This is a genomic window from Bradyrhizobium sp. A11 (assembly GCF_042077125.1).
Taxonomy (GTDB): domain Bacteria; phylum Pseudomonadota; class Alphaproteobacteria; order Rhizobiales; family Xanthobacteraceae; genus Bradyrhizobium; species Bradyrhizobium japonicum_B.
The window spans coordinates 2,740,394-2,794,579 of record NZ_CP149509.1 but is presented as its reverse complement, the minus strand read 5'-3'; the positions used below and the strand labels follow the sequence as shown (position 1 = coordinate 2,794,579).

The following is a 54,186-nucleotide window of genomic DNA, read 5'->3' as shown; positions in this document are numbered from 1 at the left end:
TCTCCAAGGACCTGTCGAACGGCACCATCACCACGTCGCAGCTTGGCACGAAGGCGCAGGCCTATTTCAACGCTCTGTTTACGGCTACGTCCGCCCTGCCCTCGGTCAGCGTCGCGGCCACCTATACGGCCAGCACCAGCATGGGCTCGACGATCCAGCTCACCGGAGCTGGCACCTATACGACCACCTTCATGAAGATCGCCGGCTTTCCGACGCTCGACGTCGGCACCACGTCCACCAGCGCCTGGGGCAACGTCCGCATGCGCGTGGCCCTGGTGCTCGACAATACCGGCTCGATGGCTAGCGACGGCAAGATGGGGGCGATGCAGACGGCGGCGAAGAATCTGGTCGATCAACTCAGCGCGCTCGCCAAGAATCCGGGCGACGTCTACATCTCGATCGTTCCGTTCGCCAAGGACGTCAACGTCGGCGCCAGCAACTACAACAAGAGCTGGATCGATTTCACCGATTGGGATGCCGCCAACGGCAGCTGGAGCTGCACGTCGGGCAATTCCAACAATTGCAACAAATGGAAATGGACGCCGGCGAACCGCAATACCTGGACCGGTTGCGTGGTCGATCGCGATCAGGACTACGACACCAAGAACACCACGCCGACGAGCGGCAATGTGGGCACGCTGTTCCCGGCCGAACAGTACTCCTACTGCAACACGGCCAGCTGGTCCTACCTGCAACCGATCATGCCGTTGAGCTACGACTGGACCGCGCTCAAGGGCCGGATCGACGCCATGAAGCCCACGGGCAACACCAACCAGGGCATCGGCCTCGCCTGGGGATGGATGACGCTGTCGACCGGCGATCCCATGAACGCCCCGGCCAAGGACACCAACTACACCTACAAGGACGCGATCGTGCTGCTGTCCGACGGCCTCAATACGCAGAACCGCTGGTATAACAACGCGGCGCAGATCGACGCGCGGCAGAAGAAGCTGTGCGACAACGCCAAGGCCCAGCCTTCCAACATCACGATCTACACGGTGCAGGTGAACACCGGCAGCGATCCGACCTCGAGCGTGCTGCAATATTGCGCCAGCGGGACCGACAAGTTCTACCTGGTCACGTCGGCCAGCCAGACCGCATCGGTGTTCAAGGACATCGGCACCTCGCTGTCGAAGCTGCGCGTGGCGCGCTGACCGATTGACCGCAGCAAACAAAAAGCCCGGCTGGATCAGCCGGGCTTTCGATTCCAAGATGTCCTGAAAGCGTTACTGGGCGGCCGGGGTAAACTTCGACACGATGGTCTCGACCGGCTTGAACGCCTGCTTGGCGAGGTCGCTGTAGAGGCCGGCGATCTTCTGCGATTCCGCAACGAAGGTCTCGTAGGCGGAACGGGCGAAATCGGTCTGCGCTTCCATGGCCTTGTCCAGCGACTTCACGCCGGAAAGCTTCTCGACGAAGGACTTGGTGTCCTCGAACGACTTCTTGGTGTAGTCGCCATAGGCACTGGCGATCGCCTGGAGGCCGTGCTGCACCGAGGTCGCGGAAGCAACGCACTGCTCGAACTGCTCTTTCCCGTAGCTCTGAAAGTCTTCAACCTTGAACATTCCGGAATCCTTTTCCCTGGCTTTCGTCGGAAGCCCCGGCTCCCTGACTCTGCTCATAATTAGTGCAACGCACAAATAAGTCAAGAATATTTGTGCGACGCACAAAATTTGGCATCATTCGCGCCAATTCCCGGGGTTTCCCGCAAGGTTTCCTTAAGCTTTTGGAAACCGCGGACCCCTACCCTGATTCCCGGACGTGGTCAGCTTCCGAAGACGGTCGAAAGCCGTTTGAGAACATCACCTTAGCCAGAATAGCGGCTCAGGTCCAACGCCCCCCGCGGCGAACACCAGCGGAGGGACAGCCTGAGCAGGTAGTGATCCCGGGTCCGTTGGGCACAATTTCGCCTCACGAGCCGGTGATCTAGTCAGAAACGGGGACGGGGTTCCATGCTTCGTAAAAACTTGTCTGCCTCGCGCTTGGCGCGGGTTGGCGTTTTTGGGCTTCTCACCATCACCAGCGCGGTCATCTTCACCATCGATGCCGCCGAGGCACGGCGCCATCGCCGGCACTACGTGCACCATCGGGTGCAGCGCGATGTATCCGAGAGCTCCAGCTCGAAATTCGCGTCCATCATCGTCGACGGCAATTCCGGTGCGGTGCTGCAGGCAACCAGCCCTGACGCAATCCGCCACCCCGCCTCGTTGACCAAGATCATGACGCTCTATCTGCTGTTCGAGCGCCTTGAGTCCGGCAAGATGAAGCTCGACACCGAGATGCCGGTGTCCAAGCACGCGGCCGACCAGGATCCGACCAAGCTGAACCTGCGTGCCGGCCAGACCATTCGTGTCGAGGACGCGATCAAGGGTCTCGTCACCCGCTCCGCCAACGACGCCGCGGTGGTGATCGCGGAAGCGATCGCCGGCGACGAGGACGACTTCGCCCAGATGATGACGCGCAAGGCGCGCGCGCTCGGCATGTCCAAGACGGTGTACCGCAACGCCAACGGCCTTCCCAACGACGAGCAGGTCACGACCGCGCGCGATCAAGCCACGCTCGGCCGCGCCATCCAGGAGCGCTTCCCGCGCTACTATCGCTATTTCGCGACCTCCACGTTCAACTGGCGTGGACAGTCGATCCGCAATCACAATCACCTGCTCGGCAGCGTCGAGGGCGTGGACGGCATCAAGACCGGCTACACCCGCGCCTCCGGCTTCAACCTCGTCAGCTCGATGCGGCGCGGCAACCGCCATCTGATCGGCGTCGTGCTGGGCGGCCGCAGCGGCGGCTCGCGCGATGCCATCATGCGCAACCTGCTCGCGGAGAATCTCGAGAAGGGTGCGACGGTCCACACCGTTGCCGCGGTCACCGAGCGCAACGGCGCCGACACCGCGACCGCTGTTGCCGCCGCCTCGGATATACAGCCGGCCCGTCCCGCGCTGCCGGTCCAGGCAGCGGCCCCTGCTCCCGAGCCTGCCCCGTCTCGTCTCGCTGCCCGCCTCGCGACGCTGGCCGCCGCGACGGCCGCGGTGCCGCCGGCCCCGACCAGGCCGGAAACCAGCAAGCCTGAGGTTCGGCCGACGGAATCCAGGGTCGAGCCCGCGCCGCTCACCAATGGCGTGATCTCGAGCCAGCCGCTCTCCATCATTCCCGGCTCGTCCGAGCCGATGAAGCCGGTCCGGGTCAAGACGGTTCAGGTCAAGGCCGGCCCGGTGAAGGTCGCCTCCGCCGCCCCAGCCCCGGTCCAGGTCGGCCCGCCCGTCACCAATGCCATTCCGTCCCGCTCCGACGTCGCGGAAACTTCCGGCGCCGTCGTCGCCCGGGCCGACCTCATCAACAAGCCCGAGATCGCCAGCCAACCGGAAGCACCGAAGGCCGAGATCGCCCGCGCCGAGCTGCCGCGGCAGCCGGCCGGCTTCGGCACCGGCAACGGGATCCTCGGCGTGCTGCCGGCCGCAACGGCCGCCGCGCCCGCCCATACCCATACCCCTGCCCCTGCCGCTCCGAAGCTCGCCTCGGCCGATCCGATGCCGGTCCAGATGAGCGCCACCACCAAGCCTGCCGTCACCCACAGCGGCTGGATCGTCCAGGTCGGCGCACTCGAGAGCGAGAACGAAGCCCAGCAGCGCATCGACGCCGCGCGCAGCTCGGCCCGCGGCTTGCTCAGCAAGGCCGATCCGTTCACCGAGCCCGTCGTCGCCAAGGACAATCGCAAGCTCTATCGCGCCCGTTTCGCCGGGCTCGAGCGCGACCAGGCCGAGGCGGTCTGCCGCACCCTGAAGCGCGCCGAGATTTCCTGCATCACCGTCCGCAACTGATCTCGCTTCCCGTTCCAGACGAAATGCCCGCGCCTTGCGCGGGCATTTTCGTTTTGGGGACGCGTTCGTGATGCGGAGACGGTGGCGCGATCGCGACGAGGCCGCTCCGCGACAACCTCTCGTCAAGAATTTACGGTTAAAACTTTGCTCAAGGGATCGACCACGCCGGAATGGCGGGCATCGGGGCGACGGCAAACGGAGCAAGCGGAGCTCACACGGTACGGGCGTTTGTGGCGTGGTGCCGGAGTTAGCCGTTATGCGTACGAAGCAGAGTATCCTTGGCCTCGTTTACCCGGGCAGCGAGATAGTTCGAGCCCCCCTGGTCGGGATGGAGTTTCTTCATCAGGGACTTGTGCGCCCGGGTGATGTCGTCACGCCCCGCGCCCGGCGGCAGGCCAAGGATCTGATAGGCCTCCTCCGCCGTCATTTTGCCGCTCGCCGTCGTGCGGCGCTGCCCCCCTGCCGCATCGCCCTGCGCGTTCTGACGCCAAGCGGGAAACCGGCGGTCCAGATAGCTTTCAAGTAGGGCCACGCTCTCGGCGTCGAAGGTCGGGACCATCGCCAGCAGGCTCGCAAGATCGAACTCGCCGAGATCGCGCCCGGCATGAGGCCCGGCGACGATCTGTCCGCCGAGCTGGCCGGAATCGTGGTCGAGCCGCATATCCAGAAATTGCGAGCGCACGCGCGAGGTCTGCCCTGATGAGGGCGCGGCACCGCCGCCGCCGAACAGCCCGCCGATATTGCCGAAGCCGGTGTTTGCCAGCGGGGTCCAGCCCAATAGCCCGGCGCCGAAAATCCCCAGCGGAATCGCCACCGCCAGCTCGCCGCGCAGGCCCGTGAACGCCGCGACCGCCAGCGCCAGCACGCCGCCGCCAAATCTGACGGCGCGCGCCAGCACCGCCGGGTTGGCGGCGCGGAACATCTGGAGCAGCAGGTAGAGCGTGATAACGGCGACAGCGCCGGCGAGCAGAGTCATGGCGGGAATATAGTCGCCCTCGCGGCAAAATGCATGGCGCACGCCGCCACGAGCCGGGACAGCTGAACGCCTATTTCATCTGACTGATCAGCCTGGCCGCGCCGCTTGCGGACGCCGCCAATCGCAACAAGGCCTCGCGGCCGCCGGCGGCATAGGCCGCGGCTGCCCGCAGCAGCTCGCGCAGCTGCGCCGCCGCGCCCGGATCGAACCGGCACCAGGCACCGCCGGTCAGGCGCGCGATCTCGCGAAAGGCCTGTTCGGCGACCGCGTCATGACCTTCCTGAAACACGAACACGGGCACCTTGAGCATGCCGAGCTCGCCGGCCTTGGCGCAGAGCTCGTCGACGTTCTCCTCCATGGCATCGCCGACGAAGACGACAGCCCGCACGCCCGACGCGATCGCTTCGCGTCGCACCTCCGTCAGCACCTTGCCGATCTGGGTATCGCCGCCGCGGCAATCGATCCTGCTCATCAACGCCGCAAGCCGGGCGCTGTCGGAGATCCAGCCCGTGGCGCGGCACTCGTTCAGGCCGCGATAATAGACCAGCCGGATATCCAGGCTGCCGAGGGCGGCGGTCTCGCGAAACATGTCGGCCTGAAGCGCGCAGGCCATGTCCCAGGTGGGCTGCCGGCTCATCGTCGCATCCAATGCGAAGATCAGCCGCCCCTTCGCGCCCGGCGCGTGGGGTGACAGCGCCCGCGCCTTGGCGACGAAAGCGGCGATATCATCCGCGGTCGACGTTCCCGCCTGCGGCAGCGCGCCGCCCGCGTCTGCCGAGACGGCATCGCCGCCGCGCGGCTTGATGGGTTCGCCCGACATCCCTTGACCCTTACGTGGACAATTAATGTGGTCAGCGCGGGCGGCCCGGTCAATGTGCAAAGCCCCCGCGGACGGAGCCGGCGGGGGCTTTGCGAATGCGGCGGACGATGAGCGCTAACGCATCAGCTCTTGGCAGGCGCCATCAGCGCGACCGGACCAGGCTCGAGCACATTGGGCGGCGAGGATTGCGTATCGACCGGCGCGATCTCGCTATCGGTCGCACTCAGGAATTTGTCGAGCATGCTCTGGATCGAGCTCTTCGCAACATCCGGACCAGTGTCGCGCATGTCGTTATGCTGGAATTCGGTCTTCACGACCTGAATGCCCGCCTTCTCGCACTCCTCGTCGGTCGGGATCACGCCCGCATCAGCCTTGAACTGCGGATCCTGCGAGCGGAACGAGAGGATCTTGAACTTGCCGGCGGTGACGAAGGGCACGCGCAGATTGTCGAGCGTGACGACCTTCTTGACCTCGTCCGGATAGTGCTTGGCGAAGTACATCGTGATGTCGCCGCCCATGGAGTGACCGACCATCGTCACCTTGGCGTAGTCGGCATTGGGCTGAATCTTCTTCAACTCCTGCATGGCGTAATGGATGTTGGCAACGCCGCGCAGGATCTGCGGCAGCCGGCCGACATAGAGCTCACCGGGCTTGGTGACCATCGGAGGATCGGTCGGCAAATCGTGCTGCGGGCTGACGACCATGTAGCCGCGCGCAGCGAAGATGTTGGCGAGGAAGCCGTACTCGGTGTTCTTGACCGTATTGCCGTGATTGATCACCGCGACCGGCAGCGTGATCATGCCGGCATTGGCCTGCATTTCCTTGTCGCGGCGCACCGCAACGTAGACCGGCACGGGACGATTGTCGCGCGAGGCGTCGTAGAAGGTGATGGTCTCGTGCTTGATCGCCCACTTGCTCGCCGTGAAATAGGCGATGCCGCAGAGGGCACTGACCGAAACCAGAACGGCAATTCCACGCTTCATTTTCTTCCTCAGCCTCAGGCGCTTATGGCCTGAATCCCTGTTGAAAATCGTGTTCTCCGGGGCTCTCCGTCCCCTCGTCGCCTATCGCTAATATATGTCACAGGCGCGTGACAGGAAGGCCAAATATTGTGAACCGGCAGCCCTTTCGTTGTGCGGCGCACACGTTTTCTGAGCACCTGTATCCAGCGACCACGTGGGACGCAGCTCACCATCCGACGCAGCCGGTATTGGTCGGGTTCAATTTCACGGTAAACGTCAAATAAAAACGGCCGAACGCCGTGACAGTTCCAGGAGGAACCCGGCGGTCAGATCAATCGAAAGTAGCGATATACCGCCTCAGGCGCCGAGGATGTCGTGGACCTCGAGCGGCTTGTCGATCTGGTTGAACCATTCGGCCCGGTTGGCGGCGCGGCGGCGGCCGCGCTCGTCGAGCGGCAGCTTGAGCTGACGCAGCAGGCTCGTCACCTCTTCCCGAGCGGTGAGATGGCCGAGATTGGGCCGCATGCCGAGCGTGGCCTCGTCGATCTCGTCGAGGGCGGTCAGGCCGCGCGGGAAGAATTCGCGATAGACGACGCGCTCGGCGAAGCCATCGACGTAGCGGAAGCCGAGCCGCAGCGACAGATCCTTCAGCCCCTCGGCGACCAGCTGCTTGTTGCGGGAGCCGAGCATCGACAGGCGGTTGCGCACGACGATCCAGTCGGTGGTCGAGCCGTCGAGCTGGCGGCGCTTGCGCCGGACGTCGCGCACCATCTCGGCGTAGTGGCTCTCACCGGTCACCGCGTAGCTGGCGGGATCGACGGTGCCGAGCACGTCGAAATCGAGGAAGCTGTCGTTGATCGGCGTGACCAGCGTGTCGGCCATCGAATGCGCAAGCCGCATCAGGTAGCTGTCGGTGCCCGGCGTATCGATGACGATGAAGTCGAAACTGCTCTCGACCGCCGAGACCGCCTCCATGAACTGCTGGAACTCGGAATTCTCGTTGTCGGCGATCTGCATGGTCTCGCCGAGCTTGATGCAGCGATGCACCGGCAGTTCGAGGTCGAGCTTGGTGCGGCGGGCCCAGGCGGCGCGGTTGTTGATGTAGTGGGTGAAGCTCTGCTGACGGCAGTCAAGGTCAATGGTGGCGACGCGCTGGCCGGCCTTCAGGAGCGCAACGGCGATGTGCAGGGCGGTGGTCGACTTGCCGGAGCCGCCCTTCTCGTTGCCGAGCACGACAACATGTGCCGAGCCGGATTGGCCTTGGCTAGCCTGCACAAGCATGGCGATCCTCAACACCCCTGAAGAATATCTTCGAGTTGGCCGCGTCTGCGGTCAAGTGAAATGCGTGACAGGTCATGCAAATCGTATTGCGCCGTTCTTCATCATGAATGGCGGCGCCAATCTTCGTCTCCAGCCCACAATGTCGCGATGTCATGCGCGGCCTTGCGCGGGATGCTGTGCCGCATCCGGGTGCATGGCGTCCATGATCGCCGCTTGTTAAGGTTAGCCGCACCGGGCGCAGATCGCGCCGCGCCGATTCCCAACCCTGCCGAGTCCTGATGTCATCAAGCCCCTTGATCGCCCGCACGGTCCCGACCTTGCGCCGCGCCGCCGACAATCTTCGCAAGCGAAAGGCCACGATCGCGCTGGTCCCGACCATGGGGGCGCTCCATGACGGGCATGTGTCCCTCGTCCGCCTCGCCAAGCGGCGCGCCAGCCGCGTCGTGGTCTCGATCTTCGTCAACCCGACCCAGTTCGCGCCGACCGAGGATTTCGGCGCCTATCCGCGCACCTGGAAGGCCGACATCGCCAAGCTCGCGGCCGAGGACGTCGACGTCGTCTGGCATCCGGACGTCAAGGCGATGTATCCGGAGGGCTTCGCCACCCGCATCGTGCCGGAGGGGCCGGCCCTCGCCGGCCTCGAGGATCGCTTCCGTCCGCATTTCTTCGGCGGTGTCGCCACCGTGGTCGGCAAGCTGTTCACGCAAGTCCGGCCGGACTTCGCGATCTTCGGCGAAAAGGACTTTCAGCAGTTGCGGGTGGTGACGCAGATGGCACGCGACCTCGACCTTGGCGTCAAGGTGATCGGCTCGCGCACCGTGCGCGAGCGCGACGGGCTCGCGATGTCCTCGCGCAACGTCTACCTGTCGCCCGAGGAGCGGCAGACCGCCCCCATCCTCTACCGGGCCATGAAGGAGAGCGCGCGGCGGATCAAGGCCGGCGATGCCATCGCGCCTGCGATGGCGGGCGGCGCCGAGATGATCAAGGCGGCGGGCTTTGCGCTGGACTATTACGAGGTCCGCCATGCCGAGACGCTGGCGGAGGTCGCCTCGCGCAAAGACGGCCCGTTGCGGATCCTGGTCGCGGCCAAGCTCGGCAGCACCCGCCTGATCGACAATATCGCTGCCTAGAGCAGCCCCAGATCACGCAATTCGCGCCGCATCGGCTCCGGCATCGCCGCGATCGAGCCGGCGGCGGACCTGCCGAGATCGGGCGGCACGGAATCCTCCGTGAAATAGCGCCAGCCCTGGAACGGGCGCATCGGCCGCGGCGACACCGGGATCACCTTCGGCTGCATCACGATGCGGCAGCGCCCGATACCGTCCTTGTCGCGGAACGGCTCGATGCCGATGATCTTTTCCCGCGCGGCGATCTCGCCCTTGATCACCCAATAGAGCGATCCGCCGGCGAGGATCTCGGCGTCGCGCTTGGGGACCATGCGGGTGATGTGGACGTGACGTTGCGGCAGACCTTTCTTCTTGGCGGTCTGCATCCGTTCGGCGATCCACTCCTTCAATTCCTTGACGGAGTCGCAGCCGACGGCGAGCTTGATCAGATGTAGCGGCATGGCCCAGCATTAGCCGGGCAGCACCGCATTGGGAATGCCGAACTATTCGTTATCCGCAGCCGCGGGAGCCGCCGCCGTCGCCGGCGGGGGTGCGAGCGGAACCGGTGCTGCGGGGGCACGCGCAGCCTTTGGCGGCGGCGGCCTTTTCGCAGCCGGCGCCGCGGGCGCGGAAGCCTGTGCCGCGGCAGCTGCCGGCGCGCGCGAAGCTGTCGGCGCTGCCGCCGCGGCCGGGGCCGCCTGCCGCGTCGTCGCCGCGGGCTCCGGATTCATGATGCTGACCGGCGGGGTCGACGAGGCGCTCGGGAACTCGGCATTGGTCGGCTTGCCCGTCGGCATCGAGGGCGGCAGACCCGCGAGCGCCGCAGTCGGTGGCAGCGCCGCTGGCGCCGTTGCCATCGCCGGCGCGTTCCAGGCCGGCGCATGGCGCGCGACCAGCGTGTCGTAGAGATGGGAATCCATGTTGGCAGCGACCTGCTGCTGGTCGGTCAGCGAGCGGAACGCGGCACAGTCGAACTGGGTGCAGCCGTCGCGTACGACCAGCACCTGCGCCACGAGACCGTAGCGATCGCGCTCCACCGCCTTGCGCAGCGCCTTCATGTCCGCCGTCAGGCTCTTCTCGGCGGTCGCGGCATCGCCGAGCGCCGTCAGCCGGTCGATGCGGGCCGCGGTGTAGGACACCGAGGCCGCCACCGCATCCGGCGAGCCGAACAGCGCCTTCTCGCAGCCGATGGCCACCGTATCGCCGGCGAGGTCGTCAATGCAGGACAGCGCCGGCAGGCTGGCGACGACCGCACCTTGACCTTGCGCGCGCGTCTCAGTCGGCGCGTCCGGGCCATAGACGCGCACGGTGGCAGCTCCGGCGATCGCCATGGAGAGCAGCGTGATCACGGTCAGGGCGCCGTTCGCGACCGATCTATCGGCGCGCAGCAGCGTGATCAGCAGGATCAATCCGAAGAATCCCGCAGCGGCCAGCGTCATCCACATCGGAAAGGCCGGCGAGCGCCAGATTTGGTCGAGCGAAGCGGCCCATGCCCAGTTCATGCGCGACGTCCCCTCACGCGAGCAGAGAGCGAATGGTCAAGCGAGCACCGCGAGTCGGCAGCTGCCCCGGCCCACCTTTTGAAGGTGAAGCGGGCCTTTTGACGGCGGCAGGACACTATTCCCTGATGGCAGCAATGCGGGGTGCGTGAGCCTTCGGGAGCGCGGACAGGCTCAGGACAGCGCGAGCTGGCTTTCCTTGGCAACGCGTTCGAAGGCTTCGGTCGAGCTCTTGATCCGATACTGGCAGTCGTCGCCATCGGTCGGCAGCAGACGGATGATCTCATACGCGCCGCTGGCGGCGGGGCGCGCGACGTTGCTGGCCGTGAACAATACGCGCGTTCCAATCGGGAATTTGTGCTTCAACACCCTCTCCATCACTCAAACAGCGCCTGCCTCGTCCATGGTCCCACTACGACGGCCGGCCGGAAACCCAGGCGCTGTATAGCACGCGACCTGTGGTTTTGGCCAGCGCCAAGCCAGCATGGCAAGCGCGTATATTTTGCAGTCTTTTCAGAGTGATAGGACCGGAACCGGCGGGCCGATGATACCGGTGCGGCCCTTCGGTCAGACAGCTTGTCGCACCCAAAGCGCCGGCCGACTCGGGGCCGGCGGACCCGAGCAGCCCCGGGGGGTCAGGCGTCCTCGAACTTGGCGATGACGAGCGTCTCAGCGAGGCCGTCCCGGGTCCATTCCTGGAACGCCGGCAGCGCCATCATCGTCTCCATGTAGGCCTTGGTATCCGGCGCGACCTCGATCGCGTAGGTGCGCAGGCGGTGCACGACCGGTGCGTACATCGCGTCCGCCGCGCCGAAACGGCCGAACAGGAATGGCCCCTTCGCGCCGTACCGCGTGCGGCAATCGCGCCAGATCTCCTCGATGCGCGCGATGTTGGCCTTGGCGTCCGCGGACAGCGCCACGGGGCGGATCGGCCGATGCAGGTTCATGCCGCATTCGTTGCGCAGCGCCACGAAGCCGGAATGCATCTCGGCGCACACCGACCTCGCATGCGCGCGCGCGGCGACCTCGTCGGGCCACAGCTTCACTTCCGGATAGCGCTCGGCGATATATTCGATGATGGCGAGCGAATCCCACACCGTGACGTCGCCGTCGACCAGCACCGGCACCTTGCCGGCGCGGCTGAAGGACAGGATCTGCTCCTTGTCCGCGGGATTGTCGGTGTAGAGCGGAATCAGCGTCTCCACGAACGGAATGTCGTTGGCGCGAAGCGCGAGCCAGGGCCGCATCGACCATGACGAGTAGTTCTTGTTGCCGATGGCGAGTTTCAGCGCAGCCATGTCCTCACTCCTTCCAGAGACGTGCTCGAGCGAGCCGCTTTTAACGCCATCGCCTGCTGCCGATCAATCGTTGCCGCACCGGCTCACGCGTGGCAATCGTTGCAGTCCGCGCCCCAGGGCGACACGGCACAATGCGGCGACATGGGCCCCGGCTCTGCAGCGCACCGCTAAAGAAGCGCTGCGCTGCGTCCGGGGCACGAGAGCGGAGTGGCGCACATGCTCTCTCCCCGTCATTGCGGAGTATGAGGCGAGAGCTGGTTCTCCAATGACGCTGTCATTCCCCGCGAAGGCGGGGAATCCAGTACGTCGCGGCTTCTCGGATTGATCTCTGGCGTCTCTGGGATACTGGATCGCCCGCTTTCGCGAGCGATGACATCGCGTGTGTGGTGACAGACATGACTCGTCGGCCTCGCGGCGCAATTCGCCCGAGCTTTGCTTGCGTCGCCACCCTCAAAGCCAAGAGGGTGCAGGGAAGGCCGGGTGCTGACAACGCACCCGCGGTCCGCCGCGCAAAATGCACACGCAGAAGAACCGCACAGCAGCATACAGGTGGTGCCGATCACTCGGCCTTCCCTGCGCGATGGTCGGACGGCTTATGCCGTGCTCTCCCGGGAGCCGAACTTTCCTTCTGGCCTCCCTCGCCGTTCGAATTGACGATGCCGTCCGCCCGGTTGGGCTCGCGCGCATCTTCGATCCGGCTTGACCGTAGCAACGACGGCCAGGACCACACGGTTTTGCCGTACGCACGGCCCGCCCTTTCGCCGCAGTATTTCCAGCCCTGTCGACGGAGCCGGAAACTTACGAGCGAGACGAAGCCTAGCAGCGCCGTTCGTCCGCACGCGGTTACGGACTCACAGGGACTACCCGCCCTGCCCGCACCTCTCGTGCCGACGCTGCCGCGTCCACCGCAAGCCCGGCTCGCGATCAAGACGACCTCGAGATCGCCCCTCCTGGATGAGCCGGGATGGGCGACACATACGCCATTTCCGAATTTCGGTAAAGTGGAATATTTTCGCGGAAGTGGATTGACAGGGGGCGACACAGCAAGGTGCCGCAGCCCGGGCTAGCTGCCCAGATCCCGCGGGCTGAACGGCAGGTCGAGCACCTTCCATTCCTCGTACAGATTGGCGGGCAGCATCTTGTAAGGTTGACAGTTCTGAAGCGCGCTCGTTGCGGACTTCACGAGAGCGACTCCTTTTGCGGAGGGCGGGGCTTCGAGCAGGATCGGCTCGCGCGCCAGCGTGCCGTCGGTCGCGAACACCGTGCGCAGCTTGATGTGAACGTTGTCGGAAGGCGCAAGCCCGGCCGGCAATTTGGCACAGCTGCGCAAATGGCTGCGAAGCGCGGCAATGACCTCGGCCGGAAGCTTCGCGGCGATCGAGTCCGTGGCGCCGCCGCCATCGTCCTTGGGGCCGTCTTTCGACAGCGGCAGCGGCAATTCAGGCGGCAGCCCCAGCATGACGCCGTACCTGACGGTGACGTCAGGCTGCGGCGCCTGATAGGCCGGCGGCGGCGCGGCCTGTGGCTGTGGCTGTGGCTGTGGCTGTGGCGGCATTGGCTGGGCCTGCGGCTGCGCGTTGGCCTCGCGCGGCTTCGGCGAAGGCTGTTGCTGCGGTTGCTGCTGCGCCGGCCGTTGCGGTTCGGGCGTCGGCGATGCGGCCGGCTGCGGGGGCGCAGGCTTCGACGCCTCGGGGGCCTTGTCCTTTTCGGTGAAATCCAGCTTCGGCAGCTTCAGATCGGAAAGCGGCTCCGGGGTCTTCCGCTTGACCTCTTCCTTGACGTTCTCGTCCGCTCTGGCCTCCTCCTGCTTCACCTCCTCGGGCGTGACGATGTCCACCGTGACGGTTTCGGGCGGCGTCGCGCGGAACGGATGGACTTCGCTGATCAGAATGATCAGCGCCACCAGCGTCAGATGGGCGATCGCCGACGCAGCAATGTCCGTCCGTATGATTGTCCGCAGTTCCATCGCCAGATCTTGGATTGCCGCCCTGCTGTTAGCATACCGCGGTCTCCCCTCAATCCCATTTCGGGGCGAAGCCGAAGTCGGTCAGGCGGCCCTTCGGGCTGGCGAGCGCGGCGATCTGGCTCATCTCGTCGTCCGACAGCTCGAAATCGAAGATCTCGATGTTTTCGGACAGCCGCTCAATGCGCGAGGTGCGCGGGATCGCAGCGACATTCTGTTGCACCAGCCAGCGCAGGCAGACCTGCGCCGGCGTCTTGTGGTGGGCGCGCCCGATCTCGGCCAGCGTCTGGTCGGTCTTGATGCGCCCCTTGGCGATCGGGCTGTAGGCGACGAGGGCAAGGCCATGCTGGTCGCAGGCCGCCCTCACCTTCGCCTGGTCGAGATAGGGGTGGAATTCGACCTGGTTGCAGACGAGCGGCTCGGGCGAAGCCGCCACCGCCTGTTCGATCAGCGCCACCGTGAAATTGGAGACGCCGATGTGGCGGGTCAGGCCCATCGTCTTCGCATGCGACAGCGCGCCGAGCGTCTCTGCCAGCGGCACGTGCGAATTGGGCCAGTGCAGCAGCAACAGGTCGACGGAGGGAAGCCGCAACCGCGCCAGGCTCTCCTTGACCGAACGCTCGAGATCGTGAGGTGCGAAATGGTTGGTCCAGACCTTGGTGGTGAGGAAGACGTCGTCGCGCCGCACGCCCGAGGCGCGCAGGCCATCGCCGACCTCCCGCTCATTGTCATAGACCTGCGCGGTGTCGATGTGGCGATAGCCGAGCCGCAGCGCCTGCTCGACCACGCGCGCGGCAAGCCTTCCGCTCAGCTCCCAGGTCCCGAGCCCGATTGCCGGGATTCGTGCGCCATTGGCCTCGACGAACAGCATGAGGACTCCTCTTTCCTTGCGGCAGCCCCAAACGCCATCAGCCGGCATTATGGACCCGGCCCAGGACGCTGCCAACGGAAGCCGTGGGGCAGTTCGGCGGGATATTTGGCGCAGTACTAACGGGAGGTTCGCGTCAACGCTGGTCGGTCCGTCAGACCGTCACGTCAGGCTTTGGCAAGCGCCTGAAATACCGTTTCCGGGGCGTGTGCGATCACCGCGAGCAGGGCGCGGGCCGGCCCCCGCGGAGCCCGCTTGCCCTGCTCCCAGTTGCGGATGGTCTCGACGGGAACGCCGAGCTTGGCGGCGAACTCCATCTGGGTCAGGCAGGCGCGACGGCGCAAATCGCGCACCGCGAGCGAAGAGGTCTCGGCCGGCGCGGCCGTGGTCGTGGGCTCGACCGCAGACGGCTGGACCGGAAATTCCTGTCCGTCCCGCAACTCGACGACCCGTCCGTCCGCCTTCAGCCGCAACCGCATGTCCAGTCCCCCAAGCGCCGGCGATGATGCGGCAGCTCGCTTAAGTTCGGATTAAAGATGCTGGCGCGCCCCGGACGCTGCGCGGCACGACGTGATGCGCTGCTGAGCCGGGGCCCATGTTGCCGCGGAGTACGCCGCCTTCTGGATCCCGGTTCTGCGCAGCAACGCGAAGAGCGTTGCAGCGCGCCCGGGACACCAGAGCGCCCCCTATCTCAACCCGAACCAGAGCGTTGCGATGCCGAGGAAGGAGAAGAAGCCGACGACGTCGGTCACGGTGGTGACGAAGGTGCCGGAGGCCACCGCCGGATCGGCCCTGACACGTTCGAGCGCCATCGGGATCAGGATGCCGCCGAGCGCGCCGGCGATGAGGTTGCAGACCATCGCAAGGCCGATGACGATGCCAAGGCCCGGAAGCTTGAACCAGGCCACCGCGGCGATGCCCGTGATCACCGCGAAGGCGAGGCCGTTGACGAGGCCGACGAGGGCCTCGCGCATCACCACGCGCCAGGCATTGGAGGCGCCGAGCTCGCGCGTCGCCAGCGCGCGCACCGCCACCGTCATGGTCTGGGTGGCGGCATTGCCGCCCTGGCTCGCCACGATCGGCGCCAGCACGGCGAGCGCGACCATCTTCTCGAGCTGTCCCTCGAACAGGCCGAGCACGGAGGACGCCAGGAACGCAGTGGCAAGATTGACCAGCAGCCAGTTGAAACGGGCGCGGGCGATGGTGAGGAAGGTGTCCGACAGCTCTTCGTCGCTGGTGACGCCGCCGAGCGCCTTGAGGTCCTCGTCGGCCTCCTCCTCGATGACGTCGACGACGTCGTCGACGGTGATGACGCCGACCAGGCGGTCCTGGGTATCGAGCACGGGCGCGGCAACGAGATTGTACTTGCCGAACATGCGCGCAACCTCCTCCTGGTCCTCCAGGACGGAGACGCGGCGGCGGTCCTCGTCGGTCAGCTCGGTCAGCGCGATCGGCCGGCGCGCCCGCAACAGCACGTCCAGGGGAACTGCGCCCTGCCAGTGCTGGTCCTTGTCGACGACATAGATCTCGTAGAAGCGGTCGGGCAGATCAGGCGTCTCGCGCATGTAGTCGATGGCCTGGCCCACGGTAAAATCCTGGGGCACCGCGATGAACTCGGTCTGCATGCGGCGGCCGGCGGAATTCTCCGGATACAGCAGGCTGCGCTCGAGCGCGACGCGCTCCTTCAGCGGCAGCTTCTCGAGGATCTCCTCCTGTTCCGCGGCATCGAGGGTTTCCAGCAGCTCGACCGCGTCGTCGGATTCGAGCTCGCGCACGCCCTCGGCGACCGTCTCCAGCGGCAGCTCGTCCAGGATCTCCTCGCGGACAGCCTCGTCGACCTCGTTCAGCGCGGAAAAGTCGAAGTCGGCCCCGGTGAGCTCGACCAGGCGGACACGGTCGTCGGGCTCCAGGGCGCCGATCAGATCGCCGAGATCGGCCTCGTGCAGCTCGGCGACGCAGGCGCGCAGCGATGCGCTGTCGCCGGCCTCGATCGCCCGGGCAATTTCTTCGACGAATTCGTGCCTGATATCGCCGTCCTCATTGCGCATCGGCACGTGGTCGAGTACCGAATCCGCAGCGGGCGGGGCAACGTCCATATGTTCATCCATGGCGCGCCTCGCCGGTTGACAGGTTGGAACCAGTGGTCTGAGCTGATGGTTCAGGCAATACCCACAAGGCAACTGCGAGCGCAATGACAAAGATGCTTCGACTGAGATGGACTTCGATGTCGCTCGGCGCGGCCGTTGCGGCGCTCGCCGGCATCGCCGCGGCGGATGCCGCCGAATGCCCGCGCAAGGACGCGCTCGGCACCTCCCGCGTGCTGAGCGTCGATGCCAGGACGACGCCGCGCGTGGGCCTGAAGAGCTTTCCGCAGACGCTGCAGCTGGCCGATCGCGAGGTCGTGCTAACCTTCGACGACGGACCGTTCCCGCCGACGACGTCGAAAGTGCTGGCGGCCCTGGCGCAGGAGTGCGTGCGCGCGACCTTCTTCCTGATCGGCCAGCACGCCGCCGAATATCCCGACATGGTCAAGCGCATCGCCCGCGAGGGCCACACCGTCGGCCATCACTCCTTCTCTCATCCATTCATGGGGCATATTCCGTTCGAGAAGGCCGTGGCTGACATCGACCGGGGCATCGCCGCAGACGAAATGGCGCTGCGCGGAGTTTCGACGACCACACCTTCGACGCCGTTCTTCCGCTTTCCCTATTTCGAGTCGACCCAGGCACAGCTCGACCTGCTCCAGTCGCGCGGCATCGTCGTGTTCGGGGCCGATCTATGGGCCAGCGACTGGGAGGAGATGACGCCTGAGCAGCAATTGAAGCTCGTCACCGACCGCCTGGCGGCGAGCGGCAAGGGCATCATTCTCTTCCACGACAACAAGGCGCGCACCGCCGCGATGATGCCGGCCTTCCTGCGCTATCTGCGCGAGAACGGCTACCGGATCGTGCATATCGTACCATCGGGCACGTCACAGAAGAACGCCGATGCGCGCTGATGCCGGAATGTCACGCCGGCGCAAAATGGGGTGATTTGAGTCCTATTAACACTCTGTTCATGCTACCCCCTGAAAATGGATGGGGACGTCGCCATGGGAAGGGTTCTTCGCGCCTGAACCGTTTCCTGCCGTCTCCGACCTATTATGGCGGCCATCGCGGATGAGGGCAGACGGGGTTCATGATCGGAAGTAGCGTTGTTGTGCGGACGCGATCGTGGATCGTCCTTTGCCTCGGTGGTTTCCTCAGTGGTTTCCTTGGCTGTTCGGCCGTCGGATCGCCGGCGCTCGCAGCCGAGTGTCCGGGCCATCCGGACGCGCTCGGGACCTCCCGCACCCTCGTGGTCGATCCGCGCGAACATCCGCGCATCGGCACCATGCAGTATCGCGAGACGCTGCCGCTCAGGGATCATGAAGTCGTCCTCACCTTCGACGACGGTCCGCTGCCGAAATATTCCAACCAGGTGCTCAAGATCCTGGCCGACGAGTGCATCAAGGCGACCTTCTTCATCGTGGGTCAGCAGGCCAAGGCGAACCCCGAAGGCGTGCGCAAGCTGGTAGCGGCGGGCCATACCGTCGGCACCCACAGCATGGACCATCCGCTGACGTTCGACCGGATGGGAATCGAGAAGTTCGAGCCGGAGATCAACGGCGGCATCGAGTGGACCTCGGCCGCGATGACCGATCCGTCCCAGCTCGCCCCGTTCTTCCGCATCCCCGGCCTGATGCGCGCCGACGGCGTCGAGGATTACCTGATCTCCCGCGGCATCCAGATCTGGAGCGCCGACTTCCCGGCCGACGACTGGCGCCATGTCTCGTCCGACCGCGTCTATCAGCTCGCGATCCAGCGGCTGGAGGCCAAGGGCAAGGGCATTTTGCTGCTGCACGACATCCAGGCCCGCACGGTGGCGGCGCTGCCGAAGATCATCCGCGACCTCAAGGCGCGCGGCTATCGCATCGTGCACGTGGTGCCGGCGACGGCCGAGCGGCCCGCAACGCCGACCCAGGCGGTGGAGTGGCTGCTGCATCCGCCGACCGAGACCGTGCCGATCGCGCGCTGGCCGGCTGTCCCGCACTTCGTGTTCGCCGAGACCAGGACGCTTCCGGCGCCCGCGCTCGCCGACCTCAACGCTCAGACCGAGCATCAGCCGCTGCTGCCGCGCCGGACCAAGGGGCAGATGGATATCGCATCCACCCTGCCCGTGCCCGGCCGTGCTCTCTTTTCGATTCCGGAAGGCTCGGTCGAGGTGCTGCTGTCGACGACATTGTCGCGGCGTGCCGCGACGCGGCTGGCAATGGCAGCCGCCACGCCGCATGCGGCCAGAGGCAAGGTCGCAAAAGACAAGGTCGCAAAAGACAAGGTCGCAAAGGGCAAGGCCGCCAAGCCCCAGGCTCGGCACACCGCGCATGCGGCACCGGCCGACCCGAACCATGCCGCCCAGGTCAAGAGCGCCACGCCGCGCCCGACCCGCGTCGCCAGTCTGAAGAAGCGCGCCTGAGCTCTACGGCCGCAGGATGGCGGCGACGCAGAGCAGCACGATCAGCGCCAGGAAGAACAGGTCCATGTAGGACTTGAGCTCGCCGTCGCGCCGCAGCCGGGCCACGTCGGTGACGACCTGCCTGCGCGTGTTCGTCCCTCCGGAGCCGTCGTTGATCGGGCCTTGAAGGCGCCGTGTCTCGGCTTCCAGTCTCTCGATCTTCTGGAAGAAGTAGAACGCGCGCAGCGTCGAGGCCCCGCGCATGGCGGCGTAAACCAGCACCAGGATCGCCAGTGTCGCCCGGTTCGGATATTTCTCCATGAAGTTCAGGCTGAAATAGACCACCGCCATGAAGGCAAAATTTGTCAGGAAGCGGTAGACGAAGCTGAGAATGCCCATGCTGGCTCGAACCTTGAGGAGTGCAAGCAAATCGTGCTGCAAATTCGGGATCGGGGATCCAGACCGGAACGGCCAGCCTGGATGCGGTAGCGGCCCGTCTACGCCGAGTTCGTTTCAACAAGAATACTGTCGCCCCGCACCTCGCCGCCTTTTAGCCTGCCCCGGACATAAGGCAAGCCGGAGCATGGCCCGGTGGCGCAGCCCCGCAAGGACAGCCGCAGCGGCTCGATGGCGATTTGGCGGAAGTCGCGATAGACTGGGCCGGCGCTGCCACATCCGGGGTCTGCCGATGTCGAAGAAGGGAATCACCGGCCACGACGACTGGGTTCTGACCGAGGCCCTCGCGACCGCCCTGGTCGCGCTGGAGCAGCTCGAGCCGAAGCACCAGCCGAACGCCCATATGGACGACATCCGCAAGATGCTCTCGAGCGGCAAGGAGCCGGCGGCGGTGAGCCTGCACCTAGCCCAGGCCAAATGCCGCCTATTTCCCGAGCTCGATCCGCTGGAGATCTACCGGGAATACGGCATCGGCGACGAATACGGCTGACGCGGCGGCTTAAGGGCCGCCCGCAACCGATCCCGCGATCGCCATGACCAGCGCGCCGAGATCGATGCTGCCGTTGACGGTCAGCTCTTCGGAGCCTTTCGCATCTTTGGCGCCCGCGATCGTCAGCGCCTGCGGCCGGTTGGCGGCCTGCCGTTGCAGCTCGCCGATGATGGCGTCCTTGAGCTTCTCTTCCAGCATGAGCTTTCGTCCTTCGCGCGCGATCCTCTCACTCAAGGCAAAGCCGCGCCCTTCGTTCCCTCACGCAAGCCGCCGCGGCAGGCTGTGATGGATGTTGCAGGCGGCGACCGCGGCGTGGCCGAACGCGACCGAGATCTGGTGCAGATCAGTGACGACATCACCGATGCCGTAGAGCCCGCGGACGGAGGTGCGCTGGTGGTCGTCGACCTTCAGACAGCCCTCCTCGACATGCGCGGCGCCGAGCGCCACCGCGAGCTGCGAACGCACCTCGGCCCCCATCGCAGGATAGATCGTGTCGAATTGCAGCGTCCGGCCGTCGGCGAAGACGGCCGCGATGCCCTCGCCGCTCCGCCGCAGATGCAGATCGGGCGCGGCCACGACTTCGACGCCGGCCTCAGTCAGCTCCGAGGTTGCACTCTGGTCGTCATCCGGTCCGGTTGCGAGCAGCGTCACGTCGCGCGAATAGCCGCGCAGGAACAGCGCCTTGCTGCCGGCACGCTGAAGCGGACCGACGATACCGATGCGGCGGCCGGTCGCCTCGAAGGCGTCGCAGACCGGACAATAGCGCAGCACCCCGTCCGCGACCGCAGCGCGCCACTCCTCGAAGGGCGGATGCGTGTCGACGATGCCGCTGGCGAGAATGACGGTGGCGGCTGCGTGCGCTTCGCCGTTCCAGCTCGCTTGAAAGCCGTCCTCGTGCCGCCGCAACCCCGTGACCTCGGCCGCCACGCGCGTGACCGCGAGCTCGTCCAGCTGCGCCGACATCCTCTCGATCAGCTCCGCGCCTGACAGGCCGTGGACAAAGCCCGGAACGTTGTGGCTGCGCGGAATCAGCGCGGCCCGGCTCGCGCCGGCATCGACGACGCAGACGTTGCGGCGGAAGCGCGCCAGATAGATCGCGGCCATCACTCCGGCAGGGCCGCCGCCGACGATTAGGCAATCGAACTGCGCCGGCTTCATTTGGGGTTCGGATCCGCAAGACCCTCGCCCGGATCCTGAAGGCGCCCGCTCCTTGCCAGCCGGACGGCGTTGCCGAGCGCCTGCGCCGCGTTGCGCACCTCCTGCTGGAATTCCAGGTCCTCATCGAGCTCATGGTGCGAGGTGGCGTATGGCTCCATGTAGCCGACATAGCCGTCGAGCTCGGCGAAGCGGCCCGCCGAGATCAGCTGCATGTCGGTCAGCCAGTCCGACAGGACGCGGCGCACATTCTCCGCACCGACGGCATCGCCGTGCACGACGATTCCGAAATGACGGCCGGCGAGATGGCGCGGATACGCCCAGCCCTTCAGCTCCATCGCCTTGGCCTCGTCGGCCTTCTTGCCATGCGTCGAGGTCGGATCGGGATTGCCGCCGTCGGCGCAGACCATGCGGTCCATCATCGCCTTGAGGCCGGATGGCACGTGATACCAGTTCACCGGCGTCACGATCAGGATGCCGTGAGCGGCCACCCACAGCGGATAGATCTCGTTCATCCAGTCGTGGGTCTGCCCCAGCGAATAATTCGGATAGCAGCTGCACGGCCAGTGGCAGAGCGGCATCGCGGTGCTGACGCAGGATTTGCAGGGATGAATCGTCTTGCCGAACTCCGAGGTTAGGCGCGACAGATCGAGGATGTCGACGGCAAACCCCATCCCGGTGAAGACAGGCTCGGCCAGCTTGACCAGCCGCCAGGTCTTGGACATCTCGCCGGGACAGGTGTGCTCGCTGCGCGCCGAGCCGTTGATGACGAGGATGCGCGGCGTCTCGTCCGCGTCATCGTGCCGTCGCTGCGCTTCCAGGATTTTTGCGCGCGCATCGAGCCAGTCGACGGCGATGTCGTAGTCGGGATCGGAGAAGCCCGGACCCGCCTTCCGCGTCAGCGGCGCCTTGCGGGAATGGCTGTAGGCGTCCCAGGCCGCCGCGGTGATGGCATCGAGCTCGCGCCCGAGGGGTGCAAAGACGGGATCGACGAACTGCCCCTTGTAACGCCGCTCGAACTCATCGCGCGACAGCTTGACGGGCGGCATCCCCTTGCGAATTTCGGCGTCGCTCATGCGTGCTCCGGCAAAGTCGGCTGTCCGACCAACCCGGCGCACTGCGCGCGGTTCCTTCCGCTACTGGCGAACGATGTCCCGTGGCGCATCGAACTTGGCGATGCGCCGGTCCAGCCGCCACAGCTCGATGCGATGCACCAGCACGAGCGCGGCGGCCTGGCGCTTGGCCTGCTCGTCGTCGTCGCAGACGAGATTGATGCAGCCGAACACGTGCCCGTCCGGATCGATCTGGAAGGCGCGGTAGTGCTTGAGGCTGCCCATCATGATGGCCCTCGTCTTTGCGACACGGGCGCACTCAGCCAGTCAGTCAGGTTCGACGTCATTTCGTTCTGCTTGGCGCGTTGCAGCAGAATCTCCCGTTCCCTGCCGGGCGGCAGGCTGCTTGCGCGCTCACGGGCCTTTTCGGCGAAGGCGGCGAGCCGCTCCTGGAGCGACTGGGTCTGTTTCCTGCGGTTACGTTTGGCGGTCATCGGACTTTCACAGCGGATTTCGGATGAGGGAAATGGCCCCGGCGGGGGTCGGGCACCGGGGCCCAAGTTCTCTTGTCACTCAAGTCGCTTGCCGGTTGGGGCGGCCCACACCGGCAACCATCGCAGCTTCCGCCGCAACCGTCGGTTCCAGCATTTCAATAAGTTAACGCTGCGTGATTTTGCGGATGCCTCGCTGTGCAATGCGCCGGAACCGAAATGCTGATTCGTCTGTTCAAGGTTGACCCGAAGGAGGATCATCATGGCGAAAGCAACATGGAAGCGGCCGGGCTCACCGATCGGCCGCAAGGGACCGCGCAAGGCCAATCCCGCCTACAAGCGCCGCGCACGGCAGCCCTGGACGCCAGCCGACGTAAGCAAGTTGAAGCAGCTTGCCAAAGGCAACACGCCGACCGGCGTGATGAGCATCAAGCTTCAGCGCCCGGTCGCCGCCATCCGCAGCAAGGCGCAGCGCGAAGGCATCTCGCTGCGGCCCGCCAACCGCTCGCCCTACAACCGTCGAACCAAAGCGGCGAAGCGGCGTTGACGACACGCACCGCCGGGTGACAACCGGACACAACGGGGAACGATGGACGTGGTGCTCATTTTTCCGGTTTCTGCCCACGACATCAGCGCATCGGTACGCGCCGACATCTAACCCGTTCCCGGCGCGTGCAGCCGCAACGCCGCGCGCGCCACGGCTTTGCCGCGCCGCAACGCTCGCCGTCAGTCCGGCGGCTGCAGGCCGGGTGAGCGCAGCCATTCGCTCATCTGAGAGCCGGTTTCGGCCTGACGTGCCTTGCGCAGCATCTCGTCGCGGGCAGCACCCGGCGGAAGCGAATCTGCTTCTTCGCGCAGCCGCTCTGCCTCAGCAGCCAAGCGCGCCTCGAGCGGATCCGTTTGCTTGGATTTGCGCCGCGTCAACATGAACGTTCTCCCTGGTCCTCGGAGAGCGCGCCGTTGCGTTCCCGGTCGGTCGCGCCAAGCCGGTTCGGCGCGCGAACCGACAACGCTCCAGAGGTGCAGCGGTTGCCTGCGTTCCGCGAAAAAGCCGTCGTCCCCACCGCTTCATCCGAGCGCAGATGGCCGAGACCTAGTTGTCCTGATTGTCCCGGTGAGCCCTGATCTCCGTGCGGACCATGGCGCTTTCCATGATCGCCAGCCGCAAATCGGCGAGAATTTGATCGTGACGCTCCATCAGCAGCCGACGCTGCTCCCGCAGCAGGCGGCTGTCATCGATCGCGCGAGTTGCGCGAGATATCAGGACGTCGCGCATGGCATCATACTGACATACCGGCAGACGCGCGCATTTAAGCAAGTTACTTAAACTGAGCCATCGGCTCAAATTGACCAGACAATTTACGGAACGTGCGCGCGCAGGAGGTCAAAGGAACAGAATCGATGAGGCTCTACATCTTGAGCGTCGCCTAAGCGAGTTGCCGTTCCAGCTCATGACGGGCTTGCCGCAGTTCTTTCCTGACCTCGGCATTGAGAGCGCGCAAGCGGATACTTTCCTCGATCGCACGATCGGCACGGTCGAGCAGATTCCTGGTCTCGGGATGAAAAGGATCATCGTACATGCCGGCTCCCGATCAATGCAGGCGGGAGCGCGCGATCTCTCAGCCACCGGCGCCTACGGACAGGGCCTTGGCCGGTGATGCGGATAAAGTGGCTCAGGTCAGCACCTGTTCCTAGTGCACAGACTGCAGAATCCGACTGCGTCGGCGCCCGGTCCGGTCCCCACCGATCAGCGGTTCATCCGTGCTCTCAGCCGCCCCGATAGACATGCAGATAGCCTGGCGAGAACAGGGCCGCCCTCTTGAGCGCGTCGATATCCCTGATCACCAGCGTACGATCGCGCAGCACAATGAGCCCAGAGGCGCGCAACTCCTGCAGCGTGCGATTGAGATGAACCACCGACAGGCCGGTGGCGTCCGCCAGATCCATCTGCGTCACCGGCATCGCGCAGCTGTTGCCCTCCACCATGCCGACGGGGCGAAGCCGCTCGAAGATCTCGCAGAACAGATGCGCGACGCGCTCGAGCGCGGCGCGACGGCCGAGATTGATGACCCATTCGCGCTGGATCGCGTTGTTGACGAGGGTCTCGCACAAGAACGCCTCGGCAAGCGAACGGTCGGCGGCCAACAGGCTGTCGAAACGCGCGCGCTTGATCTCGGCGTAGACGATCGGGGTCAACGTGGCGATGGAATGGTCCATGGTGGCGAGCAGGAACGCATGAGCGTCGCAGCTCTCGCCGGGAAAGATGAAGTTGACGATCTGGCGCCGGCCGTCCTCGAGCGTCTTGTAGCGGCAGAGCCAGCCCGACAGCACGATGCGCACGCTGTCGACGGGATCGCCTTCGGAGATCAGGTCCTCGCCGGCTCCGGCGCGCTGCAAGCCCTCGAGCATCGCATATTCAAGCGAGGCGCGCGCCTCCGGCGACAGCGGTCTCAGCGCGTTCAACCGGCGAATGGCCGGTTCCAACAGGCTGCGATCGGCAGTCGATAATGGCATCAGTTAGCCAAAGAAGGCGTGTGGAAGGAGCCCTTGCTCAATGGAATTGCGATCATGCATTGCAGCCCCCCCGAATTAAAGGCCATCCTGGTCTGGCCCTTCAACTCGAAGGCCAGCGTACGCTCGAGAAGCTCGGTGCCGAAGCCTTTTCGCGGCGGCGGCGGCACCTGCGGCCCTCCATGCTCCCGCCACTCGAACATCAATTGCGCGGGCGCCGTGCTTTCGTCGATGCGCCAGGAAACCTCGATGCGGCCCGACGGCTGGCTCAGCGCACCGTATTTCAGCGCGTTGGTCGCAAGTTCGTGAATGGCAAGAGCGAACGTTTCGGCAGCCTTGGGCTGGAAGCGCACCTTCGGTCCGGAGACCCGCATTTGCTCGCCTTCGCGCGCATCATAGGCCAGCAATTCCTCGACCACGAGATATTCGAGATCGACTCCGCCATGTGGATCCCGGGTGACCAGCGCCTGGGTCCGGGCGAAAGCATTCAGCCGGCCGTCGAGATGCGAAGCATATTCCTCCACCGTGGAGCTCGTCTCCGCCGAGCGGCGGGCGATCGAGCGCACCACACCGAGCGTATTGCGAACCCGATGCTGAAGCTCGGCCAGAAGCAGGCGCTGCTGTTCCTCGGCGCGGGTGATCGCCGTGACGTCGATGAAGGTGATGACGACGCCCGCGATGAAATTGTCGACCCTGCGGTAGGGTAAGACCCGCGCGATGTATCTCTTGCCGTCGTCAGGCGCGTTCAGCTCGCGCTCGGCGCTCGCCAGGGTGCGCAGCACGCGGCGGACGTCGTCATAGAGCTCCTCGATCGGAACGCGCGCCTTGATGTGAGAAATGGGGCGGCCGGCATCGGTTTCCACCAGATGCAAGACCTGCGTGATCGCAGGCGTGAAGGTCATCACCCTCAGATCGTTGTCGAGGAACACGGTCGCGATCTGCGTGCTCTCGAGGAAATTCTTGAGGTCGCTGCTGGCGCGGGTCAATTCCTGGACACGGTGCGCCAGCTCGCCGTTGACGGTCGTCAGCTCCTCGTTGACCGATTGCAGCTCTTCGCGTGACGTCTTGAGCTCCTCGTTGGCGGACTGAAGCTCTTCGTTGAGCGATTGGTATACCTCGCTCGAGGATTTCAGCTCCTCGTTCGCGCCTTCGAGCTCCTCGATGGTGACCTGCAGCCGCTCACGCGTCGCGCGCAGCTCGCTTTCGAGCCGCTCGACATGGTCGGTGAGAATGACGGTGTTGGGCTTGCTGTGGTCGTCCGCGACCGATGGGGCCGGTCCGTCCTTGAACAGCGAGCTCGCAGCGGCCGCGGGCACCTCGTCGACCCCCTGCTTCTCCTCCAGGCGGCGCAGACGACGGGCATAGACCTGGATGTGCTCTGGAATGTCTTCCGGCGGCAGCACGTAGTCCGCGATCGCCGCCGGTGTGTTGGCATTGAAAGCGTCCGATGTCTCGCTCGCGACCCTCTCGGCGATGGCAAGGCCGCCGCGATCCTTGAGCGTGGCGGTACCCAGCGTGCCGTCGCCGCCGGTGCCGGACAAGATCACGCCGATGGACTTCTCAGCGCGCTCCTCCGCCAGAGACACCAGGAAGCTGTCGATCGCGGCGCGCTCGCCGGACGCCTGCTCGGCCTTGCGGATCGCGAAACGCCCGCCCTGGATCGTGATGATCGTGGCAGGCGGGCACAGATAGATCGTACCGCCTTCGATCGGATGGCCATGGCCGGGATCTGACAGCCTGCCGCCGCTGGAGCTTTGCACGATCTGGCGCAGCCGGGCCTCATCGAATGCATCGTGATGCTGAAGCGCCAGCACGATCGCCTGGTCGGCGCCCAGGGTTAGCTTGGCGAAGAAACGCTCGATGCTGTCCAGCGCGGCCAGCGAGGCGCCAACGCCGATGACAAGTGGGGACTTGATCTGGCGCTCTCCTTCGGCTGCGTGCTCGCCGACTTCTGTCATGGACCGGGTAGCTCTCTCACTGGCCGGCACCAACGGGTGCCCGGTCCCTGCAAATAGCAGAAATCAGCGGGATCCCAACAGATCAAAGGCAACAAGGTCACAGAGCCTCCTTCGATGGTTCGCGACCTCTCAGCCCTGGGGTGGAGCCGCGTGGGCGGCGCGCGGCCTTCAGGGCTTCGGCGCCGCCGGCAGGTCCGGCGGCAGGCGGCTCAGGATTTGCTTCAGCGGCGGGGTCGCCCCCGCCGAGCCACCGATCACGATGATATCGCGGTTGCTCATGGAACCCGTTTTCGATTGCGTCGTTCTGCAACCAAGGCAGGTCCCCGTCTTATGTTCCTACGGGGCCGACGCGAAGGCTGAGGCATCATAGCGATGTTGCGTGGATCATCCGGCCGGCCTGCACCTCTCGCCGGGCGCAGGGTTTTCGTGGTCGAGGACGAGTATTTTCTCGCCGATGACATCAGCGAGACGTTTCGCGCGCTGGGCGCCGAGGTGGCAGGTCCCGCCGGGCACCTCGAGGACGCATTCAAGATCCTGCGCGACGGCAGCATGCTGGATGCCGCGGTCCTGGACGTGAACATTCACAGCGAGATGATCTTTCCGATCGCCCGCGAGCTACGGGCGCGCAAGGTGCCCTTCGTGTTCACGACGGGATATGAAAGGATCAACATCGGCCCGGAATTTCACGACGTGCCGCTGATCGAAAAGCCGTTCGATCTTGCGGCGATGGCGCGGAAGCTTGCAGCGCTGATCGCCGATCCGCGGGACGGTCCACGATAGGACTGGATAAGACGCTCAGAACAGATGCGCGAAGGTGAGCCAGGCGGTGACCGCCAGGCACAGGAGAACCGCGGCGTAAGGCAGCGCAACGCGCAAGGCAGCCTCCGGCCCTAAAGCGCGACGCGATCGTCATCGCGCCTTAGGTTATGGTTTGAGCAGGATCTTTTCGGAAAACCGCTCCGCACTTTTCCGGATCATGCTCTAAGTCATCATCATCCAGACAAGCGCGCCCATCATCACGAGAAAGCCCGTAATTGCGGTCGCGACAAAGGCCTGTTCGATGCGATCCATACCCCGGCCCCTCTCCGACGGGGTGCAGCTTGACCGGCTCGGGGCCCGGACGCATTAGGCTATGTGAATCGGCCCCGGCGCTTTTTGTCAAATGCCGGAGGCCGAACCTGCCACCACGGATAGCAGCGGAGTCACGTCACGATTTCGCCGTGCCTGGCTCGGCCATCTTGCGATGCTGCTTGGCCAGCATCTCGTTCGGCATGACGTTGGCGATCGTGGTCTGGAGCTTGTTCTTCAGCCCGGTGACGATGTCGGCCTCGCCGCGCAGCATCGCATCGAAACCGGCCTTGGCGACGTCGTAGGCGCCGTCCTTCGTCTCGCTGCCGACCTTGGTGTCCATCATGTCGGCGCGGCGGAAGAACTCGGTGTCGGTGGCGCCCGGCATCAGGCAGGTGACGGTGACGCCGCTGTCGCGCAGCTCCTCGCGCAGCGCGAACGAGAACGAGTCCAGAAACGCCTTGCTGGCATTGTAGGCGGCCTGGAAGCTGCCCGGCGTGAAGCCGGCGATCGAGCCGGTGATCAGGATGCGCCCGGCATTGCGGCGGAGCATCTCGTTGCCGACGCGGTGGATCAGGTACAGCGTGCCGGTGATGTTGGTGTCGATCAGGTGCTTCACCCGGGCAAAGTCCTGGTCGAGGAAGGCCTTGCCGAGGCCGATTCCGGCATTCGCGAGCAGCGCATCGATCGGCCGGTCGCCGACCGCGGCGCAGAGCTTGTCGACGCCTTCGGTGGTGGACAGATCGGCCTCGACCGGCTCCACGCTGCCCCCGAGCCGGCGCAGATCGACGGCCACCCGTTCGATCTGGGGCTCATCCGCGGCGATGACGAGGTTGAAACCGTCCTGGGCACAGCATCTGGCGAGCTCCAGGCCGATGCCGGTGGAGGCGCCGGTGACGACGGCGAGTTGATTGGCGGGCATGGCACATGTCCTTGAGATGGGATGATGACGCCCAATCACTCCGCCGCCATCTCGTTCCAAACGGGTGCGCTGCGAAGAATTGCACCTCGCTTAGCAACCATCGTTCATTTCTGGACTTGAGTGCCAACTGGTTCAGCCGAGAGGACGATAGATGAAGGCGCTGGTTTGGCACGGCAAGGAGGACATTCGCTGCGACACCGTCACCGACCCTGAGATCCAGGATCCGCGCGATGCCATCATCAAGGTCACGAGCTGCGCCATCTGCGGCTCCGACCTGCACCTGTTCCACAATTTCATTCCCGGCATGCTGCCCGGCGACATCATGGGCCACGAGACCATGGGCGAAGTGGTCGAGGTCGGCTCCGGCGTCGACGGCAAGCTGAAGAAGGGCGACCGGATCGTGGTGCCCTTCACGATCATTTGCGGCGAATGCGACCAGTGCAAGCGCGGCAATTTTTCCGTCTGTGAGACCACCAACCGCAAGCGCCATCTCGCCGACAAGGCGTTCGGACACGCCACCGCCGGCCTGTTCGGCTACACCCACCTGACCGGCGGCTATCCCGGCGGCCAGGCCGAATATTTGCGCGTGCCCTATGCCGACGCCACCCACATCAAGGTGCCCGCGGGCATTCCCGACGAGCAATTGCTGTTCCTCAGCGACATCTTCCCGACCGGCTGGCAGGCCGCGGTGCAATGCGACATCGAGCCGACCGACACGGTCGCGATCTGGGGCTGCGGCCCCGTCGGACAAATGGCGATCCGCAGCGCCATCCTGCTCGGCGCCAACCAGGTGATCGCGATCGACTGCCTGCCGGAGCGGCTGAGCATGGCGGAAGCCGGCGGCGCCACCACCATCAACTTCGAGACCGAGAGCGTGGTGGAGCGGCTCCAGGACCTGACCGACGGCAAGGGCCCGGAAAAATGCATCGACTGTGTCGGCATGGAGGCGCATGTGATGCCATCTCAGCCCGACACCCTGCTCGACCGCGCCAAGCAGATGGTGATGGCGGAGAGCGACCGGCCCCACGTGCTGCGCGAGATGATCTATGTCTGCCGTCCCGGCGGTATCATCTCGGTGCCGGGCGTGTACAGCGGCTTGTCCGACATGCTGCCGATGGGCGCTTTCATGAACAAGGGCCTGACGATGCGGACCGGCCAGACCCACGTCAACCGCTGGACCGACGATCTGCTGCGCCGCATCGAGGACGGCGAGATCGACCCGTCCTTCGTCATCACCCACACTGTCCCGCTCGAACAGGGACCGGAGATGTACCAGGTGTTTCGCGACAAGCGCGATTCCTGCGTCAAGGTCGTGTTGAAGCCCTGAGGAGCAAACTCATGTTTCATTTCTCCAACATCGTGCGCACCAAGGGCGACCCCAAGATCCTCGAGGGCGGGCCGAGCCTGAAGCAGCCGGTGGATCAGCTCGCCCGCGCGCTCGGCTGGTTCAGCATCGGCCTCGGCGTCGTCGAGCTGTTCGCGCCGCGGCGCGTCACGGAAACGCTCGGCATGGAAGGCCATGAGACGATGGTGCGCGCCTTCGGCGTCCGCGAGATCATGGCCGGGATCATGTCGCTGTCGGTGGACAAGAATGCCGGGCTGTGGGCCCGCGTCGGCGGCGACGGCCTCGATGCCGCCGCGCTGCTGTCGGGGCTGACGCCTGACAATCCCAAGAAGGGCAACATCGCGCTGGCGCTGCTGATGGTCGGCGGCATCGCCATGCTCGACTACCGGGCCGCGCAAGCCACCAAGCCGCGCCGCCCGGCGCGCGATGCACGGCGCAAGCTCTATCCGAACCGCAGCGGTTTCCCCAAGGGCATCGAGAGCATCCGAACCGCCGCAAGGCAGATCGCAGCACAGACCGGGCAGAACGAGGTGAAGCAAGGTGATGAGCGCCGCGTCCCCTGAGCAATCCGCGTGGTGGGAATCCGCCGTCATCTACGAGATCGCACTGATCTCCTTCCAGGACTCCAACTGCGACGGCAAGGGCGACCTCGCCGGGCTGATCTCGCGCATCGACTACCTGAAATGGCTCGGCGTCGACGCGGTGTGGCTGACGCCGATCTACAAGAGCCCATTCCGCGATCTCGGCTACGACATCTCCGATTATTGCGCGGTCGACCCCGACTTCGGCAGCCTTCAGGATTTCGACCGCCTGCTCGCGGCGCTGCACGCCAAGGGCATCCGCCTCATCCTCGACCTCGTCCCCAATCACACCGCCAATGATCATGCCTGGTTCGTCGAGAGCTCGAGCTCGCGCAACAGCGCCAAGGCCGATTGGTACATTTGGGCCGACGCGGCGGAGAATGGCGGGCCGCCCAACAACTGGCTGAGCCGTTTCGGCGGCAGCGGCTGGGAATGGTGCGAGGCACGGCGGCAATACTACTATCATTCCTTCCTGGTCGAGCAGCCCGACCTGAATTGGCGCAACCGGCATGTGCGCGCCGCGATCGCCGACGTCATGCGGTTCTGGCTCGACCGCGGCGTCGACGGCTTTCGCGTCGACGCCAGCGCGGTCCTGATCAAGGACGAGCTGATGCGGGACAATCCCGCCAATCCGGACGCCAAGGGCAAGCCGCCGCCGCAGCGTCAGAGACCGGTCTTCACCGACGACCGGCCGGAGACGATGGATTGCATCGAGTTCATCCGCAGCGTGATCGACCAATACCCGCAGCGCATGCTCTGCGGCGAGGTCCAGGGCAAGACCGACCGCATCGGCCACTTCTACGGCAACGACAAGCCGCGCCTGCATCTGCCGCTCAATTTCGCGCTGCTCGACTCGCAATGGGATGCGCTGTCGCTGCAAGCGACCATCGATGCGTATTTCAACGCCATCCCGGAGCACGCCTGGCCGGTCTGGGTCATCGGCGGCCACGACAAGCAGCGGGTCGCCGGCAAGATCGGCGAGGCCCAGATGCGCGTACTGGCGATGCTGCTGATGACGCTGCGCGGAACGCCGTTCTTCTTCATGGGCGACGAGATCGGCCGCAAGCGTGTCCCGATTCCGTCCGACCGCGTCCAGGATCCCTTCGAGAAGCTGGTGCCCGGCTTTGGCCTGTGCCGCGATCCCGAGCGCGCGCCGATGCGCTGGGACGACAGTCCCGACGGCGGCTTCACGACCGGCGATCCATGGCTGCCGCTGGAGCGGCCTGATGGCGCGGCCAACGTCGCCGCGCAGCAGCGCGACGAGCGCTCGATCCTGGCGCTGTTTCGTGCGTTGATGGCGCTGCGGCGCGAGCATGCTTGCCTGCGCCGGGGCGGTTACGAGCCGCTGCGTTCGCAGAACGACGTTCTCGCCTACAAGCGCACCGACGGTGGCAACGGATTCCTGATCGCGCTCAACATCGCTGCCGAGCCGCGGAAATACCACTGGCAAGGCCGCGGCCGCCTGGTGATGTCCACGCACCTCGATAGGCCGCCCGAGCCGTTGCCGGACGCAACCATCCTGCTGCGCGGCAATGAAGGCGTGATCATCGCAATCGAGGCGCGGTGACGGCAGGAACCATCGGCGCGCCAGCGCGTCTGATCAACGCCTCCGACATCCCCCCTGCGGAGGCGGACTGCGCGAACCGCGGCCCCGGCGCTCGCCGCCTCAGGCGCCGGGGCCTGCGGCACCAAGCTTGGCGGCAGGCCAAGGGAGAGGCGTCAAGGGAGAGGCGTCAAGGGAGGCAGCATGGGCAAGACGAAGGGTCTTCGGCAACGGATCGTCGGCAAGGCCAGGCAGGCCGTCGGCGAGATCATCGGCGACCAGGATCTCCACGATGACGGCAAGGCGCAGGCCGAGCGCGGCCGCGACGAGCAGGACCAGCCGAGCGAGCTCAATCCGCTGAAGAAGCTCAAGCAGCTGACGTGAACGCGCAGCCGCGACCAACGCTCTCCGACACGGCACGGTACGCTGGCGGAGGCGCGTCGCGGCTCGCACGGCAACGGCGCTCGCGCTGGATCGCCGCCGCCGAGCTCGGCCTGATCAGCAGCACGTTCTCGACCCTCGTCAGCCAATTGTTCGCGGCCCGTATCGGCCGCGACGCCGCGGTCGACTGGATGACGGTCGCCGCCATTCCCGCGCGCGACTGGGCGCTCAGTGCCGAGCCATCGTGGAGCGCGATCCTCGCCGGCATCGCCTTTCATCAATGGGCGGACTTCTCCTGGGCGCTGGTGTTCTTCGGCGTGCTCGGGCGCTGGACCGCGGACTTGGGGCCTCGAACGATCCTGCTGCTCGCGCTGCCGTGGGCGGTTTTCTCCTCGAGCCTGGAATGGTTCGTGCTGGTGCCGCTGTTTCCGTTCTGGCAGCCGCTGTTCACGCTGCAACAGCCCTACTGGATCGGGCTGCTGGTCCATGGCGCCTCTGCCGTGATGTATCCCCTGTTCGCGCGGCTGCGCTGGGCGCGCGGCCAGGCGCCGGCGCGCGACATCCGCTTCACCAATGCCTGGGCGACCGGCGCGGTTGCCGTGGTCGTGCTGCTCGGCGCGGTCGCATGGTTCGGCAGCCACGGCTACGAGCCGGCATGGATGGGCCGCGACAGGGATGCGGACCAGGCCTATATCCGTCACATGACCGCGCATCACGCCCAGGGCGTCGAGCTGGCGCGGATCGGCGCAGAGCGCGCCCAGGACCCGCATCTGCGCAAGCTCGCGATGCTGATGGCCGCGAGCCAGGCCGGCGAGATCAGGATCTTCGAGAATTGGTGGCTGAGCTGGTTCGACACCGAGATGCCCGATTGCAGCACGGAGGAACGCGCTGCCATGCCCGGCTACCTGGCGCCGGCCGAGATGCGAGCGGTCAAGGCGGCGCCATCCGACCAATTCGACCCGGTCTTCATCGAGGCCATGAGCAGGCATCATTCCGGCGCGGTCAGGATGGCCGACCGGATGTGGCAGAGCCGCGGCGATCTGCGGCTGCGCATCATGGCGCATGCCATTCGCCACGGGCAGCAGGGCGAGATCGCGCTGATGCGGGGCGTGGACGGCGTTGCCGCCGTCGCCACGGCGTTCCGCAACATGTTCGGCGACAACGTCAATTGAGCACGCAGCAGCTACTCGCGCCAGAACTCGGCCAGCTCCTCCGCGGTCACCAGGTCGACCTGACCGTGGAAGCGGGTGCGGTACATCGTCATCAGCGCGTCGTGCCCGACGTCGGAGGAACTGCACAGCGCGTCCTCGACGATCACGACCCTGAAGCCGAAATCGACGGCGCTGAGGACGGTCGAAAGCACGCAGACGTCGGTCTCGGCGCCCGAGATCACGACCGTGCCGACCTTCTTGTCGACCAGCCGGCCTGCAAGGCCGGGATTGCTGAAGGCGGAATAGGCCGGCTTGTCGATTATTGCAGCCGGCGGAACGAACTTGCTCAAGGCCGGCACGAGCTCGAGCGCCGATGGCGGAAGATGCTTGCGGGTGGCCTGGTGCCAGCGGCGAAAATAGGTCTGCCATTGCCCGGCACGATCTTCCGGATCCTGCGGCGTGATGAAGCGGGTGAAGATCGTTCTGGTCTGATAACGCGCAACGATGGAGGCGATCGTCGGCAGCACGCGCTCCATCCAGGGCGTCGCCCACAGACCTCCGGGCGCGAAGATGTTCTGCATGTCGATGCAGAGGTGAACGGCGTTCCTGATCTCGGCAACATCCGACGCGCTGTCTCTCATGGTCCTCCACCGGCGAATGCATGACCGCGGCACGTCCGCGGCGGGCTTACCGACAGAAAATGCGGTTGCGGCGGCCATCGTTCCGCATCGTTGCGGCCGCTGATCCGGCAGATGAGGCCCGCCCCGAGGCCGGGAGGTCATTGAGTTCGCGGGCTCAGGCCAGCCCGCGCTGCACCGCCGGCCGCGCGAGGCCGCGCTCGAGCCAGGCGCCGACCGATTTGAACTCTGTGAACCCGACGAGATCGCCGGCGTCATAGAAGCCGATGAGATTGCGCACCCAGCCGAGCATGGAGATGTCGGCAATGGTGTAGTCGTCATCCATGAACCATTGCCGGCCGGCGAGATGCGTCTCCATCACGCCGAGCAGGCGCCTGGCCTCAGCGACGTAGCGGTCCCGGGGCCGCTTGTCCTCGAAATCCTTGCCGGCGAATTTGTGGAAGAAGCCGACCTGGCCGAACATCGGCCCGACGCCGCCCATCTGAAAATGCAGCCACTGGATGGTCTGGTAGCGGCGCGCGGGATCCTGAGGCAGGAGCTTGCCGGTCTTCTCCGCGAGGTATTGCAGGATCGCCCCGGACTCGAACAGCGGCAGCGGCCTGCCGCCCGGACCGTCGGGATCGAGGATCGCCGGGATCTTGCCGTTGGGATTGAGCGAGAGGAATTCAGGCGTCTTCTGATCGTCCTTGCCGAAATCGACCCGATGCGCCTCGTAGGGAAGTCCGATCTCCTCCAGCATGATCGAGACCTTGACGCCGTTCGGCGTCGGCAGGGAGTAGAGTTGAAGCAGCTCGGGATGCCTGGCCGGCCAACGCCTGGTGATGGGGAAAGCGGATAGATCGGACATCGGCACTCCGGCTGTTGGTGGGATGCCGCGCAGTCTAGGCGAGCGGACGAACGACGCAAGGCCGGCCAATCGTCTGGAAGATCGCGGAGAACAGCCGCAGTGCGCTTGAAGCGACTAAGGCGGCAGCGTTGCCATCCTGACGATCGGGGTCATGGTTTCATGCTGCAGTCGATACTGGATGAACCAATCTCCTGTGATCAGCAGTGCAGCCGTGAAGGCAGCCGCGAGCGTCGCGGTCGCCCATTGGCAGACGTCGTACATGGCCTTTGTCCCTCAACTCCTTCGGCTAAACGCCAAGCTCACGCGCGGTGTTCCGACGTCGTACGAAAATTTTGCCAGTTTTTCCCGCTTTCACAGACGAGACATTGCTTTGTTTCGAGGGACCATCGAGCAGCCTTGCGCGTTGTGACGGGATGAACATCGAGAAGCGTGCCCTGCTCGACCACGCGCAACGCTGTCGCAGCGTCGCGGACGATCTCGCCCATCGCGAAGCCGCGCGGCGGCTACGAGCAATGGCCGATGTCTACGAAGCGCGAGCAGCAGGATTGGACGACGAGGACGGCTCCCCAGAGCCCGACCGTCACGAGCGCAGCCGCCTTGCCGATACAGGCGATCGGCAGAATTGATCGGTTCAATAATTGATCTCCATCCGCAAGCCGCGCGGATCGAGGTCCTCGCCACCCACACGCTGGGTGCTGTCGCGCGCTGCGACCGCGCAAGCACAGGCATCGATGAGATCGTCGCGACCGATGCCGGTGCCATGGCGAAGCGTCAGCCATCTCTCCAGCTTGGTGAAGCCGCGGTCTCTCAGCAGCGCAACGCGCTGCTCGCGGCCTCGTGGCGACGTCTTCGGCGCGAGCCGCACGCGCCCTGCCAGATTCCAGAACACCAATTCCGGATGCGCCTCGCCGATCGTCGCCTGCCGCGCCGGCGTCATGACCTCGTCGACCTCCCTGATCTTGTCCCTGATATTCCAGAGCTGCGCCGACACGCCCCTGCCCTTGCCCTCGTGCGCCCAGTAATGCCGATTGACCGCCGCCATGTCCGGGAACGTCCAGAGGTCGCGGCGCGCACCGAGAAACACGGCGGGACCAATCAGCTCGCGGGCGCGCAGATCGCAAGCGCGATAGCCGCTCGGATCTAGTCCGATCGGCATGTCGATCATCGCGCGCGCATGGGGCAGCGCGAGCAGGCGCGTCAAACCCGACGAATAGTCGAAGCCGTGATCGCCGCGCGCGTCGATCCAAGCCGCGACCCAGCCGAAGCGAAAACCATCGAGGCCGAGATAGTTCGGCACGTCATGAATCCGTGTCTTTTCACCGGCGTCCTGCAATTTTCACACGCACCTCGCTTGACATCCGCAAGTCGCGGGCGTATGTCCCGCGCCCTCGCAAGCACTTCCGCTTGCGACAAACACCATGAACCGAGCGATGCTGAACCGCTACGAAAGAATTGTCCGCATGCCGAATAGCCCAAAGCTATTCGATTGCGCATGCCCGGCTCATGGGAGCGATCTTGCCTGACCGCAAGATCGATCGTCCGCTTCTCACGGACCCTCCCGAGCCAGCCGCTCCGGAGGGTTTTTTGTTGCCCGCCGCGCGGCCCAACCGAACAATCCGGCAATCGCCGGAACGAGAGACCCGGATCTCGGGGCTCGCGCTGGAGCGGCGCGTGCCCAAGCGCGCGGGGCCTGCCGGAGGGAACGAGGCGATGAGCCGGACACCGATGGCAGAGCGAACTCAGTGGGTTCGCAACGTGCGGCGCGTTGACAGCGCCGCGATAGAATTTTTGTAACTCCGGTTTGCCGCGACGATCGCGGCTCGACCGGTGGTGAAGATCTCGGATACTTCTCCGCAAGGCAAAGCGGGTGATGCCTCCCGCCTTTGACACACGCACCGGGATGCGGCCTCGGAAATGGCTTGCACGCGGCCCGGCGCAGGATCTGTTCGCAAGGACGGTGCCTGTGTTGTCGTCACTGAAAGCCCGATATCGCCCGTTCCCCAGCGTACCCCATCAAACAGCCGGCGCGAGAGCGTCGGCCTGGCGGTGGTGAAGATGTCTGTTACTTCGTGGTAAAGGCGCGAAAGCGCCGAGCAGGTTCGAGCCCTGCGCGCCGAAAGGCGGTTCGCCCGCAAGGGCAGCAACAGCATCGATCGTTCCCCGCCAATCCCATCACGGTCCGTGGTGAAGATTTCTGTTACTTCGCCTGCAACGCGAGAGGTCGCGGGTTCGAATCCCGCCCGGTGTCCCGTGCACCGGTAGCTCAGAGGATAGAGCGCTTTCCGGCGAGCTTCGCTCGCCGGGTCACAGCAATCGCCTGTTCCCGGATCGTGTCCCCCTAACCACCGCCGGTGGTGAAGAGCGCTGTTACTTCGGATCGCAATGTCGAAGGTTCGAATCCTTCCGGACGAAAGTCCGTAGCTCAGCGGCAGAGCATGTGACTTGCCCGCAAGGGCAGTACAGCCTCGCCTGTTCCCCGGCACCCGTTTCCATCCCCCATCAACTCAAGAGGAGGCCATCATGGTCAGGCTCAACAAGATCGTTCGCGCCTTCACGCGAGAGGGCGCGCGCGCGGTGCGCTTCACGCCCGAGATGGAGCTGAAGCGCGCGCTGATGAACTGCCTGCTGTGGGAGGACCAGTTCTACGAGGACGGCGTCGCGATCGCCGACCGCATCAGGGTGCTCGTGCCCAAGGTCGCGCCCGCCAAGGTCGCGCAGCTCGCGATCGAGGCACGCGAGGTGATGAAGCTGCGGCACGCACCGCTGCTGGTCATCCGCGAGATGGCGCGGAACGAGAAGCACCGCGCCCTCGTCGCGGACACGCTCGCCGGGGTGATCCAGCGGCCCGACGAGATGACGGAGCTGCTCGCGATCTACTGGGCGGATGCGCTGGGCCCTCAGCAGCAGCGCAAGCGTCAGCCGGTCTCGGCACAGGTCAAAAAGGGCCTTGCCCGCGCGCTGACCAAGTTCGACGCCTATCAGCTTGCCAAGTGGGACCGCGACGGCGCGGTGCGGATCAGGGACGTGCTGTTCCTGGTCCACGCCAAGCCGAAGGACGCCGAGCAGGAGAAGGTGTGGAAGCAGCTCGTCGATGGCGAGCTCGCTTCTCCCGACACCTGGGAGGTTTCGCTCTCGGCCGGCAAGAGCAAGCGCGAGACCTTCGAGCGGCTGATCGCCGAGCGGAAGCTCGGCGGCCTGGCGCTGCTGCGCAATCTGCGGCTGATGCAGACTGCGCAGGTCCCGCGCGAGACCATCGCAGGCGCGATCGAGGCGATGCGGACGGATCGTATCCTGCCCTATCGCTTCATCACGGCGGCGCGCTATGCGCCGGACTTCGAGCCCGAGCTCGAGGCTGCGATGCTCAAGTCGGTCAAGGACCATGTGCGGCTTCCGGGCCGGACGCGGCTCCTGATCGACGTGTCGGGCTCGATGTTCGCGACCCTCTCCGCGCAGTCGGAAATGACGCGTGCGGAGGCGGCGTGCGGCCTTGCCATCCTCGCGCGCGAGATCTGCGACGAGGTCGAGATCTTCACCTTCAGCAATGAGGTGGTGAAGGTCCCGCCCCGCCGCGGCTTCACGCTTCGAGACGCGATCATCAACTCGCAGCCGCACGGCGGAACCTATCTCGGCAAGGCCGTGACGGAGATCGACCGCAAGGGCGATCGCCTCATCGTCTTCACCGACGAGCAGAGCCACGACCAGGTGCCCGAGCCCAAGGCGCGCGGCACCATGGTCAACGTGGCCTCGTATCAGCACGGGGTCGGTCACGGCGCCTGGACCCGCGTCAACGGCTTCTCCGAGGCCGTGGTCGCGTGGATCGCGGCGTCGGAAACGGCGTTGAACTGATGCGCAACGACAGCGGCCCCGGACGCAAGACGCGCCCGGGGCCTTGCGAAATTTCTGAAATGATCCACCCGGTCCGGTTAGGGTGCGGGTGGAATGACAAGGACCTACGACCATGCGACGACCCGACCCCTACATGGAACGCGCCCGCGAGCTCCGCCTCGCCGCCGGCGTCGATCCCGACCAGCGTGTCGGCGAAGGACGCGGCCAGCCCGCCTGGTGCCTGTACAAGGACGCCGCGCGCAAGGAGCATCTGGCCCGCGAGGCCAATGCGACCGCGAGCTGGATCGCCGAGTTCCGGATGCAGGATGCCCGCTTCCAGAATGCGCCGCTGAAGGTGTTCGGCCCGCACGAGGACGCGACGATCGCGCAGATGCGCAACTGCATGGCGGTCGGCAACGTCGTCTCCGGCGTGATCTGCGCCGACGGCCATCTCGGCTATGCGCAGCCGGTCGGCGGCGTCATCGCCTATGAGAAGCAGATCAGCATCTCCGGCGTCGGCTTCGACATCGGTTGCGGCAACATGGCGGCTCGGCTCGACACGCGCTTCGACGACATCGCAAGCCGCGTGCCCACGATCATCCGCGACGTCGCCAAGACGATTTCGTTCGGCATCGGCCGCGCCAACGCCGAGCGGGCCGAGCACGATCTGTTCGACGACGGCGATGCCTGGCGCGAGAGCGACATGGAGTCCTACCGCAACAAGGCGGTGAGCCAGCTCGGCACGGTCGGTTCGGGCAACCATTATGTCGACCTCATGCGCGACGAGGACGGTTTCGTCTGGATCGGCGTCCACTTCGGCAGCCGCGGTCTCGGACACACCTCCGCGACGCGCTACCTCAAGGCCGCCGGCGGCAAGGACGGCATGAACGTTCCGCCCGCCGTGGTCGACGAGGACAGCGAGCTCGGCCGCCGCTACATCGCCGCGATGCAGCTCGCCGGGCGTTATGCCTATGCGGGCCGCGAGTGGGTCGTCGAGCGCGTCCGCCAGATCATCGGCGGGAGCGTCACCGAGAGCGTGCACAACCACCACAACTATGCCTGGCGTGAGACCCACGACGGCAAGGATCTGTGGGTGGTGCGCAAGGGCGCGACACCGGCGTTTCCCGGCCAGAAGGGATTCGTCGGCGGCTCGATGGGCGACGACGCCGTCATCCTCGAAGGCGTCGACAGCCCGGAAGCCAAGGCCTCGCTCTACTCGACCGTGCATGGCGCCGGCCGCCTGTTCGGACGACGGGAGGCGAAGCGGCGCTTCTCGCGTGAACAGATGGACCGGTGGCTCAACGAGCGCGGCGTCACCCTGATCGGTGCCGACCTCGACGAGAGCCCGATGGCCTATCGTCGCCTGCCCGACGTGCTGGCGCAGCACGCCGGCACGGTGAAGGTGCTGCACACGCTGCGGCCGTTCGCCGTCGCCATGGCCGGCGAAGGCGAATTCGATCCGTGGAAGGACTGACGCGAAACCGCGGGCGGGAGGTGATGCCTCCCGCCCGTTTTCGTTTCGTCCTGGAAAGCGGGACCGCCGGCCGCGTCAGCCTCCGGCGGCCTGATAGGCCAGGCGCTTGAACTCGAAGAAGAACGGATTCCAGAAGCCCATATAGCGCTGGGTCATCAGCACGCCGGCGGTGTTGGCCTCTGGGCAGATCCACCAATGGGTCCCGGCAAGGCCGCCCCACTGGAACTCACCGGTCGAGTTGGACGGGTCGAACGGGGTCGGCGCGAAGGTGACGGCGCCGCCGAGACCAAACCCCTTGCCGGGCATCGGGCCGAGATTGGCGAAGCGGATGGTCTGCCCTGCGGGCAGCTGGTTCGACATCATCTGCCGCAGCGTCTCCGGCTTCAGCAGGGCATCCGAACCGGGCAGCAGCGCGCGGACCAGCGCGAGCATGTCCGGCAGGGTCGAGACCAGACCGCCGCCGCCCGAGAGCCGCGGGAACGGCCGCCGATAGGCTTGCGGAAACGGCAGGTTGTCGGCGCGCGTCAGGCCCGGCTTCATGGGATCGAACACGTCGGCGCCATTGTAGAGCGCGACCAGCCTGCCCTGCTCCGCCTCGGGCACGTGGAATCCGGTGTCGGTCATGCCGAGGACATCGAAGATGCGCGCCTTGAGGAAGGCATCGAGAGATTTACCCGAGACGACCTCCACGACGCGGCCGAGCACGTCCGTGGCAACCGAATATTCCCAGGCCGTGCCGGGATGATAGGACAGCGGCATATCGGCCAGCTTGTCGATCATGTCGGAGAGCGGCGTCAGCGGATTGAGCACGCGCGCCTCGTTGTAGCCTTTGAACAGCACCGTGCCGGGATCGAATATGCCGTAGCTGAGACCGGAGGTGTGGGTCAGGAGCTGGCGGATCGTGATCAAGCTCCTTGCGGGCTCGACATCGGCAAGGCTCGAAGCGTCCTGCTTGAGCACCTTGCGATGGCCGAGCTGCGGCAGGAAGGTCTCGATCGGATCATCGAGCCCGACGCGGCCTTCCTCGACCAGCAGCATGATCGCGCAGGTGACGAAGATCTTGGTGTTGGAGAACGCGCGAAAGATATGATCGGGCCGCAGCGCGGTGCTCGCCTCGCGGTCGGCAAAGCCGACGCATTGCTGGTCGACCACCTCGCGCCCGCGCAGCACGGCCCAGGACGCGCCCGGAATGATCTCCTGATCGACGTAGCGCTGCATTGCCGTCCGCGCGGCGGAAAAATCGGTCGTTCTGGCGTCCATGCGTTTCCCCGAATTTGTGGTTGGGACGGGTATAGCGAAAATTCGAGGGAAATGAAGGGCGCCTATTCTTCTCTCATGAACGCCGTCACGTACAGCCGACGCCGGATCCGCATGCCCTGCCGCTGGTACAGCGCAATCGCGGAGGTATTGCTCGAAAACACGTGCAGGAACGGGATTTCGCCGCGTGCCTCGATCCGCCGCGCGACCGCCGCCAACAGCGCCTGTGCATAGCCGCGCCCGCGATAATCGGGATGCACGCAGACGGCCGTCATCTCGACGAACTTGCCCGGCTTCATCCGCTCGCCCGTCATCGCGACCAGCTCGCCGCCGGCGCGAACGCCGAGGAACGTGCCGAGCTCGTGGGTGCGCAGCGCGAACGGCCCGGGCTTGGTCAGCTCCGTCAGTGCCATCATCGCGGGCACGTCGGCCGCTCCCAGCGTGACGATCTCGGCATCGCGCAGCGGGCTGTCGGCGGGCGAGCCGATCATCTGCTCGCCGGTCTCGGCCAGCACGACCTTGAACCCCGAGGGCATGTCGACCGGCTCCGGCGTGAACAGCGCGGCGACCTGCGTCCCCGACAAGAGGTCGCGGAGCGCGGCAAAGCTCGCCGCGGACATGTCGACCATGTCGGCGAACGGCGTCATGTCGACGGGATAGCGCCGCGCGAGCGGGCCGCCCTCGGCCAGATGCTTGTGGCTCGTCGTCAGCGCGCTCCAGATCGGATGATCGAGCAGCGCCTCATCGCTGTCGGACACCGGTCTAGTCCTTCTCGAAGCTGACGATGACGGCGGCATTGGCGATGAGGATGGGATCGTTGGCCACTTCCGTGGCCGAGGGGATCTCCAGCCCACCCTTGACCGCTGTGACGGTCACGGTGCCGTAAGGAAGCTCCCTGGCCACGGCTTCCTTGTCCACCGCCTCGGGGTTGGGCACGCCGATCGTGACATCGACGAACATGTCGTTCGCGGTCTTGCCGATCATCCGGAAGAAGCCGAGGCTGGAATGCCTGATGGCATCCGACACCGCCCGCTTCGCCGCCTTGGTGGCGTCCCTGCCGTGGACGTCGACGCCCATGCCCATCTCGGTGACACAACGAACGCGGGTCATTTGATATTCCTGTGGTTGGTGTGGTGATTGCGAGTGTCGATGATCGGAGAGCGCGAGACAACTGTGCTTCTCATGTAGGTTGGACGTGCCCGCCCAGACCTCCGTCATTGCGAGCGCAGCGAAGCAATCCAGGATCTTTCCGCGGACGCAGTCTGGATTGCTTCGCTGCGCTCGCAATGACGATATGGAGACAACTTCGCTCCATCAATCACCCCTTCGCCTTCTCATGCGCGCGCAGCTCATCGACCAGCACCCGCACGTTCTCCGAATAGTCGATCGGGACCACGACCAGATGCACGCCGCCCTCCCTGAAAGCGGCGTCGAGCGTCGGGCCAAAGCTGTCGATGTTCTCGATGCGATGGCCTTTGGCCCCATAGGCCCTGGCGTAAAGCGCAAAGTCCGGGTTGCCAAAAGTCATGCCGTAATCGGCGAAATGATCGACGGCCTGTTTCCAGCGGATCATGCCGTAGGCGTTGTCCTCCAGCACCAGCACGACGAGATTGAGCTTGAGGCGGACGGCGGTCTCCATCTCCTGGCTGTTCATCATGAAGCCGCCGTCGCCGGCGACCGCGAGCACACGGCGGTCGGGATAGAGCATCGCGGCCATCATCGCCGACGGCAGGCCGGCCCCCATGGTCGCCAACGCATTGTCGAGCAGCAGCGTATTCGCGACACGGGTGCGGTAGTTGCGCGCGAACCAGATTTTGTACATGCCGTTGTCGAGCGCGACGATGCCGTTCTCGGGCATCACCTGGCGGATATCGTGCACGATGCGCTGCGGCGTCGGCGGCCAGCGCGCCTCGGTGGCGCGATCGGCGATGTGCCCCAGGATCTCTTCACGCAACGGCAGCAGCGCGGCGGCCTGCGGCAGCTTGCCTTCGAGCCGGTCGGCGAGCAGCTCCAGGCTCGGACCGACATCGCCGACGACCTCGGCGTCCGGAAAATAGACCTGCTCGACACTGGCCGAGGTGTAGCTGACGTGAATGACCTTCGGCCCCGACGGGCCCATGATGAAGGGCGGCTTCTCGATCGGGTCGTGACCGATCGCGACGATCAGATCGGCGGCGTCGATGGCGTCATGCACATAGTCGCGCTCCGACAGCGCGGCGGTGCCCATGTAGAGATTGGTGCCGCCGGGCACGGTGCCCTTGCCCATCTGCGTCGTGAAGAACGGAATGCCGGTGCGCCGCACGAAGCTCGCGATGCCGTGGGTCGAGCGCGGCCGGCTGGTTGCCGCGCCCATCATCACCAGCGGGCGCTTCGCGGCCAAGATCATCTCGGCCGCACGGTCGAGCGCGGCGCGATGGGCGACCGGGATCTCGATCGGGTGCACGGGAATCACGGGCACGGCAGGCACCTCGTCGCCGGCGATGTCCTCGGGCAGCTCGAGATGGACCGGTCCGGGCCGCTCCTCCATCGCGACGCGAAAAGCGTCCCGCACCACGGTCGGAATGCTGGAGGCGCTGACGATCTGCCGCGACAGCTTGGTCAGCGGCTTCATGGTCGCGACCACGTCCACGATCTGAAAGCGCGCCTGCCGGCTGCTCATGATCGGCTTCTGGCCGGTGATCAGGATCATCGGCATCGCGCCCAGATGCGCATAGGCCGCACCGGTGGACAGGTTGAGCGCACCCGGGCCGAGCGTCGACAGACAGACGCCGGGCTTGCCGGTCAGCCGGCCATAGGTGGCGGCCATGAAGGCGGCAGCCTGCTCGTGGCGGGTCAGGACCAACTCGATTCTGGAGGTGCGGAGCGATTCCACCAGATCGAGATTCTCCTCGCCGGGGACGCCGAAGATGCGATCGACGCCCTCATTCTCCAGCGCGGCGACAAACAGGTCCGATCCTTTCGCCTTGCGTTCCTGCCCGCTCATGCCGCCTCCCATGCTCGCTCCCGTGTTCCACGGCAGTCGGCGCATGGTAGCGGCTCGCGGCTTCGGCACAACTCACAAAGAAAGGCGCGGCACATCAACCTCGTCATTGCGACCGCAAGGCGACGGTACGGAGCAGCGGCTTCCTCCATGTTCCATCGCGATCGTCGCGATTGACAGAGCATGATGTCTGACTGTAGTCAGACATCATGCTGGACCGGATCTCGCGCGTTCGCCGCTTCAATCGCGCCGTCACTTCGGCGGTCGGCGCGCTCGACACCTCCTTTCTGGGCCGCGGCCGGCCGCTCGGTGCGGCGCGCGTGCTGAACGCGATCGGGCATGGGCGTACGGACGTGGCCGAGATCCGCGACTATCTCGGTCTCGATTCCGGATTGATGAGCCGCCTGCTGCGCAGCCTCGAGGACGAAGGGCTGGTCGAGACCGAAGCGCATCAGGACGATGCGCGCCGGCGCGTCGCGACCTTGACGCGGTCGGGCCGGCGCGAGTTCGCGGCCTATGAGGCGCTGTCGAACGCGCAGGCCGAAGGCTTCCTGGCGCAGCATTCGCAACGCGAGGCGCTGCTGGCGGCGATGGACCTGATCGCCTCCACCCTGACGCGCGAGCGGATCGCGCTGGACGAGATGGATCCGCGATCCGAGCAAGCTCGCCACTGCCTCGGCGAGTATTATGCCGAGCTCGGCCGCCGCTTCAAACACGGCTTTGACGTCTCGCAGTCGCGCGACCCCGACGCCAAGGACATGCGCCGACCGCGCGGCACCTTCATCGTCGCGATGTCGGACACGCTGCCGATCGGCTGCGTCGGCTTGAAGGGAACCGATCACGGCTATGCCGAGATCAAGCGGCTGTGGGTCGCGCCCGCCGCACGCGGATTGCGGCTCGGCCGGCGGCTGATGGATGCGATCGAGGATGCCGCGCGCGAGCTCGGCATCGCGCTGCTGCGGCTCGACACCAACAGCGCGCTGCCCGAGGCCGGCCAGCTCTATCGCAGCACGGGCTGGCGCGAGATCCCGCGTTTCAACGACGATCCCTATCCCGACCTGTTCTTCGAAAAGCGGCTCTGAGCTGGACCGGTCGCGATGTCTGCGCGTTAGGGTCGAGGCCGCACGGAGCTTCGATATGACACGAGACGACCTCGCCGAGACCTACCGCGCCTATATCGCCTGCCTGAACCGGCAGGACTGGCCCTCGCTCGGCCGGTTCGTGCATGACGATGTCGTTCACAACGGCCGGCCGCTCGGCCTGTCCGGTTATCGCGCGATGCTGGAGCGGGATTTTCGCGAGATTCCGGATTTGCGTTTTGACATCGCGCTGCTGATATCGGACCCGCCGGGGCTCGCGGCGCGGCTGCAGTTCGACTGCACACCGGTCGGGACGTTCCTGGGACTTGCCGTCAATGGCCGGCGCGTCTCGTTCTGCGAGAATGTGTTCTACGAATTCGGCAGTGACAGGATCCAGCAGGTCTGGTCGGTGATCGACAAGGCCGCGATCGAGGCGCAGCTCTGACGCTGCGCCTCGACACCTAAGCTCACGCCGCCGCCGGCGCCGCCTGCCCTTGCGGCTTAGGGAACGGCCTGAACGTCATCGCCATCAGGAAGGCACCGAGGCCCATCGCCCAGGAGGCGATGTAGAGCCAGGCATAGCTGGAGAACGCGTCATAGATCAGGCCGCCGGCGAGCGGGCCGGTCGCCATGCCGAGGCTGCCGGCCATCGCCGTGCCGCCGATCACCGTGCCCATCATCCGAAGCGGAAAGTTCTCGCGGATGAGCACGGCATAGAGCGGCATGGTGCCGGCATAGATGAAGCCGAAGATGGCGCCGACGGCATAGAACGTCGTGAGCTGGTTCGCGAACACATAGGCGAGCGCGCCGAACGCCTGCAGCAGCAGGCCCGACACCAGCACGCGCTTGGCGCCGAAGCGGTCGCCCATCAGGCCGAAGGCGATGCGGCCGCCGAGGCCGGCGAACCCCTCGATGCTGTAGATCGTCACCGCCGCGATCAGCGGGATGCCGCAGCTCACGGCGTAGCTGACGGTGTGGATGATCGGGCCGGAATGGGTGGCGCAGCAGAAGAAATTGGTCGCGAGCAGGACCATGAATTGCGGCGAGCGCAGCGCCTCGCCCACCGACATCTCGTTTTGTCCGGCGGCTTCGCCGGCGGGCGCGGCCGGGCCTTGCGCGAGCGCCGGCGGACGGCGCACCAGGAACGAGACCGGGATCATGATGGCGCCGACCACCAGCGCCACGATCTGCATCGAGGTCCGCCAATCGTGGCTGGAGATCAGCCAGGCCGCGAACGGCGACATCGTCATCGGCGCCATGCCCATGCCGGCCGAGACCAGCGACACCGCGAGGCTGCGATTTGTGTCGAACCAGCCGGTGACAGCCGCCATCATCGGCGCGAAGATCGCCGCGCAGGCCGCGCCGGTCAGAAGGCCGAACACGATCTGGAACACCAGAAGCGAGGTCGCCTGGCTCGCGGCGAACAGGCTGAGCGCCAGCACGGTCGATCCCGTCAGCACCACCGGCAGCGGACCGAACCGGTCCGACAGCGTGCCCCAGGCCATGCTGGTGAACGCCATCGCCAGAAAGCCGATCGTCATCGCGCTGGAGATGCCGGTCACCGACCAGCCGGTGTCCTTGGCGATCGGCTGCAGGAACACCGGCAGCGAAAACATGCCGCCGATCGCGACGCAGCCGAGCAGGCCGCCGGCGGCGACGATCACCCAGCGATAGGGGGATTGGGTCATTTGGGTCTCCCGTGAGATCTGTCTGGGAGAAGACGAATGGGAACCACGTCGGCCGACAATGGAACGACATTTTTGCCGAGGCCTTTGTCACCTGCCAATAGAAAAGTCGCAAGACAACCCCATGCACAGTAGGCTGCCTCAACGGGATCAAGGACTTACGAGCCCCGTGTTTCGCGAAACCCAGGGAGCAATTTGACGTGTCGGGCAAAACACCGGCATGATGTCATGATCCCGCCAATCACAAGCGCGACACTCCCGCCGATCTCAGTCCACCGCCAAGACGACCTTTCCAAATCCGCCGCCGCGCTCCACGCTGCGATGGGCATCGGCGGCGCGTTCCAGCGGAAACACCCGGTCGACCAACGGTTTCAGCCGACCCGACTCGAACAGCGGCAAGAACTCCTCGGAGAAACGACGCACCATCGCCCGCTTCTCGTCCACGTCTCGCGATTTCATGACGGTGCCCACCAAACGCAGGTGGTTGTGGAGCAGCAGGTTGAGCGGAATCGAGGGGGCGTGCTGGCCGCTCAAGATGCCAACTTGAACCAGGGTGCCGCCAGGCCGAAGGCTGCGGAGGTTGCGCGGCAGGTAATCGCCGCCGACGAAATCGATGACGGCGTCAGCGCCGCGATGATCGGTAAGCCTCGCGACGACGCTTTCGAAATCCTCGCCGCGGTAGTCGATCACGGCGGCGGCGCCGATGCTGGCGACATCCGCCAACCGCGAAGCGCTCGCCGTTGCGTAGACGGTGGCGCCCAGGGCATGGGCGACCTGCACGCACGCGGAGCCCACTCCACCCGCGGCACCGTGAACCAGGACGGTTTGACCTTGCCCGACGCCCGCAACATGTGAGACCGCCTCGACCGCCGTAACGAATGATTCCATGATCGCCGCGCCCTCGACGAACGAGATATTGTCCGGAATCCTGGTCGCCATGCGACGGTCGACCCGGGCGAATTCGGCATACGCCCCGCCGCCGACGATCGCCATCACACGCTGTCCGTTCGAGACGTCGTCAACCGCGCTGCCGACGCCAACGACCTCACCCGCCAGTTCGAGGCCGAGCAGAGTGCTCTCGCCAAAGCTCTGATTGCCGTAGGCGCCGTTTCGCTGGAGAATATCTGCGCGATTGACGCCCGCCGCCTTCACACGCACCAGGAGATCGTGAGGGCGAACCTCCGGCCTCGGCACTTCGGCCAGGCGGAGAACCTCCGCCGGACCGAAGCCGTCATAGACGATGCCTTTCACTTTGCCTGCTCCTACGCATGGGCCTTCGTATGGGCCTTCGTATGGGCCTTGGCGCGCCGCGCGATGCTGGCGGCGAACAACGGCGTCTCCCGCCGATTGTGGTCGCTTCCGGCCGCCTGGCGCGCGTTGGCGGCGTCGTCGAAGGAAATGCCGTGCTTGTCCAGGAATGCCATGAAGACATCGGTCGGGTGTGCCGTGACGCTGTTGGTGTAGCGTGTGTGGCCCTCATCGATTGCTTCGGCCTTCAGCTCCCAGATCACGTTGACCTGGGTCCGGCCATTTGTCGTAAACACGTCGGAGATCGAATTCATGCGGCAGTAGCTCTTGCCGGCCTCCTCCGCGACATAGTGCTGGATGACCAGCCCGGTGCCGATTTGCTCGACATTGATCATCATACGGCGCCCGTCGTCTGTGGAGCTGACGCCGGCCGCAATGTGATCGGGCGGGCAGCAACGCAGATATTCGACTTCGGAGAGCGTGAACAGCCATTCGGCGATGTCCACTCGGTCGAGAGGCACGTCAATGACCGCGGTATAGGCCGATTGCGACAGGATACGATCGAGAACCTTCATGATATCTCCTTCCATTCAAGGGCTTGGGCCGGTAAGGCCCGCCTTCGAGAGACGAGATACGGTTTTCGAGAGTTGATGATAATGAACGTTGAGCTCGAAACCCTTTTGCGAAAGGCGCAAAGATGAAAGACCCGCGTTTTGCGGAACATCTGGCAATCTATGTTGACGTGGTTCGTGGCGGGAGCTTCTCCAGCGCCGCCCGTCATCGCGGTGTGACGCCCTCGGCCATCGTCAGGCAGATCGACGCGCTGGAGCACAGTGTCGGCGTGCCGCTATTGGTGCGCTCGACCCGCGCGCTCGCGGTGACCGATGCCGGGGAACGACTGTTCGAACGTGCGCAGCGGTTGCTCGACGACCTCGCCGACACGCATGCCGAGATCGCGGCTTTCGATGGTGCGGTCGCCGGCGTTCTTCGCCTTGCCTGCTTTCCGACCTTTGGCAAGCGCTATGTGATCCCCACGCTGGAAACGGTCATGCGGGATCATCCCGGCCTCACGGTCGAGCTCGATCTCACGGAAAGGCTCGCAGATCCCGTGCTGGAGCGGCTCGATGCCGTGATCCGGATCGGCGAACTTGCAGACAGCACGCTCATCGCGACCAAGCTGGCTTCGCAGAACAGACTGCTGGTCGCCACTCCTGCTTATCTCGATCGTCACGGCACACCGGCCGAAGCGAAAGACCTCACCGACCATCGGCTGATCGACAAATTGCACGGCGCCGACCTGCTGGGCTGGACGGACGTGCTTGGTCACCCCGCGGGCGCAGCGCCGGGGCCGCAAGCCGTGTTTCGATGCGACGACTTCGAAGCGATGCGGCTCGCGGCACTCGCCGGCATCGGCATCGCGTTCCTGGCAGACTGGGTTGTCGGGACGGATGTGCGTGCCGGTTCGTTGACACGAATCCCGCTCGATGGCGAGCGGTGGAACGAGACGAAGGCCGGAGTCTATCTGTTGCGTGCTCTCGCCCAGCCGTCTGCCAAACTGACGATCCTGACCGCCGCGTTGCGGGATACAATCGGATCGCCGCCGGTGTGGGCGTAATTGCCGACGCCAACACCCATCATGACCGTCCCTGCCCGAAATTACAGCGGATCTCTCCATGCCAAAGATCGACATCGCTGCCGTGCCGGCCCGCAAGGGCTCCGGCTATCCGACGCCCTTTGACGCGCCTTGCGCCGAGCGCCTCCGCAAGCGGCTCGGCGACGCCGGCGGCCTCAAGGATTTCGGCGTCAACCTGATGCGCCTGCCGCCGGGCGGCTGGTCGAGCCAGCGGCACTGGCATTCGCACGAGGACGAGTTCGTCTACATCCTCGAAGGTGAAGTGACGCTGGTCGAGGACGGCGGCGAAACCGTGCTGCGCGCGGGCGATTGCGCCGCCTTCCCGAAAGGCAGCGGCAACGGCCATCACATGATCAACAGGTCGAATGCGGCGGCGGTCTATCTCGAGGTCGGCTCGCGCTCGCAGGAAGATCTCATCACCTGCTCCGACATCGATATGATGAGCCCGGGATCCGACGGCCGCTTCCTGCACAAGGACGGCACGCCGTATCCCGGGCAGTAAGGCGGCACATCATGACGATTCGCCCCATCCTCCGCTATCCCGACCGCCGGCTCGCGCTGGCTGCCCGCCCCGTCGCCACTTTCGACGACGAGCTGCGCGCGCTCGCACGTGATTTGCTCGAAACCATGCGCGCCGCGCCCGGCATCGGCATCACCGCGCCCCATATCGGCGTCCCCTTGCGACTCGTCGTGCTCGAGCTCGGCGACAGCGAGGGCCCGCAGATCTACGTCAATCCGGTCATCGAATGGGCCTCGCCCGAGATGATCCTGCACCGCGAGGGCAGCGTCTCGATGGCCGGCGTCAACGACGAGGTGCAGCGCCACGCGCGGGTGCGGATCAGCTATCAGGATCTCGAGGGCAACTCTCGAACCGAGGACTCGGAGGGGCTGCGCGCCGTGTGCCATCAGCACGAGATCGATCAGCTCGACGGCATGTTCTGGATCCAGCGGCTGTCGCGGCTGAAGCGGGAGCGGCTTGTGAAGAAGTTCGAGAAGATGGGGCGATCGTAGGGCGGATCAGCGAAGCGTCATCCGCCATGCTGACCAGGTCGCAGCAGAAGAATGGTGGATTACGCCGCCCGCCGCGCTTCGCGCAGCCGGCGGCTACCAATCCACTCTACGCATCTCGCCGCGTCTCACGCCCGCTTCCCGCCCCGCTTGGTCATCGGCGCGTTGCGGCGCTCGCGTTTGCCGCGCGCGATCTCGGTCGCCAGCGCGTCGAGCTTCGGCTCCCAGAAGTTCCGAAACTGATCGATCCACGCATCGACCGCGCGCAGCCCGGCAATGTCGACCGAGTAGAGGCGCCTTTGCGCCTCGGCGCGAACGGTCGCAAAGCCGCTTTCGCGCAGCACCTTGAGGTGCTGCGAGACAGCCGCCTGGGTGATGCCGAACTCGGCGCCGATCACTGCGACGACCTCGCCGGACGCCATCTCGTTTTGGCCGAGTAGCTCGAGGATGCGGCGGCGCACGGGATCGGCGAGGACCTCGAAGACGTGCATCAGCTTCCCGTGCCGGGATGGGCGATGTCGGGCGGCATCTCGCCGCGATAGAACGCGATGGTGCGGTCCGAGCGCTGCTTTGCCTCGTCCGGATCGACTCCGCTTGCGACATGCGCCGCACGCCAGGCCTCGCCGCTGGTCGTCATGAAGTCCTTGCCCTCCGGCGAGCCCATCCACGCCTCCGCCGTCTCATGATCGACCGATGCCCCGGTCGCAAGATATCGCTCGAGCCCCGCGAGCGCGAGATCCCAGCCGACCCCGACCGCACCCGGGCCGAACTGATTCCAATGATCCTCGATGATCGCGGTGTGCTCAAGCGTCAAACGCGCCTGCTGCCGCTCCGCCGCCAGCCTGACGTCGATCCAGCTCGTCGCGCCGCCGAACTCCCATGACGCGGCGAAATGGGTCGGCGGCGTACAGGACGTGATGGTGCCGCCAGCATTGCCCTTGACCTGATAGCGTCCGCCGAGCCGGAGGTCGCCCTCGACCGGCGCGAACCAGCGCGGGATCCGTTCCCTGCTGGTCACGGCGTCCCAGAGATCGTCGACGCTGGTGTCGTAGAGCCGCGTCAGGGTCACGACGCTCGCCGGTCTCCCATCCTTGTCGAAATTCTTCACTGAACGTGTCACGAGCCCGAGGACCCTGGCGACGTCGATCTCCATCTGCGCTTCTCCGTCTCGCTTCCTGCGAGGCAGGCAATATCAATCAGCACTAATATAAGTCAATCCTTATATTCCGCGACCCGCTGCGTCAAACCGCCTCGCGAGCCGGCGCGAAACCAAACAACCTGCCCGGGCGTCTATCGATGCCCTCTCCACCAAACCCTCTGCAACGGACGGAACTCATGAAAGTTCGCAAATTCGCCATCACCGATGCCTCGCTCGAACGCTCGCCGGGACAGGACGGCGAAATCTTCGCCGGCAATGTGATCGACCAGCGTCACGGCGGGCCGATCACGATCGGCTACGGCCGCTACGCCCCGAACCAGAGCCTCGACGAGACGCTCGCGGTCGACGATGTCATGCTCGTCCTGGAAGGAAAGCTCTCGGTTGCGAGCAATGGCAGCACCGTCACCGCCGGTCCCGGCGAGATCGTCTACATGCCGAAGGGCGAGAAGGTCACCATCCGCTCGCACGAGCAAGGCGCCCTCACCGCCTACGTCACCTACCCGCATTGGCAGGAGGCGCGTGAGTGAGGCGCGAGCGCGCGGCGCTCTACCCGCCCGCCATCAGCGCCTTCGCCAGCGCCATGTAGGCCGGCAGCGACACCGGATCGTTGGCGGCGTTGCCGGCCATGGGATGCGAGGCGTAGCGCGCGATCACCATCTCGGCCTTGGGATCGATGTAGATGCCCTGGCCGTAGACGCCCCGCGCCATGTAGGCGCCGTGCGCGTTGTGCGTGACCCACCATTGGTTGCGGTAGGACGCGCCCGGCAATGTGGTGTAGCCCGCCGGCTTGAATTTATCAGGATCGCCGCCGCGCGCGATGTCCTCGACCACTTGCGACGGCACGATCTGGCGGCCGTTGAAGCGGCCATGATTGCGCATGGTCTCGCCGAACCGGGCGAGATCGCGCAGCGTCGTGGAGAGACCGCCGCCACCACTCTCGGTGCCGATGCGGTCGACGTGATAATGCGCGTCCTCCTCCGCGCCCATCGGCTGCCAGATCCGCTCGGACAAGAGCTCGGACAGCGTCAGGCCGCTGACGCGCCTGATGATCCACGCCAGCACGTCGGTGTTGACGGTCTTGTAGGCGAAGGCCCTGCCGTGCTCGCCCTGCTTCTTCTGCGCGATCAGGAAATCGAAAATGGTGGTCGGGCCTTCATAGCCCGGCGGGATCGGTGCCATGCC

At 65.6% G+C, this 54,186-nt stretch carries 61 protein-coding genes and 1 tRNA gene (2 of these 62 only partly in view); 23 read left to right on the top strand and 39 right to left on the bottom strand.

Annotated features, from left to right (window positions below):
* Nucleotides 1-1,154, top strand: partial view of a pilus assembly protein TadG-related protein gene (locus WI560_RS12840; protein WP_375308301.1) — the 3' portion only. 199 nt of this gene lie to the left of the window's left edge; 1,154 of the gene's 1,353 nt are visible here — the last part of the coding sequence; its start codon lies beyond the left edge, outside the window; it ends in the stop codon at nt 1,152-1,154.
* Nucleotides 1,155-1,226: 72 nt separating this feature from the next.
* Here WI560_RS12840 and WI560_RS12835 read toward each other — a convergent pair whose 3' ends face one another.
* Nucleotides 1,227-1,565, bottom strand: a complete 339-nt coding sequence (locus WI560_RS12835; RefSeq protein WP_028135884.1) for a phasin family protein — start codon at nt 1,563-1,565, stop codon at nt 1,227-1,229.
* A gap of 387 nt (nt 1,566-1,952) precedes the next feature.
* On the opposite strand from WI560_RS12835, the gene WI560_RS12830 reads away from it, so the two are divergent.
* Nucleotides 1,953-3,821, top strand: coding sequence for a D-alanyl-D-alanine carboxypeptidase (locus tag WI560_RS12830; protein ID WP_375308300.1), 1,869 nt, complete (start codon nt 1,953-1,955; stop codon nt 3,819-3,821).
* Nucleotides 3,822-4,068: 247 nt separating this feature from the next.
* Here the strand turns inward: WI560_RS12830 and WI560_RS12825 are convergent, their stop codons facing one another.
* The 4 genes from WI560_RS12825 to WI560_RS12810 all read right to left on the bottom strand — a co-directional run bounded on the left by WI560_RS12825 (nt 4,069) and on the right by WI560_RS12810 (nt 7,860).
* Nucleotides 4,069-4,797 carry a DnaJ domain-containing protein gene (locus WI560_RS12825; protein ID WP_375308299.1) on the bottom strand — a complete coding sequence of 243 codons (729 nt, stop codon included), beginning with the start codon at nt 4,795-4,797 and terminating at the stop codon, nt 4,069-4,071.
* A 70-nt stretch (nt 4,798-4,867) separates the two neighbouring features.
* Nucleotides 4,868-5,617, bottom strand: coding sequence for a hypothetical protein (locus WI560_RS12820; protein ID WP_028135881.1), 750 nt, complete (start codon nt 5,615-5,617; stop codon nt 4,868-4,870).
* Between the two features lie 122 nt (nt 5,618-5,739).
* Nucleotides 5,740-6,600: an alpha/beta fold hydrolase gene (locus WI560_RS12815; RefSeq protein ID WP_028135880.1), complete on the bottom strand. Its 861-nt coding sequence runs from the start codon at nt 6,598-6,600 to the stop codon at nt 5,740-5,742.
* Between the two features lie 336 nt (nt 6,601-6,936).
* The gene (locus tag WI560_RS12810; protein ID WP_028135879.1) at nt 6,937-7,860 is read right to left on the bottom strand and encodes a division plane positioning ATPase MipZ; all 924 of its coding nucleotides are present in this window, start codon (nt 7,858-7,860) and stop codon (nt 6,937-6,939) included.
* 278 nt (nt 7,861-8,138) lie between these two features.
* On the opposite strand from WI560_RS12810, the gene panC reads away from it, so the two are divergent.
* Nucleotides 8,139-8,990 carry a pantoate--beta-alanine ligase gene (gene panC, locus WI560_RS12805; RefSeq protein WP_375308298.1) on the top strand — a complete coding sequence of 284 codons (852 nt, stop codon included), beginning with the start codon at nt 8,139-8,141 and terminating at the stop codon, nt 8,988-8,990.
* On the opposite strand, the gene WI560_RS12800 is transcribed toward panC, so the two are convergent.
* From WI560_RS12800 to mgtE, 8 genes are all read right to left on the bottom strand, one after another.
* The gene (locus WI560_RS12800) at nt 8,987-9,427 is read right to left on the bottom strand and encodes a DUF1489 family protein (RefSeq protein ID WP_375308297.1); all 441 of its coding nucleotides are present in this window, start codon (nt 9,425-9,427) and stop codon (nt 8,987-8,989) included. The two genes, panC and WI560_RS12800, sit on opposite strands and share 4 nt — an antisense overlap.
* A 42-nt stretch (nt 9,428-9,469) precedes the next feature.
* Complete coding sequence (locus WI560_RS12795; protein WP_375308296.1) at nt 9,470-10,468, bottom strand: hypothetical protein; 999 nt, start codon at nt 10,466-10,468, stop codon at nt 9,470-9,472.
* Nucleotides 10,469-10,639: 171 nt separating this feature from the next.
* Entirely contained in the window at nt 10,640-10,843 is a 204-nt protein-coding gene (locus tag WI560_RS12790; RefSeq protein ID WP_126258634.1) for a hypothetical protein, read from the bottom strand.
* A gap of 257 nt (nt 10,844-11,100) precedes the next feature.
* A complete protein-coding gene (locus tag WI560_RS12785; protein ID WP_375308295.1) occupies nt 11,101-11,763 on the bottom strand; it encodes a glutathione S-transferase family protein in 663 nt (220 codons plus the stop codon).
* A 1,063-nt stretch (nt 11,764-12,826) separates the two neighbouring features.
* Nucleotides 12,827-13,729: a hypothetical protein gene (locus WI560_RS12780; RefSeq protein ID WP_375308294.1), complete on the bottom strand. Its 903-nt coding sequence runs from the start codon at nt 13,727-13,729 to the stop codon at nt 12,827-12,829.
* Between the two features lie 49 nt (nt 13,730-13,778).
* Nucleotides 13,779-14,597 (bottom strand): aldo/keto reductase, encoded by an 819-nt coding sequence (locus WI560_RS12775; protein ID WP_375308293.1) that lies wholly within the window; start codon nt 14,595-14,597, stop codon nt 13,779-13,781.
* A 164-nt stretch (nt 14,598-14,761) separates the two neighbouring features.
* The gene (locus tag WI560_RS12770) at nt 14,762-15,079 is read right to left on the bottom strand and encodes a helix-turn-helix domain-containing protein (RefSeq protein WP_375308828.1); all 318 of its coding nucleotides are present in this window, start codon (nt 15,077-15,079) and stop codon (nt 14,762-14,764) included.
* Between the two features lie 201 nt (nt 15,080-15,280).
* Nucleotides 15,281-16,702, bottom strand: a complete 1,422-nt coding sequence (gene mgtE, locus WI560_RS12765) for a magnesium transporter (protein WP_375308292.1) — start codon at nt 16,700-16,702, stop codon at nt 15,281-15,283.
* An 83-nt stretch (nt 16,703-16,785) separates the two neighbouring features.
* Here mgtE and WI560_RS12760 point away from each other — a divergent pair, with 83 nt between their 5' ends.
* Together WI560_RS12760 and WI560_RS12755 are read left to right on the top strand one after the other, a co-directional pair.
* A complete protein-coding gene (locus WI560_RS12760; protein WP_375308291.1) occupies nt 16,786-17,592 on the top strand; it encodes a polysaccharide deacetylase family protein in 807 nt (268 codons plus the stop codon).
* Between the two features lie 179 nt (nt 17,593-17,771).
* Nucleotides 17,772-19,088, top strand: coding sequence for a polysaccharide deacetylase family protein (locus WI560_RS12755; protein WP_375308290.1), 1,317 nt, complete (start codon nt 17,772-17,774; stop codon nt 19,086-19,088).
* 3 nt (nt 19,089-19,091) lie between these two features.
* Here the strand turns inward: WI560_RS12755 and WI560_RS12750 are convergent, their stop codons facing one another.
* Nucleotides 19,092-19,466 carry a hypothetical protein gene (locus WI560_RS12750; protein WP_028135867.1) on the bottom strand — a complete coding sequence of 125 codons (375 nt, stop codon included), beginning with the start codon at nt 19,464-19,466 and terminating at the stop codon, nt 19,092-19,094.
* Nucleotides 19,467-19,755: 289 nt separating this feature from the next.
* On the opposite strand from WI560_RS12750, the gene WI560_RS12745 reads away from it, so the two are divergent.
* Nucleotides 19,756-20,013 (top strand): hypothetical protein, encoded by a 258-nt coding sequence (locus WI560_RS12745; protein ID WP_049820053.1) that lies wholly within the window; start codon nt 19,756-19,758, stop codon nt 20,011-20,013.
* A gap of 9 nt (nt 20,014-20,022) precedes the next feature.
* Here WI560_RS12745 and WI560_RS12740 read toward each other — a convergent pair whose 3' ends face one another.
* The 5 genes from WI560_RS12740 to WI560_RS12720 are packed head-to-tail and all read right to left on the bottom strand — an operon-like array spanning nt 20,023 to nt 22,714.
* Nucleotides 20,023-20,211, bottom strand: coding sequence for a hypothetical protein (locus tag WI560_RS12740; protein WP_028135865.1), 189 nt, complete (start codon nt 20,209-20,211; stop codon nt 20,023-20,025).
* Nucleotides 20,212-20,271: 60 nt separating this feature from the next.
* Entirely contained in the window at nt 20,272-21,171 is a 900-nt protein-coding gene (locus WI560_RS12735) for an NAD(P)/FAD-dependent oxidoreductase (protein WP_375308289.1), read from the bottom strand.
* Nucleotides 21,168-22,244 (bottom strand): flavodoxin family protein, encoded by a 1,077-nt coding sequence (locus WI560_RS12730; protein ID WP_375308288.1) that lies wholly within the window; start codon nt 22,242-22,244, stop codon nt 21,168-21,170. The genes WI560_RS12735 and WI560_RS12730 overlap by 4 nt, the downstream gene beginning before the upstream one ends.
* Before the next feature lie 60 nt (nt 22,245-22,304).
* Entirely contained in the window at nt 22,305-22,508 is a 204-nt protein-coding gene (locus tag WI560_RS12725) for a hypothetical protein (RefSeq protein ID WP_375308287.1), read from the bottom strand.
* Nucleotides 22,505-22,714 carry a hypothetical protein gene (locus WI560_RS12720; RefSeq protein WP_375308286.1) on the bottom strand — a complete coding sequence of 70 codons (210 nt, stop codon included), beginning with the start codon at nt 22,712-22,714 and terminating at the stop codon, nt 22,505-22,507. The genes WI560_RS12725 and WI560_RS12720 overlap by 4 nt, the downstream gene beginning before the upstream one ends.
* Nucleotides 22,715-22,973: 259 nt before the next feature.
* Between WI560_RS12720 and WI560_RS12715 the strand changes: the two genes are divergently transcribed.
* Nucleotides 22,974-23,258 (top strand): hypothetical protein, encoded by a 285-nt coding sequence (locus WI560_RS12715; RefSeq protein WP_375308285.1) that lies wholly within the window; start codon nt 22,974-22,976, stop codon nt 23,256-23,258.
* A gap of 179 nt (nt 23,259-23,437) precedes the next feature.
* On the opposite strand, the gene WI560_RS12710 is transcribed toward WI560_RS12715, so the two are convergent.
* From WI560_RS12710 to WI560_RS12690, 5 genes are all read right to left on the bottom strand, one after another.
* Nucleotides 23,438-23,638 (bottom strand): hypothetical protein, encoded by a 201-nt coding sequence (locus WI560_RS12710; protein ID WP_375308284.1) that lies wholly within the window; start codon nt 23,636-23,638, stop codon nt 23,438-23,440.
* A gap of 166 nt (nt 23,639-23,804) precedes the next feature.
* Nucleotides 23,805-23,987 (bottom strand): hypothetical protein, encoded by a 183-nt coding sequence (locus WI560_RS12705; RefSeq protein WP_375308283.1) that lies wholly within the window; start codon nt 23,985-23,987, stop codon nt 23,805-23,807.
* Between the two features lie 151 nt (nt 23,988-24,138).
* On the bottom strand, nt 24,139-24,291 hold the full coding sequence (locus tag WI560_RS12700; RefSeq protein ID WP_375308282.1) for a hypothetical protein: 153 nt from the start codon (nt 24,289-24,291) through the stop codon (nt 24,139-24,141).
* A gap of 187 nt (nt 24,292-24,478) precedes the next feature.
* Nucleotides 24,479-25,225: a Crp/Fnr family transcriptional regulator gene (locus WI560_RS12695; RefSeq protein ID WP_375308281.1), complete on the bottom strand. Its 747-nt coding sequence runs from the start codon at nt 25,223-25,225 to the stop codon at nt 24,479-24,481.
* Nucleotides 25,225-27,180 carry a chemotaxis protein CheB gene (locus WI560_RS12690; RefSeq protein WP_375308280.1) on the bottom strand — a complete coding sequence of 652 codons (1,956 nt, stop codon included), beginning with the start codon at nt 27,178-27,180 and terminating at the stop codon, nt 25,225-25,227. Before WI560_RS12690 ends, WI560_RS12695 begins: the two co-directional genes overlap by 1 nt.
* A gap of 372 nt (nt 27,181-27,552) precedes the next feature.
* Here WI560_RS12690 and WI560_RS12685 point away from each other — a divergent pair, with 372 nt between their 5' ends.
* Nucleotides 27,553-27,960, top strand: a complete 408-nt coding sequence (locus tag WI560_RS12685) for a response regulator (RefSeq protein ID WP_375308279.1) — start codon at nt 27,553-27,555, stop codon at nt 27,958-27,960.
* Between the two features lie 427 nt (nt 27,961-28,387).
* On the opposite strand, the gene WI560_RS12680 is transcribed toward WI560_RS12685, so the two are convergent.
* Nucleotides 28,388-29,170, bottom strand: a complete 783-nt coding sequence (locus WI560_RS12680) for an SDR family NAD(P)-dependent oxidoreductase (RefSeq protein WP_375308278.1) — start codon at nt 29,168-29,170, stop codon at nt 28,388-28,390.
* A 151-nt stretch (nt 29,171-29,321) separates the two neighbouring features.
* Here WI560_RS12680 and WI560_RS12675 point away from each other — a divergent pair, with 151 nt between their 5' ends.
* The 5 genes from WI560_RS12675 (at nt 29,322) to WI560_RS12655 (ending at nt 34,192) form a co-directional block, all read left to right on the top strand.
* Nucleotides 29,322-30,497: a zinc-dependent alcohol dehydrogenase gene (locus tag WI560_RS12675; protein WP_375308277.1), complete on the top strand. Its 1,176-nt coding sequence runs from the start codon at nt 29,322-29,324 to the stop codon at nt 30,495-30,497.
* An 11-nt stretch (nt 30,498-30,508) separates the two neighbouring features.
* Nucleotides 30,509-31,078 carry a hypothetical protein gene (locus tag WI560_RS12670; protein ID WP_375308276.1) on the top strand — a complete coding sequence of 190 codons (570 nt, stop codon included), beginning with the start codon at nt 30,509-30,511 and terminating at the stop codon, nt 31,076-31,078.
* A complete protein-coding gene (locus WI560_RS12665; RefSeq protein ID WP_375308275.1) occupies nt 31,059-32,663 on the top strand; it encodes an alpha-amylase family glycosyl hydrolase in 1,605 nt (534 codons plus the stop codon). Before WI560_RS12670 ends, WI560_RS12665 begins: the two co-directional genes overlap by 20 nt.
* A gap of 180 nt (nt 32,664-32,843) precedes the next feature.
* Nucleotides 32,844-33,023: a hypothetical protein gene (locus tag WI560_RS12660; RefSeq protein ID WP_028135853.1), complete on the top strand. Its 180-nt coding sequence runs from the start codon at nt 32,844-32,846 to the stop codon at nt 33,021-33,023.
* Nucleotides 33,020-34,192 carry a DUF305 domain-containing protein gene (locus tag WI560_RS12655; RefSeq protein ID WP_375308274.1) on the top strand — a complete coding sequence of 391 codons (1,173 nt, stop codon included), beginning with the start codon at nt 33,020-33,022 and terminating at the stop codon, nt 34,190-34,192. The genes WI560_RS12660 and WI560_RS12655 overlap by 4 nt, the downstream gene beginning before the upstream one ends.
* 11 nt (nt 34,193-34,203) lie before the next feature.
* Here WI560_RS12655 and WI560_RS12650 read toward each other — a convergent pair whose 3' ends face one another.
* From WI560_RS12650 to WI560_RS12640, 3 genes are all read right to left on the bottom strand, one after another.
* Nucleotides 34,204-34,812, bottom strand: a complete 609-nt coding sequence (locus tag WI560_RS12650; RefSeq protein WP_375308273.1) for a cysteine hydrolase family protein — start codon at nt 34,810-34,812, stop codon at nt 34,204-34,206.
* 154 nt (nt 34,813-34,966) lie between these two features.
* A complete protein-coding gene (locus tag WI560_RS12645; protein ID WP_375308272.1) occupies nt 34,967-35,656 on the bottom strand; it encodes a glutathione S-transferase family protein in 690 nt (229 codons plus the stop codon).
* A 114-nt stretch (nt 35,657-35,770) separates the two neighbouring features.
* Entirely contained in the window at nt 35,771-35,917 is a 147-nt protein-coding gene (locus tag WI560_RS12640; RefSeq protein WP_257178587.1) for a hypothetical protein, read from the bottom strand.
* A gap of 152 nt (nt 35,918-36,069) precedes the next feature.
* On the opposite strand from WI560_RS12640, the gene WI560_RS12635 reads away from it, so the two are divergent.
* Entirely contained in the window at nt 36,070-36,282 is a 213-nt protein-coding gene (locus tag WI560_RS12635; RefSeq protein ID WP_257178588.1) for a hypothetical protein, read from the top strand.
* 5 nt (nt 36,283-36,287) lie between these two features.
* Here WI560_RS12635 and WI560_RS12630 read toward each other — a convergent pair whose 3' ends face one another.
* Nucleotides 36,288-36,953, bottom strand: coding sequence for a DUF429 domain-containing protein (locus WI560_RS12630; RefSeq protein ID WP_375308271.1), 666 nt, complete (start codon nt 36,951-36,953; stop codon nt 36,288-36,290).
* Between the two features lie 958 nt (nt 36,954-37,911).
* Between WI560_RS12630 and WI560_RS12625 the strand changes: the two genes are divergently transcribed.
* From WI560_RS12625 to WI560_RS12615, 3 genes are all read left to right on the top strand, one after another.
* Nucleotides 37,912-38,068: transfer RNA gene (locus tag WI560_RS12625), tRNA-Arg, on the top strand.
* 108 nt (nt 38,069-38,176) lie between these two features.
* Nucleotides 38,177-39,502 carry a TROVE domain-containing protein gene (locus tag WI560_RS12620; protein ID WP_375308270.1) on the top strand — a complete coding sequence of 442 codons (1,326 nt, stop codon included), beginning with the start codon at nt 38,177-38,179 and terminating at the stop codon, nt 39,500-39,502.
* 112 nt (nt 39,503-39,614) lie between these two features.
* Entirely contained in the window at nt 39,615-40,955 is a 1,341-nt protein-coding gene (locus WI560_RS12615) for an RtcB family protein (protein ID WP_375308269.1), read from the top strand.
* 75 nt (nt 40,956-41,030) lie between these two features.
* On the opposite strand, the gene WI560_RS12610 is transcribed toward WI560_RS12615, so the two are convergent.
* The 4 genes from WI560_RS12610 to WI560_RS12595 all read right to left on the bottom strand — a co-directional run bounded on the left by WI560_RS12610 (nt 41,031) and on the right by WI560_RS12595 (nt 45,195).
* Nucleotides 41,031-42,215 carry a serine hydrolase domain-containing protein gene (locus WI560_RS12610; protein ID WP_375308268.1) on the bottom strand — a complete coding sequence of 395 codons (1,185 nt, stop codon included), beginning with the start codon at nt 42,213-42,215 and terminating at the stop codon, nt 41,031-41,033.
* Between the two features lie 62 nt (nt 42,216-42,277).
* Nucleotides 42,278-42,970, bottom strand: a complete 693-nt coding sequence (locus tag WI560_RS12605) for a GNAT family N-acetyltransferase (protein ID WP_375308267.1) — start codon at nt 42,968-42,970, stop codon at nt 42,278-42,280.
* 4 nt (nt 42,971-42,974) lie between these two features.
* The gene (locus WI560_RS12600; protein WP_028135844.1) at nt 42,975-43,322 is read right to left on the bottom strand and encodes a Lin0512 family protein; all 348 of its coding nucleotides are present in this window, start codon (nt 43,320-43,322) and stop codon (nt 42,975-42,977) included.
* Nucleotides 43,323-43,530: 208 nt separating this feature from the next.
* Nucleotides 43,531-45,195, bottom strand: a complete 1,665-nt coding sequence (locus WI560_RS12595; RefSeq protein WP_375308266.1) for an acetolactate synthase large subunit — start codon at nt 45,193-45,195, stop codon at nt 43,531-43,533.
* 206 nt (nt 45,196-45,401) lie between these two features.
* Here WI560_RS12595 and WI560_RS12590 point away from each other — a divergent pair, with 206 nt between their 5' ends.
* Together WI560_RS12590 and WI560_RS12585 are read left to right on the top strand one after the other, a co-directional pair.
* The gene (locus WI560_RS12590) at nt 45,402-46,274 is read left to right on the top strand and encodes a GNAT family N-acetyltransferase (RefSeq protein WP_375308265.1); all 873 of its coding nucleotides are present in this window, start codon (nt 45,402-45,404) and stop codon (nt 46,272-46,274) included.
* Between the two features lie 55 nt (nt 46,275-46,329).
* The gene (locus WI560_RS12585; protein WP_375308264.1) at nt 46,330-46,716 is read left to right on the top strand and encodes an ester cyclase; all 387 of its coding nucleotides are present in this window, start codon (nt 46,330-46,332) and stop codon (nt 46,714-46,716) included.
* 22 nt (nt 46,717-46,738) lie between these two features.
* Here the strand turns inward: WI560_RS12585 and WI560_RS12580 are convergent, their stop codons facing one another.
* The 3 genes from WI560_RS12580 to WI560_RS12570 all read right to left on the bottom strand — a co-directional run bounded on the left by WI560_RS12580 (nt 46,739) and on the right by WI560_RS12570 (nt 49,779).
* On the bottom strand, nt 46,739-47,959 hold the full coding sequence (locus WI560_RS12580) for an MFS transporter (RefSeq protein ID WP_375308263.1): 1,221 nt from the start codon (nt 47,957-47,959) through the stop codon (nt 46,739-46,741).
* Between the two features lie 264 nt (nt 47,960-48,223).
* Complete coding sequence (locus tag WI560_RS12575) at nt 48,224-49,207, bottom strand: NAD(P)H-quinone oxidoreductase (RefSeq protein ID WP_375308262.1); 984 nt, start codon at nt 49,205-49,207, stop codon at nt 48,224-48,226.
* An 11-nt stretch (nt 49,208-49,218) separates the two neighbouring features.
* A complete protein-coding gene (locus WI560_RS12570) occupies nt 49,219-49,779 on the bottom strand; it encodes a hypothetical protein (RefSeq protein ID WP_375308261.1) in 561 nt (186 codons plus the stop codon).
* 122 nt (nt 49,780-49,901) lie between these two features.
* Here WI560_RS12570 and WI560_RS12565 point away from each other — a divergent pair, with 122 nt between their 5' ends.
* The 3 genes from WI560_RS12565 to WI560_RS12555 are packed head-to-tail and all read left to right on the top strand — an operon-like array spanning nt 49,902 to nt 51,848.
* Complete coding sequence (locus WI560_RS12565) at nt 49,902-50,819, top strand: LysR family transcriptional regulator (protein WP_375308260.1); 918 nt, start codon at nt 49,902-49,904, stop codon at nt 50,817-50,819.
* Between the two features lie 58 nt (nt 50,820-50,877).
* Nucleotides 50,878-51,339: a cupin domain-containing protein gene (locus WI560_RS12560; protein ID WP_375308259.1), complete on the top strand. Its 462-nt coding sequence runs from the start codon at nt 50,878-50,880 to the stop codon at nt 51,337-51,339.
* An 11-nt stretch (nt 51,340-51,350) separates the two neighbouring features.
* A complete protein-coding gene (locus WI560_RS12555; protein WP_375308258.1) occupies nt 51,351-51,848 on the top strand; it encodes a peptide deformylase in 498 nt (165 codons plus the stop codon).
* Between the two features lie 125 nt (nt 51,849-51,973).
* Here the strand turns inward: WI560_RS12555 and WI560_RS12550 are convergent, their stop codons facing one another.
* The gene (locus WI560_RS12550) at nt 51,974-52,336 is read right to left on the bottom strand and encodes an ArsR/SmtB family transcription factor (protein WP_375308257.1); all 363 of its coding nucleotides are present in this window, start codon (nt 52,334-52,336) and stop codon (nt 51,974-51,976) included.
* Entirely contained in the window at nt 52,336-52,998 is a 663-nt protein-coding gene (locus WI560_RS12545; protein ID WP_375308256.1) for an SRPBCC family protein, read from the bottom strand. Before WI560_RS12545 ends, WI560_RS12550 begins: the two co-directional genes overlap by 1 nt.
* Nucleotides 52,999-53,180: 182 nt before the next feature.
* Between WI560_RS12545 and WI560_RS12540 the strand changes: the two genes are divergently transcribed.
* Nucleotides 53,181-53,531: an AraC family ligand binding domain-containing protein gene (locus tag WI560_RS12540; protein WP_375308255.1), complete on the top strand. Its 351-nt coding sequence runs from the start codon at nt 53,181-53,183 to the stop codon at nt 53,529-53,531.
* Between the two features lie 19 nt (nt 53,532-53,550).
* On the opposite strand, the gene WI560_RS12535 is transcribed toward WI560_RS12540, so the two are convergent.
* On the bottom strand, nt 53,551-54,186 hold the 3' portion of the coding sequence (locus WI560_RS12535; protein WP_375308254.1) for a serine hydrolase domain-containing protein. The gene runs 621 nt beyond the window's last position; only the last 636 of its 1,257 coding nucleotides appear in the window; its start codon lies beyond the right edge, outside the window — the gene reads right to left on this strand; the stop codon is at nt 53,551-53,553.

Coding starts and splice junctions, on each gene's coding strand:
- WI560_RS12695 (WP_375308281.1), bottom strand. CDS start 25,225: ATGCCATTATCGACTGCCGATCGCAGCCTGTTGGAACCGGCCATTCGC.
- WI560_RS12760 (WP_375308291.1), top strand. CDS start 16,786: ATGACAAAGATGCTTCGACTGAGATGGACTTCGATGTCGCTCGGCGCG.
- WI560_RS12705 (WP_375308283.1), bottom strand. CDS start 23,987: ATGCGCGACGTCCTGATATCTCGCGCAACTCGCGCGATCGATGACAGC.
- WI560_RS12650 (WP_375308273.1), bottom strand. CDS start 34,812: ATGAGAGACAGCGCGTCGGATGTTGCCGAGATCAGGAACGCCGTTCAC.
- WI560_RS12795 (WP_375308296.1), bottom strand. CDS start 10,468: ATGAACTGGGCATGGGCCGCTTCGCTCGACCAAATCTGGCGCTCGCCG.
- mgtE (WP_375308292.1), bottom strand. CDS start 16,702: ATGGATGAACATATGGACGTTGCCCCGCCCGCTGCGGATTCGGTACTC.
- WI560_RS12730 (WP_375308288.1), bottom strand. CDS start 22,244: ATGAGCGACGCCGAAATTCGCAAGGGGATGCCGCCCGTCAAGCTGTCG.
- WI560_RS12640 (WP_257178587.1), bottom strand. CDS start 35,917: ATGTACGACGTCTGCCAATGGGCGACCGCGACGCTCGCGGCTGCCTTC.
- WI560_RS12615 (WP_375308269.1), top strand. CDS start 39,615: ATGCGACGACCCGACCCCTACATGGAACGCGCCCGCGAGCTCCGCCTC.
- WI560_RS12700 (WP_375308282.1), bottom strand. CDS start 24,291: ATGTACGATGATCCTTTTCATCCCGAGACCAGGAATCTGCTCGACCGT.
- WI560_RS12690 (WP_375308280.1), bottom strand. CDS start 27,180: ATGACAGAAGTCGGCGAGCACGCAGCCGAAGGAGAGCGCCAGATCAAG.
- WI560_RS12670 (WP_375308276.1), top strand. CDS start 30,509: ATGTTTCATTTCTCCAACATCGTGCGCACCAAGGGCGACCCCAAGATC.
- WI560_RS12725 (WP_375308287.1), bottom strand. CDS start 22,508: ATGATGGGCAGCCTCAAGCACTACCGCGCCTTCCAGATCGATCCGGAC.
- WI560_RS12565 (WP_375308260.1), top strand. CDS start 49,902: ATGAAAGACCCGCGTTTTGCGGAACATCTGGCAATCTATGTTGACGTG.
- WI560_RS12680 (WP_375308278.1), bottom strand. CDS start 29,170: ATGCCCGCCAATCAACTCGCCGTCGTCACCGGCGCCTCCACCGGCATC.
- WI560_RS12560 (WP_375308259.1), top strand. CDS start 50,878: ATGCCAAAGATCGACATCGCTGCCGTGCCGGCCCGCAAGGGCTCCGGC.
- WI560_RS12585 (WP_375308264.1), top strand. CDS start 46,330: ATGACACGAGACGACCTCGCCGAGACCTACCGCGCCTATATCGCCTGC.
- WI560_RS12810 (WP_028135879.1), bottom strand. CDS start 7,860: ATGCTTGTGCAGGCTAGCCAAGGCCAATCCGGCTCGGCACATGTTGTC.
- WI560_RS12665 (WP_375308275.1), top strand. CDS start 31,059: ATGAGCGCCGCGTCCCCTGAGCAATCCGCGTGGTGGGAATCCGCCGTC.
- WI560_RS12820 (WP_028135881.1), bottom strand. CDS start 5,617: ATGTCGGGCGAACCCATCAAGCCGCGCGGCGGCGATGCCGTCTCGGCA.
- WI560_RS12610 (WP_375308268.1), bottom strand. CDS start 42,215: ATGGACGCCAGAACGACCGATTTTTCCGCCGCGCGGACGGCAATGCAG.
- WI560_RS12550 (WP_375308257.1), bottom strand. CDS start 52,336: ATGCACGTCTTCGAGGTCCTCGCCGATCCCGTGCGCCGCCGCATCCTC.
- WI560_RS12595 (WP_375308266.1), bottom strand. CDS start 45,195: ATGAGCGGGCAGGAACGCAAGGCGAAAGGATCGGACCTGTTTGTCGCC.
- WI560_RS12710 (WP_375308284.1), bottom strand. CDS start 23,638: ATGTTGACGCGGCGCAAATCCAAGCAAACGGATCCGCTCGAGGCGCGC.
- WI560_RS12555 (WP_375308258.1), top strand. CDS start 51,351: ATGACGATTCGCCCCATCCTCCGCTATCCCGACCGCCGGCTCGCGCTG.
- WI560_RS12635 (WP_257178588.1), top strand. CDS start 36,070: ATGAACATCGAGAAGCGTGCCCTGCTCGACCACGCGCAACGCTGTCGC.
- WI560_RS12660 (WP_028135853.1), top strand. CDS start 32,844: ATGGGCAAGACGAAGGGTCTTCGGCAACGGATCGTCGGCAAGGCCAGG.
- WI560_RS12715 (WP_375308285.1), top strand. CDS start 22,974: ATGGCGAAAGCAACATGGAAGCGGCCGGGCTCACCGATCGGCCGCAAG.
- WI560_RS12740 (WP_028135865.1), bottom strand. CDS start 20,211: ATGCTGGAAGAGAAGCTCAAGGACGCCATCATCGGCGAGCTGCAACGG.
- WI560_RS12675 (WP_375308277.1), top strand. CDS start 29,322: ATGAAGGCGCTGGTTTGGCACGGCAAGGAGGACATTCGCTGCGACACC.
- WI560_RS12580 (WP_375308263.1), bottom strand. CDS start 47,959: ATGACCCAATCCCCCTATCGCTGGGTGATCGTCGCCGCCGGCGGCCTG.
- WI560_RS12735 (WP_375308289.1), bottom strand. CDS start 21,171: ATGAAGCCGGCGCAGTTCGATTGCCTAATCGTCGGCGGCGGCCCTGCC.
- WI560_RS12790 (WP_126258634.1), bottom strand. CDS start 10,843: ATGGAGAGGGTGTTGAAGCACAAATTCCCGATTGGAACGCGCGTATTG.
- WI560_RS12685 (WP_375308279.1), top strand. CDS start 27,553: ATGTTGCGTGGATCATCCGGCCGGCCTGCACCTCTCGCCGGGCGCAGG.
- WI560_RS12600 (WP_028135844.1), bottom strand. CDS start 43,322: ATGACCCGCGTTCGTTGTGTCACCGAGATGGGCATGGGCGTCGACGTC.
- WI560_RS12825 (WP_375308299.1), bottom strand. CDS start 4,797: ATGACTCTGCTCGCCGGCGCTGTCGCCGTTATCACGCTCTACCTGCTG.
- WI560_RS12750 (WP_028135867.1), bottom strand. CDS start 19,466: ATGGGCATTCTCAGCTTCGTCTACCGCTTCCTGACAAATTTTGCCTTC.
- WI560_RS12800 (WP_375308297.1), bottom strand. CDS start 9,427: ATGCCGCTACATCTGATCAAGCTCGCCGTCGGCTGCGACTCCGTCAAG.
- WI560_RS12645 (WP_375308272.1), bottom strand. CDS start 35,656: ATGTCCGATCTATCCGCTTTCCCCATCACCAGGCGTTGGCCGGCCAGG.
- WI560_RS12830 (WP_375308300.1), top strand. CDS start 1,953: ATGCTTCGTAAAAACTTGTCTGCCTCGCGCTTGGCGCGGGTTGGCGTT.
- WI560_RS12620 (WP_375308270.1), top strand. CDS start 38,177: ATGGTCAGGCTCAACAAGATCGTTCGCGCCTTCACGCGAGAGGGCGCG.
- WI560_RS12815 (WP_028135880.1), bottom strand. CDS start 6,600: ATGAAGCGTGGAATTGCCGTTCTGGTTTCGGTCAGTGCCCTCTGCGGC.
- panC (WP_375308298.1), top strand. CDS start 8,139: ATGTCATCAAGCCCCTTGATCGCCCGCACGGTCCCGACCTTGCGCCGC.
- WI560_RS12780 (WP_375308294.1), bottom strand. CDS start 13,729: ATGGAACTGCGGACAATCATACGGACGGACATTGCTGCGTCGGCGATC.
- WI560_RS12775 (WP_375308293.1), bottom strand. CDS start 14,597: ATGCTGTTCGTCGAGGCCAATGGCGCACGAATCCCGGCAATCGGGCTC.
- WI560_RS12785 (WP_375308295.1), bottom strand. CDS start 11,763: ATGGCTGCGCTGAAACTCGCCATCGGCAACAAGAACTACTCGTCATGG.
- WI560_RS12755 (WP_375308290.1), top strand. CDS start 17,772: ATGATCGGAAGTAGCGTTGTTGTGCGGACGCGATCGTGGATCGTCCTT.
- WI560_RS12745 (WP_049820053.1), top strand. CDS start 19,756: ATGTCGAAGAAGGGAATCACCGGCCACGACGACTGGGTTCTGACCGAG.
- WI560_RS12720 (WP_375308286.1), bottom strand. CDS start 22,714: ATGACCGCCAAACGTAACCGCAGGAAACAGACCCAGTCGCTCCAGGAG.
- WI560_RS12835 (WP_028135884.1), bottom strand. CDS start 1,565: ATGTTCAAGGTTGAAGACTTTCAGAGCTACGGGAAAGAGCAGTTCGAG.
- WI560_RS12545 (WP_375308256.1), bottom strand. CDS start 52,998: ATGGAGATCGACGTCGCCAGGGTCCTCGGGCTCGTGACACGTTCAGTG.
- WI560_RS12590 (WP_375308265.1), top strand. CDS start 45,402: ATGCTGGACCGGATCTCGCGCGTTCGCCGCTTCAATCGCGCCGTCACT.
- WI560_RS12540 (WP_375308255.1), top strand. CDS start 53,181: ATGAAAGTTCGCAAATTCGCCATCACCGATGCCTCGCTCGAACGCTCG.
- WI560_RS12570 (WP_375308261.1), bottom strand. CDS start 49,779: ATGAAGGTTCTCGATCGTATCCTGTCGCAATCGGCCTATACCGCGGTC.